37 protein-coding genes and 1 tRNA gene are annotated in these 43,437 nt (G+C 38.5%); 15 read left to right on the top strand and 23 right to left on the bottom strand.

Annotated features, from left to right (window positions below; genetic code table 11):
• The 17 genes from VMW39_05895 to VMW39_05975 form a co-directional block, all read right to left on the bottom strand.
• On the bottom strand, positions 1–1,050 hold a 1,050-nt coding region (locus tag VMW39_05895; protein HUW23542.1), incomplete at its 3' end, for an MFS transporter.
• A 208-nt stretch (positions 1,051–1,258) separates the two neighbouring features.
• Positions 1,259–2,416, bottom strand: a complete 1,158-nt coding sequence (locus VMW39_05900) for a Gfo/Idh/MocA family oxidoreductase (GenBank protein HUW23543.1) — start codon at positions 2,414–2,416, stop codon at positions 1,259–1,261.
• Between the two features lie 116 nt (positions 2,417–2,532).
• Positions 2,533–3,471 (bottom strand): glycosyltransferase family 2 protein, encoded by a 939-nt coding sequence (locus VMW39_05905; protein ID HUW23544.1) that lies wholly within the window; start codon positions 3,469–3,471, stop codon positions 2,533–2,535.
• A 69-nt stretch (positions 3,472–3,540) separates the two neighbouring features.
• On the bottom strand, positions 3,541–4,833 hold the full coding sequence (locus tag VMW39_05910; protein ID HUW23545.1) for a glycosyltransferase family 4 protein: 1,293 nt from the start codon (positions 4,831–4,833) through the stop codon (positions 3,541–3,543).
• Position 4,834: 1 nt separating this feature from the next.
• The gene (locus VMW39_05915) at positions 4,835–5,908 is read right to left on the bottom strand and encodes a radical SAM protein (protein HUW23546.1); all 1,074 of its coding nucleotides are present in this window, start codon (positions 5,906–5,908) and stop codon (positions 4,835–4,837) included.
• A gap of 11 nt (positions 5,909–5,919) precedes the next feature.
• Entirely contained in the window at positions 5,920–7,209 is a 1,290-nt protein-coding gene (locus VMW39_05920; GenBank protein ID HUW23547.1) for a nucleotide disphospho-sugar-binding domain-containing protein, read from the bottom strand.
• Between the two features lie 14 nt (positions 7,210–7,223).
• Positions 7,224–8,018: a ThiF family adenylyltransferase gene (locus VMW39_05925; GenBank protein HUW23548.1), complete on the bottom strand. Its 795-nt coding sequence runs from the start codon at positions 8,016–8,018 to the stop codon at positions 7,224–7,226.
• Between the two features lie 269 nt (positions 8,019–8,287).
• Complete coding sequence (locus tag VMW39_05930) at positions 8,288–9,085, bottom strand: alpha/beta hydrolase (protein HUW23549.1); 798 nt, start codon at positions 9,083–9,085, stop codon at positions 8,288–8,290.
• 46 nt (positions 9,086–9,131) lie between these two features.
• A complete protein-coding gene (locus VMW39_05935) occupies positions 9,132–10,796 on the bottom strand; it encodes a radical SAM protein (protein ID HUW23550.1) in 1,665 nt (554 codons plus the stop codon).
• A gap of 48 nt (positions 10,797–10,844) precedes the next feature.
• Positions 10,845–12,191 (bottom strand): cobalamin-dependent protein, encoded by a 1,347-nt coding sequence (locus VMW39_05940; protein ID HUW23551.1) that lies wholly within the window; start codon positions 12,189–12,191, stop codon positions 10,845–10,847.
• 61 nt (positions 12,192–12,252) lie between these two features.
• Positions 12,253–15,846 carry a protein kinase gene (locus VMW39_05945; protein ID HUW23552.1) on the bottom strand — a complete coding sequence of 1,198 codons (3,594 nt, stop codon included), beginning with the start codon at positions 15,844–15,846 and terminating at the stop codon, positions 12,253–12,255.
• Complete coding sequence (locus tag VMW39_05950; GenBank protein ID HUW23553.1) at positions 15,843–16,100, bottom strand: hypothetical protein; 258 nt, start codon at positions 16,098–16,100, stop codon at positions 15,843–15,845. The genes VMW39_05945 and VMW39_05950 overlap by 4 nt, the downstream gene beginning before the upstream one ends.
• On the bottom strand, positions 16,084–16,383 hold the full coding sequence (locus VMW39_05955; protein ID HUW23554.1) for a hypothetical protein: 300 nt from the start codon (positions 16,381–16,383) through the stop codon (positions 16,084–16,086). The genes VMW39_05950 and VMW39_05955 overlap by 17 nt, the downstream gene beginning before the upstream one ends.
• A 395-nt stretch (positions 16,384–16,778) precedes the next feature.
• On the bottom strand, positions 16,779–17,957 hold the full coding sequence (locus VMW39_05960) for a glycosyltransferase family 4 protein (GenBank protein HUW23555.1): 1,179 nt from the start codon (positions 17,955–17,957) through the stop codon (positions 16,779–16,781).
• 18 nt (positions 17,958–17,975) lie between these two features.
• Positions 17,976–20,306, bottom strand: a complete 2,331-nt coding sequence (locus tag VMW39_05965; protein ID HUW23556.1) for a glycosyl hydrolase family 65 protein — start codon at positions 20,304–20,306, stop codon at positions 17,976–17,978.
• A complete protein-coding gene (locus tag VMW39_05970; GenBank protein HUW23557.1) occupies positions 20,303–20,953 on the bottom strand; it encodes a beta-phosphoglucomutase family hydrolase in 651 nt (216 codons plus the stop codon). The genes VMW39_05965 and VMW39_05970 overlap by 4 nt, the downstream gene beginning before the upstream one ends.
• Before the next feature lie 117 nt (positions 20,954–21,070).
• On the bottom strand, positions 21,071–21,418 hold the full coding sequence (locus tag VMW39_05975) for an HPP family protein (GenBank protein ID HUW23558.1): 348 nt from the start codon (positions 21,416–21,418) through the stop codon (positions 21,071–21,073).
• Positions 21,419–22,389: 971 nt separating this feature from the next.
• Between VMW39_05975 and VMW39_05980 the strand changes: the two genes are divergently transcribed.
• The 8 genes from VMW39_05980 to VMW39_06015 all read left to right on the top strand — a co-directional run bounded on the left by VMW39_05980 (position 22,390) and on the right by VMW39_06015 (position 26,942).
• Positions 22,390–22,761 carry a metalloregulator ArsR/SmtB family transcription factor gene (locus VMW39_05980; protein HUW23559.1) on the top strand — a complete coding sequence of 124 codons (372 nt, stop codon included), beginning with the start codon at positions 22,390–22,392 and terminating at the stop codon, positions 22,759–22,761.
• Positions 22,758–22,955 (top strand): hypothetical protein, encoded by a 198-nt coding sequence (locus tag VMW39_05985; GenBank protein HUW23560.1) that lies wholly within the window; start codon positions 22,758–22,760, stop codon positions 22,953–22,955. The genes VMW39_05980 and VMW39_05985 overlap by 4 nt, the downstream gene beginning before the upstream one ends.
• A gap of 8 nt (positions 22,956–22,963) precedes the next feature.
• Entirely contained in the window at positions 22,964–23,155 is a 192-nt protein-coding gene (locus tag VMW39_05990; GenBank protein ID HUW23561.1) for a hypothetical protein, read from the top strand.
• A gap of 291 nt (positions 23,156–23,446) precedes the next feature.
• Positions 23,447–23,587 (top strand): hypothetical protein, encoded by a 141-nt coding sequence (locus VMW39_05995; GenBank protein HUW23562.1) that lies wholly within the window; start codon positions 23,447–23,449, stop codon positions 23,585–23,587.
• Positions 23,588–23,805: 218 nt separating this feature from the next.
• On the top strand, positions 23,806–25,038 hold the full coding sequence (locus tag VMW39_06000) for a hypothetical protein (GenBank protein ID HUW23563.1): 1,233 nt from the start codon (positions 23,806–23,808) through the stop codon (positions 25,036–25,038).
• 10 nt (positions 25,039–25,048) lie between these two features.
• Entirely contained in the window at positions 25,049–25,468 is a 420-nt protein-coding gene (locus tag VMW39_06005) for a dual specificity protein phosphatase (protein ID HUW23564.1), read from the top strand.
• Positions 25,465–26,565 carry a hypothetical protein gene (locus tag VMW39_06010; protein ID HUW23565.1) on the top strand — a complete coding sequence of 367 codons (1,101 nt, stop codon included), beginning with the start codon at positions 25,465–25,467 and terminating at the stop codon, positions 26,563–26,565. Before VMW39_06005 ends, VMW39_06010 begins: the two co-directional genes overlap by 4 nt.
• Positions 26,544–26,942, top strand: a complete 399-nt coding sequence (locus tag VMW39_06015) for a sugar phosphate nucleotidyltransferase (protein ID HUW23566.1) — start codon at positions 26,544–26,546, stop codon at positions 26,940–26,942. The genes VMW39_06010 and VMW39_06015 overlap by 22 nt, the downstream gene beginning before the upstream one ends.
• A 495-nt stretch (positions 26,943–27,437) precedes the next feature.
• On the opposite strand, the gene VMW39_06020 is transcribed toward VMW39_06015, so the two are convergent.
• A complete protein-coding gene (locus tag VMW39_06020) occupies positions 27,438–27,704 on the bottom strand; it encodes a hypothetical protein (protein ID HUW23567.1) in 267 nt (88 codons plus the stop codon).
• Positions 27,705–27,743: 39 nt separating this feature from the next.
• Between VMW39_06020 and VMW39_06025 the strand changes: the two genes are divergently transcribed.
• The 7 genes from VMW39_06025 to VMW39_06055 all read left to right on the top strand — a co-directional run bounded on the left by VMW39_06025 (position 27,744) and on the right by VMW39_06055 (position 34,775).
• Positions 27,744–28,787: a glycosyltransferase gene (locus tag VMW39_06025; protein HUW23568.1), complete on the top strand. Its 1,044-nt coding sequence runs from the start codon at positions 27,744–27,746 to the stop codon at positions 28,785–28,787.
• Positions 28,787–29,710, top strand: a complete 924-nt coding sequence (locus tag VMW39_06030; protein ID HUW23569.1) for a glycosidase — start codon at positions 28,787–28,789, stop codon at positions 29,708–29,710. Before VMW39_06025 ends, VMW39_06030 begins: the two co-directional genes overlap by 1 nt.
• Positions 29,707–30,588 (top strand): glycosidase, encoded by an 882-nt coding sequence (locus tag VMW39_06035; protein ID HUW23570.1) that lies wholly within the window; start codon positions 29,707–29,709, stop codon positions 30,586–30,588. The genes VMW39_06030 and VMW39_06035 overlap by 4 nt, the downstream gene beginning before the upstream one ends.
• Before the next feature lie 11 nt (positions 30,589–30,599).
• On the top strand, positions 30,600–31,697 hold the full coding sequence (locus tag VMW39_06040; GenBank protein ID HUW23571.1) for a hypothetical protein: 1,098 nt from the start codon (positions 30,600–30,602) through the stop codon (positions 31,695–31,697).
• 29 nt (positions 31,698–31,726) lie between these two features.
• Positions 31,727–32,821, top strand: a complete 1,095-nt coding sequence (locus VMW39_06045) for an inositol-3-phosphate synthase (GenBank protein ID HUW23572.1) — start codon at positions 31,727–31,729, stop codon at positions 32,819–32,821.
• A gap of 2 nt (positions 32,822–32,823) precedes the next feature.
• Complete coding sequence (locus VMW39_06050) at positions 32,824–33,405, top strand: MarC family protein (GenBank protein HUW23573.1); 582 nt, start codon at positions 32,824–32,826, stop codon at positions 33,403–33,405.
• A gap of 221 nt (positions 33,406–33,626) precedes the next feature.
• On the top strand, positions 33,627–34,775 hold the full coding sequence (locus VMW39_06055) for an arylsulfotransferase family protein (GenBank protein HUW23574.1): 1,149 nt from the start codon (positions 33,627–33,629) through the stop codon (positions 34,773–34,775).
• 112 nt (positions 34,776–34,887) lie between these two features.
• Here VMW39_06055 and VMW39_06060 read toward each other — a convergent pair.
• The 5 genes from VMW39_06060 to VMW39_06080 form a co-directional block, all read right to left on the bottom strand.
• A tRNA-Glu gene (locus tag VMW39_06060) sits at positions 34,888–34,966 on the bottom strand.
• 26 nt (positions 34,967–34,992) lie between these two features.
• The gene (locus VMW39_06065) at positions 34,993–36,027 is read right to left on the bottom strand and encodes a DNA recombination protein RmuC (GenBank protein HUW23575.1); all 1,035 of its coding nucleotides are present in this window, start codon (positions 36,025–36,027) and stop codon (positions 34,993–34,995) included.
• A gap of 171 nt (positions 36,028–36,198) precedes the next feature.
• Positions 36,199–37,350: an iron-containing alcohol dehydrogenase gene (locus VMW39_06070; GenBank protein ID HUW23576.1), complete on the bottom strand. Its 1,152-nt coding sequence runs from the start codon at positions 37,348–37,350 to the stop codon at positions 36,199–36,201.
• Positions 37,351–37,373: 23 nt separating this feature from the next.
• Positions 37,374–40,439 (bottom strand): ATP-dependent DNA helicase, encoded by a 3,066-nt coding sequence (locus tag VMW39_06075; GenBank protein HUW23577.1) that lies wholly within the window; start codon positions 40,437–40,439, stop codon positions 37,374–37,376.
• A gap of 138 nt (positions 40,440–40,577) precedes the next feature.
• Positions 40,578–43,437, bottom strand: a 2,860-nt coding sequence (locus VMW39_06080) for an ATP-dependent DNA helicase (GenBank protein HUW23578.1), incomplete at its 5' end; no start/stop codon positions are given.

A 43,437-nucleotide genomic window follows, 5' to 3' on the forward strand; every position in this document is an offset into this window, starting at 1 on the left:
TCCCCAAAACTCTCCTTTTTTAGAAGATGGTACAATATTTGAAAATACAGTATCTACTAAAACTCGACTACCCCCAAACAGGGCAGTAAGAATCATAAGCCCGATTGCTTGACCAACATTTTTAACAAAAGCAAAACCTGATATGGTAATAATTTGAAAAATTGCACTAAAATAAAGAATTTTTTTAACAGCAAATTTGTCAGCCAGATACCCGTATACGATTGTCGCTGGCAAGCCGACTAAAAGAGGTATAGCGAACAATAACGGAATCTTAGAATCCGGAACGTTAAAAGCATCTTTAAAAAAAAGGGGTATAAAGGGTAAAATTAAACCAATCCCAAACATAAAAAGGAACATTAATGCTATAAACTTTACCGGTTCTTTTTCCACAAGTAATTCTTCCAGATGCACACGTAATTTCATCCTAAATCTAATTTTTTCTATATGGTCAGTTCTAGCCCTTTTTTTAAATTCTATACTCCAAGAGGGTTCCTTTATCTTCAAGACAATGATCCCAGTAAGCAATAAAAGAGTAGCAACAAAATAGAATGCAAACGATTTATTCACTCCATACAGAATTCCGCCAACTGAGTTTATTAATAAAGCACCAATAATCCCGAAAAATGCTAAAAAACCGAAGGCCTTACCTCTCTGAGCAACTCCCACAATATCGGATATGAGAGGAAGCATCGGTCCTTGAATTAGACTTATCCCAATCCAAATCCCCACTAAATAAAATATAATTGAGATTAATTTAGTGGACTGACCACAGAATATAAAAGAAATGATAGCAATAATAACTCCTGTCAATATGAAAGGCGTTCTTTTGCCTAAATATGTTGAAACTTTGTCACTATAGAAAGCCGCCAGAGGAAATACCACCACTCCAATTAAAGGGCCCAAACCCATTATTATACCGATGACGGCCTTGCTTTCAGTGAATAATGAAAGAAATAAGGGGATTAGGACTCCAATAAAGGTATGAGTTGCTCTAATCCCTATAAATGATGAACCTATTAGGCCTAATCTAACCTTGGATAATTCTCTCATTTTTTATTTCTTATTTCTGAATGGAGATATTTTATTCTATTGTTACCTCTTTTATATTCATTTACTAAATTTTTCATCTCATTATTTTCACTCTGATCAATAATTGTCAAATCAAAATCAGGATAGGTATTTGATAGAATGCTCTCTATCGCAGATTTTAAAAATATCAGACGGTTATATGTACATATGATTACTGAAACCTTCATGTTTAGTAGTCTAATAACGGTAGCTCCACTGCTCGTCCTTCTCGGCAGCTGAGATACACTGCCTCAGCAACTTCTTGCGCCTTGACAGCTTCAAAAAAACTGGGAACTATTTGTCTTTTCTCCTTTATTCCTATTAAAAAACGAATTGTATTTTCGGCTATACCCCAAGCCCATATTCGTAGAAAATCTCTTCCAGGGAAATCCATCGATTTTGACATATCATTAATTTTTTCAGTCATATGCATTAATCTCAAGGCTTTATATTTCTCACCATATTTCATCAGCAATTTCATCAGCAATGGTCCAGCGTTTTTCTTCTCTTCCTTATCACTTGACTTAGGAAAATAAGTCAAATCTAAAAAAGGCCTTACAACGCATTGACCTTTCGAGCCAATAATCTCAAATTCGAAGTTATGACCAATGGACCGTCCAAAATAGCTTACAGTGAAACTACCTTGAGGAATTTTATCAAATACCGCAACCGTCTGGGTTAAAATATCACCACATTGATCGCCACTTGGTGTCTTGAATGCTACAATTTTCTTCAAATCGCCAAATAAAAATCTTGCGACATTTACCATATGACATCCAGATTCAAAAAGAACTCCGCCACCTTTTGATTTATCAAACCTCCAACTGATTCTCGGGTCAGACGGAACAATTCCCTTGAGAGCATAATCACTCCAATCAACTCGATAGCTTCCTCCTTCATCTAATATAGCACGCATGTAGTATAAATCACCCAAGGCTCCGCTTTCAATCATATTCTTAGCTTCTATAACTACTGGATCGAGAATGTACTGTAAGCCAGTCGTATGATATATCCCTTTCTCTTTGGCTAACTTATATAATTCCAAACTCTTATGTACATCAATAGCTAAAGGTTTTTCGCACAAGGTATGTATATTTCTCTCAATAGCATATCGTGCGATTTCTTCATGAAATATAATAGGGGTACAAATAAAAATAACGTCAGGTTTTGCAGTTTCTATCAATTCTTGATAATCAGAAAATAGTTTTACTTTGCTCGCTGCAGAAATTTTATTTCTTTTCCCTTCATCTTTTTCGACAATACCACACACTTCCACCCAATCCAACGAAGACAGAATAGAATCATAAATCTCACCTATCATTCCATACCCAATTATTCCAACTCGCATATCACACCTCCTTTTTCATTTTTCTTAAAAAGCATCCGGTCACTACTCTAAAGCCTCCGTTGTCACGTCAGTCCTCATTTCAAACCTTAATTCGCACCATTCTTCTCTAATTAACATTATTTCTCTCTCAAATATACCATATTCCTTTTATCAACATTAAATTTCATACTCTTAATTATTCCTTTTAGAAACGAGATGAGATAGATTCTATATATCAAAACCAATAAATATAATGAATCTAGGAGTGAAAATTTTAGCGAAATAATATTATTAGTATATACGACCAAATCAAAAGGAATTAAAATCAAAAGTAATAACACTGCATTAAAATCCATACATCGAATATGTTTACAAAATGTACCAACCGTTCCAATTATATAACGCTCGAATAGTAATTTTCCCTCTTCCCAAGTTCTAAAACCATGGTGCTCTACTTCTATTGTAGGAACATGGATTATCTTAAATCCCTTTTTTAGTGCCCTGTAAACAATATCATATTCTAATGCTGCTTTCAGTTCTCCTCCTGGCCCTAAGACTTCATCAAAATATCCCACCTTTTCAAAAAAGTTCTTCCTTACGACCATATTTGCTTGCATTATTCCTCCCGTACCCACTTTCTTAATGGAAAGAGGCCCTTTAAATTCAGCATATCGTATTTTATTAGCAGGAATGAATCCTCTTCTTACGTCATGTTCAGCAGGCTTTACACTGCCAAAAACTATTATTGAGTCTGTGGTAATTCTGTCTAATGTAATAGCTATCTTTTCGAGCCAATCTTCTGAGACGACACAGTCGTCATCAGTAAATGCAATAATATCTCCTTCGGCCTCTTTCACACCTAAATTTACAGCTCTAGATTTTCCTCGCACCGACCATAAATATTTTAAATGTGAGTTTTTAGTGATACATTTTTCAACTATCTTTTTTGTTTCATCTGTATTGCTCTGGTCGATAATTAAAAGCTCATAATCAGGATAGGTATTGGATAGGACACTTTTTACGACACGCCCAATGTCATTCGGCCTATTATATGTGCATATAATTACAGATATCATTATTAAGCCTTAATTATAAGTAATCGCTATGCTCTAAGTAAGTAAAAGAACAATTGTAATAGATGAACCTTACATTTTTACTCGTGAGTTTTTAATAACTTCCTTGTAGACTCTTATTATTTTCTTTACTTGCTCTTTAGGATTAAAATCCTTTCTCACAGTCTCATAACCATTTTTTATTAATCTATTCCTTAACTGATTATCACCCAGTAACCTCATTATTGTTTGGGCCAGTGCTTTATGGTCTCTGGGTGGAACTAATAGACCATTTTTACCATTCACTATATATTCTTTTATAACGCTTAGTTGGCTACTAATAACTGGAATGCCAGCTGCCATTGCTTCCAAGTTAACAAGCCCGTAATTTTCGTGAAGTGTAGGAAAAGCCATTACCTCTGCTAATTTATATATAGCAGGCATCTCCTCTTTTGGTATTTCTCCAGTAAATATTATGTTGTTTTCTAATCCTAACTTTTTTATTAAACTTTCTACTAATTCTCCATAAGATGATGGCATCCATTTCTGTTTTATTCTCCCGGTAAGAATAACTTTGCATTCTGGATAACGTTTTAATACAAGAGGCAAAGCCCGTATTAAATATTCAACTCCCTTCTGAGGGACTATTCTGCCAACACATAAAATAATTTTGTTTTTTTGACTCAAATTAAATCTTTTTCTTAATTTATCTCCGCCATCAACTCTTTTTTTCTTAAGACAAACCCAATTATTGATATACACAACATTATTTTTTAAACCCTGATATTTAACTAAATCTTCTTTATCCTTTCTGCTGACGAAAATTATTTTATCAGCGTTACTTAAAAAAAGTCTTCTCATCCTCATATCAAATATTCTATATATAGGTTCTGATTTATAGAATCTCTCCTGTTCACACCTGATACATTTATTCTCATTGTAGCCTTCGCACATTCCCTGATAACAATCATTATTTACTAATACTCCGTGGCTTGTATGCATTGTTAAAACTACAGGCTTATAAATCATATATTTTACAAAAATCGAAGTATAACAGGAAAATGGGTCGTGAGCATGAATAATATCAATACCCACTTCTTTTAATTTTTTGGCTATAATAAAAGCCTCCTCAGAAGTAAAAGCCTTGAGTCCACCAATTCGCCTCTGAGAAATAGATTTTTTATGAAGAATATTATCAATAGGACTTTTTACATCAAGAATTTTGAATTTGAATCTTCTTTTCTTAAGGTTTAGATAATTTTCATAAGTTGTAATAAGAAATACCTTGTGTCCTTCTTTAGCTAAAGAATCCGCCAATTCATAAACATGGGTTTCTATTCCACCTGTTTGGGGTAAAAAGAATTTTGATAACAAGGCTATTCTCATATCATCCTCTCCTTGCAGATCTTCTTGATAAATAATCTACATCATATCCATAGAAGGAAGAACATCTGCTACATATTGAAAAAAGTCCTCTTCTTTTTAAGACATTCCTGAACCTTTCTGCTCTTTCCCCATACCATATATCAAGGATATTCTGGGTAAAAATGTTTCCAAGAATATAGTCAGGATAGTCAGTACAAAATACTACGTCGCCGTTAGGCAATATACCAATGCGCTCATTAATAGCAGCGCACTCTGTATATCCGAAAGTATAAGTGGGTTCCTCCAGGAACTTTTTAACATCTCTCATACAATCAAGAAGAATTAATCTTGAACTCCCTTTGGATTGCGCAATTTCATGGAAGGCTTTTTCTACCTCTTCAGGATTTATACCTATGTGATTCGTACTTATCCAACCATCGCAAGAAATTGCATCACATTCCAAAAAGGTTTTCATCTCCCACTTATACCGTTTCCTCATCTGGGGTGTATGAAACCATGCAATCTGAAAGAAGAAAGAATGTGCATCAAAATTATCTTTTATGTAATTGAAGAAATCTATTATATATTTATAATTTTCATTAGTAATGGTATAAAGAAATTGTAATTGGGGAAGTTGCCTCATATGTTCTTTCTTTATTTTCTCTATCTTTCTTAACCCTTTCATAACTTTCGAAAATACACCTTTGCCTCGGATACTATCATTAATTTTTTCCGGTCCATCTAAAGAAACTGCTACCCTGTCAACATTTGACACAATGTCCTCCGCGTATTCTTCCAAAAGAGTGCCATTTGTTATCATTGCTGATCTTAATTCTTTAGATTTGATATATTTCATTATTTCTCTTATATCCCGGTATAACAACGGTTCTCCACCCCAGAAAACGATTGTAGGTTTATACTTTGATATTTGGTCAAAAAATTTATACCATTTTTCTACATTTATTTCTTCTCGAAATAAATTAAATTTTTTATTGCGATAGAATCCTTTCGGTCCCCATTGAAAACACATTTTACATCTCAAATTACAGCGTTGAGTAAATTGCACACCAATAAATTCAGGAAATTTAATGTTCATCTGTTCCTTATTTAAAGATGTCCCTTTAATAATTTTACTGCTAACCCTGCACCCTGATAAGCAGCAATATCCTGTTGTACTTTTCTGGCCCCTTCTTTATACCTTGGATTATTTTTGATTTCATCGACCATTGCACAAATATTACTTGGTTCGATTTGATTTGGATACATCCACATACCAGCACCTAATTCTTTTATCCTTTCCGCATTACTTAATTGTTCTATACTAAAAGGCAACGCTATACTGGCATTTCCATAAGCTAAATTTTCCATCAGTGTTCCTAATCCACCATGACATAAGAGAATCACATTTTTTAATCTAAGGATAAGATTACTTGGGACATATGGCGTAATTTGGATATTCTCTGGTAAATTCTTTAATCTCAAATCGGGATTTGCTATTACCACTTGTACATCAGTGTTGCCAAGTACCTGCAAAATTATCTCATATACTTTTCCTACCCTATCTCGTACAACGCCCGCCATTCCACCAAAAGTTACATAAATAACTGGTCTTTCATCGTCGATTTCTAAGTCAAAATGTGATAAATTGTAATCACTATTTGAAAATATAGGACCCACATATTGAGATGCTGGTTGGGGACCGATATAGTAAGTATTAATAGGTAACTCGGGTACTACACTTATAGAAGGAGTGGATGGAATGAAACTTAGCTCAGGGGATAATAGCAAGTCATAAACACTATTTACTAAAGGTAATTTAAATTTTTCTAAAAATGGATGAAAATTCCTTGCATTTTTTTCAGCTATAGCCAAAAAGGTATCTGGTCCCATACTGGCTAGCATAGGCTTGACTCCATGTGGAAAAATAATCTGTAACCACGATTCAAGAGCTTTTTTATTGGAATCTCTTACCTTGTAAAGCGGTTCAGCAGCGGCTTTAATTCCAGAAGGTATCTGTATTGCCAAGACAATAGATATCCACTTTATTTTGGTTGCCCGAGCAGAAATACCAGTAGTGTATCGACCATCACTAATAATCAAGTTAGGTTTAAAATCATCAATAATCTTGAGTTCTTCAGCAATACACTGTTCAATATAACCTGGTTTACTGAAGCTTTGAATCTTCTGAAAGAAGTCAGGTTTATCTTCTTCTTCTGTTAGTGGGTAGACTTTATCGAAACCAGCACTCTTAATAAAATCACATCGCTCTTTCTTTACCGCAAAGGTAATATTGAAATTTTCACTTTTCAACTCATTGGCAATTGACAAACAACGTATAATATGTCCAAGACCTGTAGATATGGGCTCGAAGAGAATCCTGGTTTTTTTGCCTTTCATCTATCACACCTACTTTAAAGTTTAGTTGCATCTAAAATATTATATTTTTGGCGGAAAAGGTCGACAATTACAAACTTAGGAGCAATTATTGGTTCTCTTTTAATCGGTAAAATATCTTGTAATAATATTATTAAAGATTCCGCAGCAAGTAACGAACCAGCCAAGTTGCAACTTAAAGAAAGAGAAGGAATTTCATGCGTCTTCATTTTATCTTTAATTAAATCTATACACCAGGGAACAGAATATTTTTTGATATGAAAAGGCATATTCTTATTCCAAGATTTCGTAAAATCTTCATGCTTCATACCGAATGGTGAAAACCCCATAAGTGTGGCTCCAAATCCCACAATTGAACTTGTGAGCATAAAAATTCCTTTTTTTCTTGCCTCTCGATATAATTCTTTTCTCGACTCGTAATTTACAAAGTAATCTAAAGAGTCTATAACAATATCAACGTTATCCAAAAAAGACGAAAGAGAGTCAAAAGGAACTCCTTTACAGAATTTTTTAATATTAATTGTTGGGTTTATGTCTTTTAAAACTTTTTCATAAACCTCTGCTTTATTTTTTCCTAACGTTGATTTGAAAGCCGCCCACTGACGATTAACATCAGGCTCATCAAATCTACCTGGATCGGCTAACCTAAATCTACCCACTCCCAATCTGGCAAGCGTGACAGCTGATGCGCCACCAACGCCGCCACATCCTGCTATTGCTATTGTAGAATTTCTTAACTTTTTTACACCCTCTTCTGTCAAAAAAGGGATGCTTCTGGCAAGAAAACTATAATACTTATCCCCTTTGACCATTTTATTTATGCCTCCTTTTTAAAAGGAAATATTTCTTATTACATAAACTACTTTAATAAATTAATAAATCAACTATTAATTTTACGCCATTATATTAATTTAAGAAACCATTAAGTCAGTCAGGAAATCTCTCGTCAATAGCTTTGTATATAAAGCTTTTACCTCACAGGGATGAATTCAATTTCCTGATATATCTCCCAATAAAAACTTTATCAATATAACTCTCAAGCTGAACTACTGTGTCCCATCATCTCCTTTTTATATGTCCTTTAACCATCTGATAAGAAACGTTGAATTATAGAATTAAAAACTTCTGGTTTCTCAATTTGAGGATAATGTCCTGCTTCTTGTATCACTTCTAAAACAGAATTAGGTATTAATTTATTAAAAAGACTTCCCATGTCCAACGGTAAACTTCTGTCTTTCTTTCCCCATATAATTAAGGTAGGAATTCCGATCTCTGAAAGTCGATCTCTTAAATCAGTAAGATTCCCCATTAACTTACTAAATGCATATTTGGATGATTTAAAAGCATCATTTAAAACATCATCCGTTACATATTGAGAATTGAAAAACATTGCATTGCGCATCATTGACTTAATTGCACTTTTTCTCATAATCCAGCAACTCAACAAATAACCTATAAATGAAACCTTAAATAAAAAGAGTAACTTAGGTAATTTTGAGGGTAATATTCCCCCACTATTAACTAAGATAAGTTTCTTAACTTTTTTTGGATATTCAACAGCCATACTTAAAGCAATTTGTCCCCCAATAGAATGGCCCACAAAAATTGACTTTTCTATTTCAAAGTATCTCATAAATTCATTTAGGAATTGAGCATAATAAATGGTGCTGTAATTTACTTTAGGTTTATCAGATTCGCCCCAGCCAGGGAGATCTAAAGCATAAACTTTATAAGAATTCGCTAATTCATGGATTGTGTTAATCCAACAAAGAGACGAAGTAAACATTCCATGGATCAGAATTATAGGTTCACCATACCCTTTAGTTCTGACAAAAATCTTATTATTCTGTATAAATGTGTATTTACACTCCATATTCATGCTAGATATCCTACTTAATCAGAATCTATTAGAAAAATTCAAAAAATTATTCTCTATTCCCTAAATTTATCCTCTCGATCAAATCTTCTAATAAACGATAATCTCCATTCAAAAGAGTCTTATTTATTCTATGGTCAAGCGTATCAACTGGAATATTAACTTTCGCTGCAATTAAAGGATATAGAGGATCAACACTTTTTATCCCTTTTTCTCTTAGGGTCTTTTGCATGCTCTCCCACTCTTTTACTAGGCTTTTAAAGTCCTGTCCATTTATCTTATACGGTAATGGAGGCAATTTATCGGGACAGCCTAAATATAACGAACAGAGATTAAACATAATATATTCTAGAAATCTTTCTTTACTCATCAGAATCTCGATATTATAACTGGAAGCATCTTCTGCCCACGCTATTCCTGGATAGATTACTGGAAACAACACATTTGTCGCATCCAACGCTAATTCAGAGATGAACTTGATAGTATCATTTTTAGTTTCGTCATTATCAAAAGGGGCAGGATAAATAAAACTCCCTGAAACAAAAAGTCCAGCTTTTTTAGCCAAGATAACACTCTTTTTTATCTGTTCAAGCCTTATCCCCTTTTTCATCTTATCAAGTATACCTTGATTGCCTGATTCGATACCAAAAAACACTGAAATCCCACCTGCATTTTTCATCTTTTGGAAAGAATTCCCCCCCGAAGATCGGGCATCAGTTAATATACAAAATTTAACTTTAAGGTTTTCTTCCACGATCTTTTCGGAAACTTTTTCGATTAATCTCTTGGGAGTATTGGAACCTCCAAAATAGAAAGTATCAACATTATATCGAGAAAGGTAGTATTTTATTTCTTTTACTATTCGCTCAGGACTTTTGGATCTTTGCTTAACTCCACTTTTAATAGAATGACCACAAAATGCACATGAGTATGGACAGCCCCTAGAGTCTTCAACTATAATTATTTTAATCTTTTGATTATTATTTAAACTTAGATAAACATCTTCATCATATACCGGTAAAGGTAGGCTGTCTAAGTTTTCTATTCTTTTTATAGGAGTAGTCACTATTTCACCATTTTTCTCAAAAATAACATTTGGTATATCCTCAAGGTTCCTTTGCCCTACAACATATTCAGCCAATTGAACGATTGTCTCTTCGCCTTCTCCACGCACTAAAACATCAAAATCATTAAAGACTTTTAAAATTTTATCTTTTGCTATATCCACTGCTGGACCACCACCAAAAATTTTTATTAAGGGAATTTGTCTTTTAATTTTTTTAACCATTTCACACGACTTTCTAAAGGATTCTCCATTCCACAATTTAAATCCTATAAAATCAATGTCTTCTTCGTTAATTTTAGAAATAAGCTTTTTTGTAACCTCATTTGTGTATCGCCACTTTATTATTCTTAGGATATTCTTAATCAATAAAATTTGAAGATTCACAACAAAGTTTGTTGTCCATCTTTTCCTTTTATCCTTTTCAAGAAATAATTTCTTATTCCATTTTGTAAGGAACGGGGGATTTAATCTTCGTCTCATCTCTAAGGTCCCAAAATCTAAAATTTTTGTTTTATGGCCATTTACAATAAGCGCTGAAGCCAGACTAGCAAGACCATTATCTGGAAAAAAACAATCTATACCAAAAATATCAGTGACGAAACTTATGAGAAGACTTTTTGTCTTTTGTTTATTTTCTCTTAATTCCATATAGACTCACAATTATTTTTTTGTTAAAATCAGGCTATTCTCATTTTATTATTTTAAATTGTGCCGTTTATAATTGGCGAGGACCTGTTGATACTGTTTTTCGACAACTTTGTCTTTGTCTGATAAATTGTTTTTAATTTTAACAAATCTATTTCCATAAATGCCAACTAGTAATTTAGTACAACATTCCAAAAACTCATCAATAGATAATTTTGTAGGACGAACAACCATATGAAATCCATCAAAGAATTGCCAGTCATTAGTAATAAGATTATGTTTTTCCTTTTCATATAAATCGGTCCCAGGCCCTGGGGTTAAAAAAGGCACTACAACAAAAGTCAACTTCATCTTTTTTATATAATTTAGTAGGGCATCAAAGTCTTCTTTGGAAAAGCTCGATTCAATTAAAAAATACCCAATTATTTCAACACCATTTTGCTTTAAAATATGAATTGCATTTTCATTGTTGGCAATTGAGTTATTTTTATTATGCCTAATTAAATCCTCATCACGGAAAGATTCCAAACCAACAAGAATAGCGTCTAAACCAATTTCTCTCCACTTTTCAATAATATCAGGCCTTCTCGCAATGGAATCCGACCGGCCATAAATGAAAAATCTTTTTTTAATACCTGCCTTTCTAATAGCCTTATATAATTCTTCAAAAAAGTTTAAGTCTAACATTGTATTGTCATCTTCGACATTTACAAGTTCTTCATCAATAAGCATCAGCTCATTGACAATCGATTCAACACCCCGCTTGGTAAAGGTTCCATTTGAAAATTTCCAGCATGTACAAAAATCACATTTATATGTGCAACCCCTTGTGGTAAAAATTGCACCAACAGGTCTTCGTCCATGTCGATTATAAAGTACCCTATGGGCTCTTGTTAAATTGCGATTAGGTAGTGGAAAATCGTCTAAATTTTTTATTCGTTCTCTACTCGGTGTGAAACATAATTGCCTTCCCTCTCTATATGCAATTCCCTTGACTTTAGAGAAATCTCTTTTTAATCTATATGCTTCTACTAATTCAGGAAAAGTTATTTCTCCTTCACCAATGACAATCACATCAACAAATTCTCTTTTAAATTCCTCAGGAGCTAGTGAAGCAAAAATCCCTCCGACAACAGTCAAGATATTTGAGGAGTATTTTTTTACATCTCCTAACACACTACAGACAACTTCATATTCTGGTGCAACACCTGTAATTCCAACTATATCTGGTTTGAAATCATCTAATTTTCTCATCAAATCAGAATCAATCCTCATGTCCAATATTTCCATCTCATGAGTATTTACATTTGCTGCTATTGTCTCCAATCCAAGTGGCTCAATCAAACCAGGTGTCATAGCAGGATTCCACAATGGCGGTTGAATTAATAATATTTTCATAGTGTCCTCTTTTGCTAATTACGGTTTTATATAAAAAATTCGATTTTGTTGAGTCATTTCCTTAACGCTTCAACTTATTTTGCAATTTTTGAACTTTAGCCATTTGGTATTTATTGTCTATCTCTGTAAATTTATCTACTGCTTTTTGAAAAGCTCGTTTTGCTAGATTGTATTGTGTTAACGTCAAATATAATTGCCCCAGAGATACTTGAGTCAGCCCTTCCTGAATCGGATTATCAGTCTCTTGAGTGATAGCTAAGCTCTTATTTAAAAATTCCCCGGCCTTTTCAAACTGTCTTCTTTCCTGAGCAATTTGTCCCAACAAACGATAAATATGAATTTGATAATAAATATTCTCTAATTCAGGGTCGCTAACAATCTGGTGCGCTTCCTCAACTAAAGAACTGGCTTCATTTAATCTTCCAAGTCTCATATAAATATCACCTAAGGAATAAAGAGATAAAATTAATCGCTCTATACGATTCTTTTTACCAATATCAATCGCGAGTTTTAATTCATTTATTGCTTCTTTCACTTTATTTCTTTCAAACAATAATAAACCAAGTAACGCTCTACCATAAGATTGCTCACTATTACATGATATTTCAATAGCTGCTTTTATAAGTTTATTTATCCATCTTTCAGCTGATTCGAATTCTCCTCTTTGCAGCGTAGCAAGGCTTAGATGTGCATATAAATGGATACTATTGGTTAACGGTTTTCCCATTTTCTTATTCAAATCATTAAGGATTTGAGCCTTAATTTGAAATTCTGAATAGCGCCCGCATAAAGCATATCGCTCTACTTCAACATGAACAGCCCAAAAAAACCCATCAAAAAGATTGAATTTCTGAGAGATCTCAAGAATTTTCTCCAAATATGTTCTATCAAACTTTTTCCCTTGATAAACAAAAGCTATTTCCCTCATAAAACAACATAGCCCATACAGAAACCACGATTCTCTATCTACTAATTGACTCTTGGATTTCTCAAAACATTCAATTGCTTCTTCCATAAGTTTCCTTGCTAATCTGTGCTTCCCAATAAATCCTAAGGCTTGAATTTGAGTTGCTAATATCCCTCCTTTCATAAAAGATTCTGGATCTGGCAGATACTCCAAATTTCTATTAGCTACTTCAATACTTTTTTCATTTTCTCCTATGAATGAATAAGCAAAGGCTAAATTAGCTTGGCTCATAATCAATTTACGGATAATGGTTGGATAATCACCTTTGAGTCTCGGTTTGGGATATCGGGGTTGATTTAATTTAGTTTTAATTTTGTTAGATAAAGCCCTTGGCAAATAACTTATTAACTTAAAGAATCCTCGCATCAGTTTTATTACCCTTTGGACGTCTCCATAAGCGTGGAAGATTTTTATAAGTTTTTTACTCGCCTCAACACAGACTTTAGGATCGGTATCTACTGTTATCTGACTAAGTTTCTCCAAGGTATCTATCATAACTGTCTCTTTTTCGGGATAATCTATGACTTCGAGTAAGTCAACCCCCTGTTTTAATAACTTAGAAGCTTCTATTAAAGCATTATTTTGCACCGCTCTGTTTCCTGCCATGATAAGATATCGAACCGCTTTTTGTTGACTCAAACCGTTGCTGAAATGATAAGCTAATTCGCTTGCAACTATCTCTTTGTTTTCACCAAAACGTTCTTCTATAATAGTTCCTGTTTTTTCGTGTAATTCCTTTCTTTTTTCTTCATCAAGTTGATGATAGAGGGCTTCTCGGACACGGTCATGGGTGAAAATATATTGTTTCTCCTCAGTTTTCATAAATTGATGTTCAATCAGCTCATCCAAGATTTCGAAGAGTTTTTCATCTTCTAATGCACTTAATACCTTTAGAAAAGATAACTCTAAACCTCTATCCACCACAGAGGCGATTCTGGCGAGACCTAAGGCTTCAGGACTAAGAAATTTCAAACGGCGGAGTATGGTGGCTTCAATTGAAGTAGGTAATTCTAATGTGCTTATATCTATAGGTAATATCCAACAGCCTCGCTCTAATCGTAGTTGTTCTTCTTCAATTAACGCCCTCATCGTTTCACTAACGAAAAAGGCATTTCCAGCAGTAGCAGTATATACATGTTCGGTAAAATCTTCGGTCAATTCTATCCGACCCAACATCCCTTTAATTAATGATTGAATATCGTCTTGGTTCAAAGTTGATAGTTTCATTAGTTGCGTAATCTCTTCTTCTACCGTTTGAAAAATGATGCTGGTAGATCCCACCTCATCATCACGGAATGCACCCAAAATCATAATTGGATTAGATCTTGTCTCTCGAATGCAAGCATTCAGTAATTCCAAAGTGGCAAAATCAGACCAGTGTAAGTCTTCTATGCAAATAACTATTGAGGTAACTTTTGATATATCTTTTAACCATCCGGTAACTTGCTCAAATAAGCGCACCTTTTCTCCAACCTCATCTAATTTTGGAGCAGGCTGGTAACCCTTCCTCCTTAATTCTGGTATAACCTTAACAAGCACTGAACCATATTTATCTAATATCTCTTTTTTAGTTAACGGCAGTAAAGGTCTAAAACCATCTGCTAAGGGTTGATAAGTAGTCATTCCTTGTTCGAAACATTGCCCTTCCATAAAGGGGACTTCCGCTAGTTGGACTTTTAATTTAAACTCTTGAATCAAGCGAGTTTTTCCTACCCCGGCTGGTGCAGCAATAAAAATACTCTCACCCTTCCCTTGTGTCGTTAGAGTAAAGGCCTCTTTCAGTTCTTGCATTTCCCTTTCCCGCCCTATAAGTTTACTGCAGTTAAGATAGCTTTTCCTTTGTTCAAAGGTCTCTATAGCTATTTTCTCGCCAGTAACTTGAACTAAATCATTAATTAATTCAGCTGTTGTCTGATAGCGTTCATTTTGATCTTTGGCGAGGAGTTTTAGTATTATTTCTTCCAATTCCTCAGGGGTGTCTTCTCTAATTTGGCGAAGAGGAATAGGAGATGTTTGGATATGTTGTCTGATAATATCTAATGTCTTGTTACCCACAAATGGGGGTTGCCCAGTTACCAATTCATAAGCCATTATACCTAACGAATATAAATCGGAGCGAGCATCAATAATACCACCTTCAGCTACTTCAGGTGGTAAATAAATAACAGTTCCAGTTATTTCGCCACCGCTAGGTAGCCCCATCTGGTCCATTAGACCAAAGTCCATCAGTTTGACATTTCCTTCTGGAGTAACGCGAATATTTGCTGGTTTTATATCTCGATGAACCAGAAGCCTGGAATGAATGAAATTTAATACCTGGCAGGTCTGAATGAGAATACGATAGATTTCCGAAAAACTTAACTTCCTTTCTCTTAAAATATCCCGTAACTCCTGACCCGGGACAAACTCCATAGTTAGATACTCGTCGCCATTTTCTAACACACCGTAATCAAATACATTAACTGTATTTGGATGTTTTAATTTAACCATAGTCCGAAACTCTTGTCTAAAGTGCAGAGACACTTCCTTTCGTGAGATAAAGGTGGCAGAATCTTCCTTTTTATAGACCTGTTTGAGGGCCATTTCTCGTTGTTCTACTGTGTCATAGACCCGCCAAACTCTCCCCATACCCCCTTCACCGATTTTATCAATTATCCTGTATCGATTCGCTAATAGGGGTTCTGTCATTTTTTACTCTTGTTTTTAGAAGTATTTCTAAAGGCTTGCAAAAATCTTTCCTCTGTTTCTTTTTCAGACTTTACTCTAGAAACGTCGATCTTCATAGGCATAACTATTTTAATAAAGGTATTAAGTATGGAACTCCGAGATGGTTTCTTTCCTCCACAGAATCTCATTTCTCGAGCTATTCTATCGATGAACTTAATTTGCCTCTTGTTCATTCCGATATTGGTCACAAGTAAATTTCTATTCTGATTTTTCATTTGCTAACTTACCTTTGTTTCTGTTCATTCTTCGGAACTCTCTAAGCGATTGAAGAATTCTCTTTTCTAAATCTGCCTGAGTTCTAATATTTTTGCAGTCTACCTTTAGCCTCACAAAGGCATTAATTAAGCTTCGAATAATATATGACTTAGGAAGTTTATAACCCCCACTAAGCTTCATTGAAATACCCAGATTATGAAGCCAATCATCCGTCTTTTTATCCAGAGAAAGGGGGATACGGAATAGGTTTTTTTCTACATCAGATCTAAATCTTTTCTTCATTTATAGTTATCACCTTATAACAAAAAACCGAACTGCTCTCTTGCAAAAAGCAGTTCGGCTAATAAGTTAATTAAAGACTTCTCTGCTATCTTTATAATTGGTTTCGGTAGCCCGGCCGTCATTCTCACTTTTTCCTTGCTGACCCGTAACTTTGCCGCGTCTCGTAAAGTGGCCCAAACCAACTACGGAATCGCGCCCCGGGGCATCCCAAATAATGGTTTACCGGGGGCCCCTACCTCTCGGTAGGTTTGCCTTTTCGTTCCAACTTTTCTGTCTTAAATATACCACAAAAGTTACATTTTGTCAAATGTCTTTTTATGCTTTTCAAAATTCTTACTTAGGAGTATTAAACAAAAGGGAAATAATACCTGGTCCGAGTTTGCTTCATCATATAGCTAACAAAACTTTTTATATAGTCTTAATGTATTTTCAGCAACAATCTCCTTGGTATATTGCTGCTCAACCATCTGCCGTCCCGTGTGTCCCAGTCGCTCCCTTAATTCCTTGTTGCCTAAAAGGCAGTTAATCCGAGAGGCCAAAGACTCAAAATCCTTGACTGGAATGATGAATCCATTAATGCCATCTTTGATAATCTCCGGCATTCCTCCTGTTTTAGTAACCACCATTGGCTTACCTGATGAAAGGGCTTCCAACATCGTCAGTCCAAAAGGTTCAGACACGGATGAGGGATAAACACAAACCGAGGAAGCAGCGTAGAGCTTGGGCATTTCTTCCAATCGAAAAGCATCAATTAACACATTATCCTCAAGACCAAGAAACTCAACCAGACTTACCATATAGGCAATGTCCTTCTGTTGGCTCTGGACCCAGTCTATAATATTCTTTGTGCCCGCAAGCACCAGAACTACATCAGGAAACCTCTCCTTAATTATACGCAATGCCTTTATGCTCACATCGCAACCCTTAGCCAACCCCATCCTTGCAGGATGAAATATCACCTTCTTTCCTCGCAGGACAGGATATTTCTTAAAGACAGCCTGCGCATTTACTTTAGGGGAATAAATATCCTGGTCAATACCATGATGGATAACCGTGATGTTTCTGTGATTATAGCCAGTTCCGAGAATTTCTCTCTTTATAAAATGGCTGACAGCAATAATATGACTCCACTTAATATTCTTCGTCAAATCCAAAAATAAATTATCATCCCATACATTATGCGCTGTTAAAATAAGGGGAATGCCTCTCTTGGTGCTTATTTCTTGAATTGCCAATGCATGGATTTTGCTAAAATAATGCATATTGTGGACGTGGATACAATCAGGTTTTGTCTCGTCGATGAAATTATCAAATACAGCTCTTACCTCTCCAGAAATACCATCTACCCCTCTTTTACTAAGCCAGTTTAAATCCATAATGGGTTGGCGAAAGATGCCCACACCTTTATACCTATCTCTCCCCTTCTCTCCTTCAAATGCACCAGTAAGAAGATTGACCTTATGGCCCATTTTAACTAAAGTTGGTAGCAATATCGTTAAATGCGTCTCCACTCCTCCGATAATAGGAGGAAAACCCCAATGCAGATGAGATATGCTTAACTTTTCTTTTGCCATTGTCATTCCTTTTAAGATTTATAAATAGTAAGCCTGCACTTCCTTTGCCGGTCTTTTTCGCTCAAATTCAAACGGCTTATCGCCAGCCAATTCATGCAAAACACCGAATACTCTTATCTTAACCTTCTTCCTGCCCGGAGAAACAAGCTGAATTTTTATTTTATTACTTTTGACTTCCAGTCTAAGCAGGTTTCCTCTCCAATGCAGGGAAAAAAGGATTTTCCTCCATATTCTTGGCATTTTGGGATTGATTGACAATATCCCTTTCTCTATTTTCACCCCGGCAAAACCATTTATCAAAACCTGCCAGATTCCCCCCATACAAGCTGCGTGAATGCCTTCATTTGTATTTTTATTAATATTGCTTATGTCAGTACGCAGAGCAGCATGGAAAAATCGATAACCTCTGCTTCTATCTCCTACATCAATAGCCATACGGGCATATACCGGGAGGCTCAACGAAGACTTGTGTATTGTCCGGTCAATATAATATGCATAGTTTTCTCTTTTGGTCTTATTGCTGAAAACGTCTGAAAGCAGATACAAAAGCATAATCACATCTGCCTGCTTAACAAGTTGTGTTTTTCCATAATCTCTGGGAGTCAGTTTCTCCGAGACAACAGGTATAAAATTCTCATCCCAATCAGTTATTTTAATTCTCCTCTTTCTAAAATACCCATCGAATTGCTCAATTATCTGCCCCTTACCCATGTTTATGCTGATGCGGGCAGAGATATTCTTCCATTTTGCTGCCTCTTTGGCTGAAAGTCCTATTTTTTGAACCAACTTTCTATAGACCTTTATATTTAATTTCCTTAACTTCTTAAACATATTATAGGCCATAAGCAAATTCCACTTTGCCATCATATTAGTAAAAGCATTATTATTAACATCTACGTGGAACTCATCAGGGCCGATAACCTGTTTAATTTCGTATTTCTTCTTCCTCTTATTGTATTCAACGCGGCTGGCCCAAAATTTTGCTGTCTCAAACAATATTTCGTAACCGTAATCCTGAAAAAAATTCTCGTCCTGCGTAGCATTATAATAGTGATAGAAGGCGTAGGCAATGTCTGCGGTTATATGGTGCTCCATCTTACCCGTATGGATTCTGATTACTTTTCCGTCTAAATCTTTAGCCCACCCGGGTGTCTCGTCTTCTCCTGAATCAGCAGATTCCCAGGGGAACATCGCCCCTTTAAACCTATTTTTCTTAGCCCTCGCTCTTGCCGCGTCTAATCTTCTGTATCTGTACACTAGCATATTCTTAGCTATATCAGGCAATGTATACAAATAGAATGGAAAAAGAAAAATTTCAGTATCCCAGAATATATGCCCGCGGTAACCTTCCCCTGTCAATGCTCTTGCTCCTATACTGGATGAACCATTATCTTTTGGTCCACATGTTAGCATATGATAAATGTTGAACCTGAAATTCTTTTCAACTTCCGGGTCACCCCATATGGAAACTTCAGCCACATTCCACAAACCTTCCCAGGCGCGAATATGTCTTCTCAATAAGCAATCGAAACTGGCGTTAAATGCCTTTCGGAATTTCTTCTCTGACAATCTCTTTATATTATCTAAATCTTCTCCTTTAGAAATAGCCTCCACGCAGAATATCTTGGTAAATACAACAGTCTGATTCTTCCGCAACTTCAGCTCAAATATATTATCTTTTGCTGCAGTCTTTTTGCCCTTAGTCTTATAATAAAAACCACTCCGGAAAATTGCCGTATGCAATTTACCAAAAGTCTCAACTATAAGATATCCCTCATTCTTAAATTGTCCTAATTCCTTGATCCTGAAATGTCTTTTGCGTCCTTCCGTTACGGTTCTAACATTATACACAGAAGTATCTATTCCCGTTTCGATGGATGCTTCCACTCCATCATCCAAGGGCGTAAAAATAATCTGCATAACGCCGATATTCTCATCGTGCATGGACACAAATCTCAAACTTTGATAATCGTACTTTCTTTTCTTACTGTCCTGGTAAATAGTATGCCGGCACAAAAGCCCATGCCTTAAGTTCAAAATTCTTCTATGTTCCACAACATCCATGGTAATAACGCCCAGTCTTTCTCCATCTATCCCTATCTCGAAATTAAAAGGATTAGGTAAGTTAACTAACTCGGCAACCTGGGAACCAATTCTATCATATACTCCTGCAATATAGGTTCCCGGTGTGGCCTCATAAGGTATCTCTTCCAAAACAGCGCGGCTTCCCAAAAAACCATTCCCCAGGGCAAGTTGAGATTCCCTCACTCCCTGAAGCAACTTCACCCAACCCTCCTCCTTAATCAGCCAGGGATATTCAGTATTGTATTTAGAGTAATAATCTTTCATTTCTTAAATAATCCCTCGATTGTTTCATAGTCTACTTTGGATAAATCTTCCACAACGAGGTTTGCCTTTGTCAGTCTTTTGGCATTACCGTAGCGGTCAATCCCGATGCAAAGCATCTTTCCGTTTACTGCAGCCTCAATGCCTAAGACGGCATCTTCAAACACAACACATTCTACATAAGCACAACCTAATCTCCCGGCAGCTAACTGAAAAATCTGAGGGTCGGGCTTGGCCCTGGTAATGTCGTTACCATCCACTATGGCATCCGCCAGATAAATAATCCCCGCCCTTTGCAAAATCCTTTTACAGTTCCGGCTCGAGGAGGCAAAGGCTATTTTCTTATTATGACTTTTTAACTCCTTAACTAAATCTATAGAAGAGGCATACACAGGAATCTCTTCTTTCTCGATGAACTCAAGAAAATATCTCTGTTTCCTGTCACCGGCTTCTTTTAATTCTGCTTCACTAATGTCCGTCAAGATTGCCCTTGCCCCGTCATATCTGGGAATACCATCAACCTTACTTTTATACTCATCAAAAGTAAAATCTATCCCGTATTCAGAAAACATCTTCTTCCATGCCTTAAAATGGATTGGCACCGTATCAACAATTACACCATCCAAATCAAAAATTGCTCCCTTAAACATTAGACTGCAAGTCCTCCCCATATGTGTAATTGATAATCTTGCTCTTATTTAACTCTAAATTACGATGTTCGCGGCCTTCGAGTCCTTCGGCAAACTACTCACAAGCATATGTATTTACTATAGTAAATTTTTTAATACTGGTCTTAACACTGCCTTTATTAGAGACAATGAAATAATTCCTATTAATACAACAATAACCGTCCTGTAGTTAAATTCGTTAAGAACGAGTCCCAATGCTAAACTTGCTGCCGGAGGATGTTCCGTATTTGTAATTACCATTACAAATATCGCTAATCCCACAGACATCGCACCAAACACTACATATGAAAACTCCTGGATAATGGGTAGCTGCCTCAGCAATGGCACCAAAGATAAGTAATGACAAAGGCAACCTGCAGCTATTCCCACTAGATACCCTCCTATCAGAAACCTCGGTCTTGACGCCTGTGTCTCAGCATTGTGAATACTATAAAAGAACTAGCACCCAAAGCAACAATTATGGCGGCATTTGATACGACATCTAGGATTAACAGTACAATTCTCGAATTCTGGGGACACAATACTTAATTAGTCTTTATGCCCCTCTTTTCCCCCTTTTCAATATCCTTTCTTTTATTTTCTCAAGTTCACAAAGAAATTTCTCGTCACCTAATGGTCGATTCATGCATGCATGTTTTTAAAAAGATTCCTATCTGTATGTCTATAATCTTCAACCACATATTACCATAAGAATACTTAGTTATAACCATACGGGCTATTCGTGCCATAGCATAACCAACACACCAGGATCGTATCTGGATAATTAAGTATTGTGTCCCCAGAATTGCTTAGAACAAAATTTTCATTGATAGAATACTACAACTGCAAAGAAAAAGCAAGATAGTTTTTGCTAATTTCGGCCCAACAACGGTCATTTCTCAAGAAGATTACAGGAAGATTACAGGAAGGATTTTCAGAGGAGTGCAGGCGGTGGTTGCTGAAGGCCACCTTTCTGGCTCGGCAGCTCGCCAGCCTATACGCTGTAGCATAACTTACGAAGAATAGCATTAAGGGCAGGCGTGCTTGTGTACTCCTCTCCCGAATGTAGAAATCCAGAGGAGAAGTCCTTCGGGGTCGTCGTCCACCCCTTAACATCGAAGAAGTTCAAAGTAGTTACTCAAAGATGTCAAGGGTTGCCGAGCCATCAATCCAAAAAAGCAAAAAGGCAAATTTGCCCCCACCCAAATTTGCCTTTTGAACAAAATTTTCTCAGTCGGTTAAAATTTTACCTTCTATCTGCATCGTATCAGTTAAGTTTTTTAACAAACAGGTCTCCAACTTAAAATTAGGAATTATCTCAGAGGCCAAATAAAAATTCTTGACAAAATAATTTTTTATTATATACTATATGAGTATCTGTTCATATAGTTAATTAATGATGAGAAAGGAGGCCAGTGATGAGAATCGAGAAAGCCCGCCAGATTTTAAAGTCCTTTGCTGATGATACTCGCCTCAGGGTCATAAATCTTCTCAATAAGCAAGAATTAAATGTAACCGAACTATGCGGAATTCTTCAATCCAGTCAATCAAATCTTTCCAAACATCTTACTCGACTACGATTAACAGGGGTGGTAGACGATAGAAGAGCTGGTCTTAATGTCTATTATCACTTAATAAAACCGAAGAACAGGACCCATCAGGAGTTACTTAATTCTATTACTGTAGGCCTTGCAGATTTAGAGATCTTTAAACGGGACATAGGAATGCTTAAGGAGTTAAAAAAGTCAGCAAAAATAAACGCCACCAAGAAAGAAGGTAGTAAGAAATGAAGAGATATTTAGTGGCAGCGGCAGTATTGGCACTGGGTCTCTTGATTTGCTCCGGCATATCCCTCGCACAGGAGGAAGCGGAAGAAGAGATAGAATACTCTTGGGGTATAGTCAGTAGCATATCTTCTGACCAAATCGCGGTTATAGAGTGTGACCACGATACTTATGAAGATGTAAATGTTCCTATACTATAGACCCAGAGGTGAAACTTAAAAATGTAGAGGCACTAAAAGATATCAAAGCCGGTGACAGTATTGACATTGACTACGTGGTTAGAGACGACAAAAAGGTAGCTAAAATTATCGCTGTTGAGAAACCATCCAAAGAAGAATATACGCCTTCGGAAACATATGAGGAAGAGCCCGAATATTATCCAGACGAAACAGAATATTAAATAAGACAAAAAGCAGAAGAGAAGGTATAAATAAATGAAAAAATTTATTTATCTTGGGGGTTTATTGCTTACGTTTTGCACATTAGTTCTTAGCGGTTGCCAAGGAAGAGTTGAAGAGCTCTCAGAAACAGAGACTGAAGCATCTGAATTCGATTTTGAATAAAAGAACTCAGATGCTCTATATCATCTTGGGCGGCAAAAAACAAAACTTAAACAAAGAAATAGTTGAAAAGTACAGTCTTAAGCCAGGAATGCGTACTCTCTTTACAGGATTTAAGATTTTCGAAAATAATGAAAAATAAGGAAAAATTATCAAAAGGAATCCGCAAATACATCAGGCGCCAGAAGATGATAATTCGAAGATTGGCCAGGGATAAGGCTGAGGAGAATAGATTAATAAGGGAGCTTTTAGATAGGTTTTATAAGGATTAAAGGAGGCAAGAAAAAGGTGTGTTGCGAGGAATGTCCTAAATACGAAGAATGTGAAGAGAATAAAAGCTTAAAAGATAATTGCTGTTCTAAATGTCCGGAGTATAATGACTGCGTAGGCATGGATGATAGAAGAAAAGATTCGTTTAAAGATTCTTTCAGAAATAGAGACCTAGAAGACTATTTTTAAGCTAAGACCATTTCTGGAGGAAGGAGCTGGGATGATTAACTTTGTTTCCACTTTTCCACCGATAATGTGTGGAATAGGGAATTATACCAAATATCTGGTTTCTAAAATGCCCAAGAGTTGCTGGCGAGTAACTTCTTTGAGGTTAGATGGATTTTTAAAGGTTGAGGAACCTTTTGAATTGGATAAACGAGTAGCATATACTATTTCTTTATCTAATCCTAAGCTTCCTTCTCTTTTAGATGGGGAAGTCCTCTGGTTTGAGCATGCCTTTGGTATGTGGGGTAGGAAGTCTCCCTCTTTCCTTACATTGATTAAAGAGGCAAAAGAAAGAAGAAAAAGAACGATTGCCAGTCTTCATACCATCCATTTTCAATCCGCTGAGACACCTCAAGGGATGCAGGAAAAGGAAAAAAGGCTACTGGAGAAGGTTTTACCTTTAATCGATGTTTTAACAGTTTTCACCAATGGAACCTGTCAGGCAGTCATCGAGACATTTCCCGAATATAAAGATAAGGTAGTAGTATTAAGGCATGGGGTTTGTCTTTATCCTGAAGTTAACCAAAAAGAAGCCGGGAAGAAACTGTTGAGTTATTTGATTAATCGAGCAGGTATTTCTCAAACACAAAAGAAAGAACTTCAATCTTTGGATAATCTCTTTTTCTCGGATAAGGTAATTTTATTGGGTAATTTTGGATTTATTACCCAAGATAAAGATCCCCTTAAACTTTATCAACTTCGCCAGATCCTTCAGGCCAGATTTCCCACCTATCAAGTAATCGCTATTTACATTGGAAGGATTCAGCAAAGAAAAGATAAAAAGATGGAGGAGAGTCTACCCATCTTAGAAAGGCTAAAATCTATTCACGATGGAAGAAAAAATTTATTCTTTGAAGATTATATTCCTGAAAGTATCTTTCCTTTTGCCTTCCAAGCATTAGACTTTGCTGTATTTTGGTGTCGTAATGCTACCCAGTCAGGAAGAATGGCCCATGCTCAAGGGGCAGGAGTTTGTGTAGTTGGCCGAAATATTGAAGGGATAGGAGAGACTTTAAAGCTTTCTGGACTGCCACAAGTTGATACCTTGGAAGAGCTGGCAGAGAAAATAAAAATACTCACCTTAAAACCTGAATTAAAGGAAAAGGCGCTAAGATCGAATTGGCGCTATGCTCAGCAGTTCTCTTATGAGGTTCAGGCTCAAAAACATCTTTTATTAGAAGAGATAGTTCGATCTGGAAAGAAACTCCCAATTCTGGACCGAATCTAAGGGTTTTATAATGGTCTTTATCTTAGAAAACTTGGCTTTGGGTAACATCGGGGATGCAGAAAATCCTTCCCAGGAGATAACTGCACTTCTCAATGTGGCAGACGATATTGAATTATATAAACCTGCTAGGAAATATTATAAGATTCCTCTTAAAGACGGACCACCTACTCCCGTAGAAAAGATGCTCGAGGCAATTAACTGGATAGAGAAGAATATAGTCTCGGATAAGATATTGGTTTTTTGTACATACGGTGCGGGAAGGTCTGCATCTGTGGTTATAGGTTATCTATGTAGCCTTGGTTTTGATTATACAGAGGCAGTAAAATTTATTCTTTCAAAGAAGCGACATGTAGAGCCCTTGCCTTTATTGGCTAAGACTATAAGAATGGCTTTAAAGCAAAAAGAAGCTTTATTTAAGGTGACAAAATGAAGATAGGAATGATGTCTGCCTGGAATCAGGACTCCGGCGCATCTATCCCTGCCGAGTTAATCGGCAGGGAATGGGTAAAGATGGGCCATCAGCTTTCGGTCTTCACTTTCGTTAGGTCTAATTTCCATGGAACAGCTATTGTTGGTGAGGATGAGGACTATGTATCCCGCTGTTTTACTACCTCACAAGCGAAACCGCCCTTTTTAAATCCCCAGCCTATCCTTAAAGAGACTTATGATATATTTATTACCCAAGATTTGGGGATGTTTCCTCAGGATGAACTGGCAAAGATATTTCCTCTTATTAAACCAAGGACAAAGACTGTAACCGTAATTCATCATAATAAACTTCCAACTAATCCTTCATTCTATCAGTTTGATTGGGATGCCATAGTTTGTTTTGATGATAGGTATTACAATTTTTTAAGTAAAGGCTTCCCTGAAGAAAAACTTCATATTATACCCTATCCTTGTTATCCCAAAAGATGGGCAGATAAATTTAAGGCAAGAGAGAAGTTGGACCTTCCTCAAGATAGATATATTCTCCTTCTCTTTGGACAAAGAGCGGTTAAGGAACATCTGGCGCTTTTGCCAATCTTGGAGAATATCAGTTGCCGTTTTCCCATTCTGCTTTTGGTAGTCTCAAAAAGGGATTTGGATCAAATAAAGACCTTCAAGGGGAGTCACTTAGAGATTTTAATCAGGGAAGAGGCTCCGGACATAGAGAGGCTCTATAGTTATCTTCACGCCTCAGATGTATTACTTTATCATCGCAGCTCTCCTTCAGGGGTAGTAGTATCATCTACCGCCTATCAATGCCTAGGTTCTTGCTGCCCTATCTTGGCTTTAAAGTCAAACTATTTCTATAATATGGACGGAGTAGTCTTTACCTATACCAATTTTGAGGAGTTTGAAGCTAATCTAATAGAAATCCTAACTCAAGGGCCAAGATTTTATAACTGGCAAGGAACCTTAGAGGAGTACTTAAGTAGAAATTCAGCCGTCTCTATAGCTAATCAATATATTGAGCTATTTCAGTTTTTGTTAGAAAAGAAAGTAGTCAAGAGAGATGTAGAATGGATAACATCTATGCAGTAATTATGGCCGGAGGAAGAGGTGAAAGATTTTGGCCTTTAAGTACAGAAGAAAGGCCTAAACCATATCTCTGTCTCTTTGGAGAAAAGACTCTTTTTCAGGCAACTGTGGAAAGAATTAGCTCCTTTATCCCCGAGGAGAGGATTTTCCCGGCTCTTTCCAGACAACATTTGGCTAAAGCTTTGGAGCAAGTTCCTGCTCTACCAGAAAAAAATTTTATCGTCGAGCCCGAAGGAAAAGACACAGCTGCCTGCATTGGCTTGGCTTCTCTCTATCTGGAGAGATTAGACCCAGAGGCGATAATGGTAGTTTTGTCCTCCGACCACTATATCTCTAATAATGAAGAATTCATTAATCTGTTTAATGTGGACAAAAGATGAAGCTTAACCCTGAAATTTTTAGAGAATACGATATAAGGGGTGCGGTGAATGAAGACTTAACTTCTGAAGTAGTTGAAAGCATAGGCAGGGCCTAAGCCTGAATTATGCGTGAAAATGCCATATTTCTAACCATCTCTTGACGATAATAGTGTTTGAGTTTTTTACAAATTTAGGAAGATAGAGACTCATTGTATTAATAAATAAAGAAGTTGGAGTAACGAAACTTGTTTCGCGCTTGACGAGACGCACCGCAAGCGGTGCTACTCCAACACATATTTAAATTCTATCTTTTGACAAAACCGGTGAATCAGAAACATTCCACTAAAGTGAGTAAGGTGGGTTTCTCCGAATATAATTTGCAATTTTCTGATACCTTTTGGCATATTCCGTAAAGTTCCCCCTAGGGGTAGATTGTGGAATAGACAGTTTTTCAACAGCATTGTACAAAATTACATTCGGAAATTCAAATAAATTTTGTATAATTATGCTCATAACTCACGCATAATTCAGGCTAAGGATAGACTGCCCTGATTCCAAGAAAGATAAAGTTGTAGGTGAAATATCAAAATATTTTAACTCCAAATACTCCTGCATTAATATAGATGGAGTAAGAATTCTGTTTAGCAATGGCTGGGGCCTGCTTAGAAAATCCAATACCTCGGCTAAACTTATCTTAAGATTTGAAGCCAAAACAGAAAAAAGATTAGAAGAGATTAAAGACATCTTCATTAAAAGGCTTAAGAAGTATTCCCAGATAGACATTAAACCACTTACAGAATAGTTACTTTGGAAGGAGGCTATATGAGAATTGCGATGATGAGTGCCTGGAACACAGATAGTGGAGTAGCTGTGCATGCAGAGCCATTGGGCAGAGCATGGATAAAAATGGGGCATAAGTTGACTGTATTTAGTTTCATCAAGGATGATTTCCATGGAGAAGGATTTACCGGCGAAGACGAGGATTATGTAATCAGGTGCTTTGGCACTCAAAAGCAGACCAACTACTTAGACCCCCGGCCTATTTTAACCTCAGACTTTGATATCTTCGTAGTTCAGGACTTACGTATGCTTCCAGTAGATAAGTTAGCCAAGATATTTCCCTTGATTAAAAATCGGGCTAGGACAATACATATAGTGCATGAAAATAAATTGCCTGAAGATGCCTGGTTTTATCAATTCGACTGGGACAAGGTAGTCTATTTCGCCCAGAGACAGGAATTCCTGAAAGAGATTTATCCTGACGCTGAACTTATCCCTTTCCCTTGTTTTAAAATAAGAAAGGAAGATAAAAATGAGGCCAGGAAGAAGTTAGAGCTTCCCCTGGATAAGAAAATCATCTACTCCTTTGGCCAGCGCGGCTATCATTCCTATCTACGAAACTTACCTGAGGAGATTAAAGATGAGGCAGTGCTTCTGCATGTTGTCTCCAAAGAATACCAGATGGTTGAAGAGGAATCCCCTCCTGATTGGATGATTATTAGAAGAGAAGATGTCTTATCTCGCCAGAGATTTGATGACTATCTCTTTGCCTCGGATGCAGCTATTTTTCATAAGTTCCAGAGCCGTTATCATGCTGTTGTTTCCTCTACGGTCTTTCAGGCATTGGGTTGTGGTTGTCCCATCTTTGTCCCCCAGCAGTCGGATTTCTTTCATCCTCTGCAGAATGAGCTTATACGTTACGGAGATGCCGAGGAATTAAATAATAAGCTGCTCGAATTACTTGAAAATGAAGGGGCATATAAAAGGATTGAAGATGCCGCAGAAGGGTTTGTGTTAATGAATTCTCCAGAGAAGATAGCCAAAAGATATATAGGGCTATTTACTGAATTCTTAAGAGCTAGATAATGCGAAAGAAAAATTTTATAATCGGGCCATTTGTGGATTATCCAAAGAACCCAATTTTAAGTCCGGGTAAAGGTTTTACATCGAAGGGTGTATATAACCCTACAGTGATTAAAGAAGAGACAAATTTTTTTATGCTCCTTAGGGCTGAAGGAGGAGACTCTTTAACGGGAAAGATAGGTCTTGCCAGAAGTGGCAACGGCATCCAATTTAGTTTGCACCCTGAAGCGGTATTAGTGCCTTCCGCGGATTTCGACAAGTTTGGCTGCGAAGATCCAAGAGTGGTGAAATTTAAGGATACATATTTTCTTACTTATGTGGGAAATAGCGGAAGGTATAATGTGGGCAATATCTGTCTTGCTACATCAGTTGACCTTTTACATTGGAAAAAACATGGTTCAATTCTGCAGCCAAAGAAAGGAAGATGGGATAGTGGCCAGATAAAGGCTGGGGTTATCCTTTCAGAGAAGATAAATGGAAAATATCTTATGTATTTTATGGGAGAAGAAAAACCCTGGAAAACAGCCATTGGAATAGCTTATTCAAAGGACCTTTTTCACTGGTATGAACCACAGGATGAACCTATTGTAGTGCCTCGTAAAGGTTATTTTGATTATCAGGGAGTGGAACCGGGTCCAAACCCTGTTTTGCTCAAAGAAGGAATCCTTTTTATTTATAACGGCTGGGGGAAAGATAGTATTTATAAGCCGGGTGGAATATTATTCTCTATAGATGCACCAGCAAAGATTATTAAGAGAGCAGATAAACCAATATTTCTGCCTTCTCGGAATTATGGGAAAAAGTTTGGCACGGGCAATCATATAGTTGCTGAAGGACTTATCACGTATGGAAATAGGTGGCTTCTCTACTACGGAGCAGCGGATAAACTTACTTGTCTGGCCACATATAAGAGGGGGGCGAAATGAAACTAAGACGTTACCAGGGCAATCCCATCTTAAAGCCCAAAGTAGAAAATGAATGGGAATCCAGGCTTGTTTTTAATCCTGCAGCTATCTACCATAATGGCCTATTCCATTTGTTCTACCGGGCTATGGGAGTGGATAATATCTCCAGAATTGGCTATGCGGTAAGTTCAGATGGTTTTGATTTCTCTCGACTGGATAAACCTGTTTTTATTCCCGAAGGTAGATTAGAAACAGGAGGCTGTGAAGACCCCAGGGTTGTCAGGCTGGAAGATAAGTTTTATATGACTTACACTGCCTATTCGCAAGTCGGAGTAAGGGTGGATTTGGCCTCGACAGTGAATTTTATTAGCTGGAAGAGGTTGGGAGTAATATTACCAGATATAAATAATAAAGATGCGGTTCTGTTTCCAGAAAAGATTGAGGGTAAGTATGTAATGTTTCATCGGCCAATGGATGAAAAGCCCTTAAGTATCTGGATTGCTTATTCAGATGATTTAATCAACTGGAATGGCCACAAGAAAGTTATGACACCAAAGGCCGGAAATTGGGATGGAGTAACCATTGGCGCAAGCTGTCCACCTTTAAAGACAGAAAAAGGGTGGTTGCTTATCTATCACGGAGTTGATGAAAGTTCAACATATAGATTGGGAGTAGCATTATTTGATTTAAAAGACCCTTGGACGCTATTACATAGACACCCTGAGCCAATCCTTGAACCCCAAGAGGATTACGAACTACGTGGAGAGGTGCATCAGGTAGTATTTGGCTGTGGTGCCTGTGAAGTTGAAGGCACCTACTTTATTTATTACGGTGCGGCGGACAGGGTAGTTTGTGTAGCCACTATAAAAAAAGAAGAATTGATGAAGCTTTTTAATTAAGGAAAACCAAAATGAATATAACAATGATGAGCCGCTGGAATATTCCCTGCGGGGTTTCTACCCATGCAGAACTTCTGGGCAGAGCATTGGTCAAGCTCGGTCATAATCTTAAGGTTTTAGCACCTGCAGAATATGAGAATTATCAAACTGACAAAGATGAGTCCTATGTTTTGAGGTGTTATAGGCTTCCTAAAAAGAAGGAAGGGTTTTTCTTTGATCCCGAACCTTTTCTGAAAGACGATTGTGATGTCTTTATAGTGCAGAATCTTGAGATCCTACCAATGGAAGAACTACTTAAGATATATCCCAAGATAAAAGAGCGAGCTAGGACCGTCTTTGTAGTCCATGAAGGTAAACCGCCTAAAGATTCAACCTTCTATAAATTTGACTGGGATGCCGTTGTCTGTTTTGATGAACGATATAGAAAGTTTCTTTGTAACATTTACCCTGAGGATAAGATACATATAATCCCCTATCCCTGCCATCCTCTGATGCCCGGAGATAAAAAAGAGGCCCGGCTCAAACTGAATCTGCCACTGGATAAAAAGATAATCTTTAACTACGGCATCGGGATATATCGCCACCTTCATCTTTTACCGACAATAGAACGTGTAAGTAAAAAATACCCGCTTATTTTTCTTACCCTGACCCATATCCAAGAATGGTACGATTTGTTCGATGTAACCAGGATAAGATATAAATTTATTGAATTAAGAAATGGGAAGCTACCCGTCAATACGCTTTACACCTATTTACACGCCTCGGATTGTCTTTTAATCCATAAAGATTCAGCTGAGGCGGTAGTTGTTCCTTCAACTGCTTATCTTGGTTTAGGGGCAGGCCGGCCTATTCTGGCCTATAATACCAACTTCTTTGCAACCTTTGACCAAGAGGTCTTAAAATATTCAAGTCTTTCCGAGGCACTGGAAGATGTATTTGAGGAAAGGGACAATGTTAAGTCCGTCTTAAGGATAGCCAAGGAATTCGTGAAGGAGAATTCATCGATTGAGGTGGCTAAAAAGTTTATTCAGCTTTTTGAAGCGCTATTAAACCTCGATAGAGATACTAATCTTCCAAAGAGAGAAGCAAAAAAACTTCTAACGGGGTAAAATATGAAATATAAAGGCAGAGGTAAAATATGGGAAGAATCAAAATTGCCGTCCTAGGAGTTGGCAACTGCGCCAGTTCTCTGGTGCAAGGAATAGAGTTTTATAAAAATTCACCAGAAGAAAAGGTTATTGGCTTAATGCACTATGATGTTAGTGGGTACAAGGTGGAGGATGTCGAAGTAGTGGCCGCCTTTGATATCGATAAGCGAAAGGTTGGCAAGCCCTTGAATGAGGCGATATTTGCCAGACCGAACTGTGCTAAAATATTCTGTTTCCACATTCCTGATAATGGCGTAATCGTTAAGATGGGAAATGTTTTAGATGGCGTAGCTTCCCATATGAAGAACTATTCTGAAGAGCGCGCCTTTGTAATAGCAGATGAGGCACCTTCTGATGTAGTTAGTGAGCTCAAAGAAAGCGGTGCTGAGATTTTGGTCAATTTTCTTCCTGTAGGTTCAGAGCAGGCAACCCGTTTCTATGCCCAGGCCTGTTTAGATGCCGGGGTTGCCTTGGTTAACTGTATTCCGGCATTTATTGTTTCTGACCAAAACTGGAAAATTAAATTTGTAGAAAAGGGCTTGCCTTTAGTAGGTGATGATATAAAGTCCCAGGTTGGCGCTACTATCACTCACAGAGTCCTGACCAGGATGTTTAATGACCGAGGCGTAAAGTTAGAAAGGACATATCAGCTAAATACTGGTGGTAATACCGATTTTCTCAATATGCTTGAGCGTTGCCGACTTAATTCCAAAAAGAACTCCAAGACCGAGGCAGTGCAGTCGCAGTTAGGTAAGCCTTTAGAATCCAAAAACATCCACATCGGTCCAAGCGATTATGTTCCCTGGCAGAAGGATAATAAAGTCTGTTTTATCCGGATGGAAGGAAGAGGCTTTGGAGATATAGCTATGAATCTGGAGTTGAGACTATCCGTTGAGGACTCGCCAAATTCAGCTGGCGTGGTTATTGATGCGATAAGGTGCTGTAAGTTAGCCCTGGATAGAGGGATAAGCGGCCCACTGGTTTCTGTATCTGCATATACGATGAAACATCCTCCTGTTCAATATCCAGATTATAAAGCTAAAGAGATGATGGAAGAGTTTATCGCCGGGAATCTCCAGAGTTAATTATGATTAAGAACTTATTATTAGCTTTTATCCCAATATTTGTGGCAGTTGACGCGGTAGGAGTTTTACCAATTTTTGTCTCACTTACTCAGGAACTTAAGAAAGAGGAAAAATTAAGAATTATTTTTCAGTCAATGCTCACAGCTATATGCTTAGCGGTGGGTTTTATATTTTTAGGCAAAATTATATTTAAACTTCTCGGTATTACCTTAGGCGATTTTATGGTAGCAGGAGGTGCTATTCTTTTCTGTATTGCCATAATGGATATAATAAATCCGGGGAAGAAACGCCGTATACCAAGTAATGAGTTAGGTGCCGTTCCGTTAGGCACGCCCTTAATTGTTGGTCCTGCTGTATTAACTACCTCCTTAATTATTATTGGTGAGTATGGTTTATATGCTACATTGTTCTCGGTTTTAGCTAATGTTATATTAGCCGGCATAGTCTTTTCTCTTTCCGGAATTCTAATAAGGCTTCTTGGCGAAGCAGGCTCTAAGGCCCTCTCAAAGATTACGAGTCTGCTTTTGGCTGCCATAGCTATTATGATGATAAGAAAAGGGGTGGCACAAATTTTTAATTTATAAAAGGTAGCTTTGATATGTCCAAAAGAAAAAGACGCGGTAAACTCAAATGAAGGTCAAAGAAAGCAAATCATGGAAGAAAGCCAAATCTTGGCTAAAAAATGAAAGCTTATGTCTCTTTTTTTTGTTTTAGATTTAAGCGGGCAAGTTTCATTTGATTTGCCCGATTTTATTTTTTGGCAGAATTCATAACGTTATGAGCAAGGAGATAGGAGGGAAATTGCATGAGCAACAAAAGAGAGAGGGATTATGATGGTATCCGTAAGGATATAGAGCGGCAATGTGTATTAACATATAAACCCAAGAAGTGCTACACTTCCTATACGCTTTTCAGTACATATATGGGTAATATTTTTTACCTCATAAATATGGAAGGAAACGTCGTTCACACTTGGCGAATAAGGGGGGCAAAAGTAGGAGAAATCCTTCCCGACGGGCACTTGATATATGGGCATATGTGGAATGGATTAGTGGAAATTGATTGGAATAGCAAAGAGCTTTGGTACTATAAGTGTTCTCAGCATCATGACTTTGCGGTGATGCCCAATGGTCATATGGTGATACTGTGTGGAATTCGAGGGAAGGATTTTCCCCTGCGGCTTATTTTGGAGGAGAGACGCGACCCAAAAGTACGAGAGGAGGGTCCCTTTGCTACATGCTATATCATAGAAGTTGTTCCGAACACGAATGAGATAGTGTGGGAGTGGTGGGCGGACGAACACATAGAAGAACTCAAAAAGATTGGCGTGAAGTTTCCCATCCAGGCAGACGATATTTTCCACACAAATGCTTGTGAGGTTCTCCCCGAAACAAAGCTCGGTAGGCAGGATTCAAGATTTAAAGCTGGAAACGTACTATTCAACCACAAAAATCTGAACATAATTGGCGTGATAGATAAGAGCGACGGAAAAATTGTATGGGCTTGGGGACCTGGGATAGTAGATAGGCCGCATATGCCCACACTGATTCCTGACCTGCATCCAATTACAGGAGAAGTGCTTCCTGGAGCGGGGCATTTTCTGATATTTGACAATGGACCAAATCGAGGTTTTTCTAGAGTGATAGAATTGGATCCTCTAAGCGAGAGGATTGTCTGGGAGTACAGCCCAGATGGTTTTTGGGGTAGTGGGGGTGGTGGTTCAAATAGGATGCCTAATGGAAATACAGTTATCTGTGAAGGAGGGTTTCGTGGTAGGCGCGGTAGACTTTTTGAGATTACTCCTGACAGGGAGGTAGTATGGGAATACTTAACCCCTTATTTTGATGGGATGGGGGGACACGAAATTTATCGTTGTGTTAGATATCCTCTCCACTATATAGAAAATATACTCAAGAGGCATATTCAAACCCAATTCTGGGGACACAATACTTAATTATCCAGATACGATCCTGGTGTGTTGGTTATGCTATGGCACAAATAGCCCGTATGGTTGTTAATTAAGTATTGTGTCCCCAGAATTGCAAATCCCTTACCTGTGCATAATTTGGTAGCGCCAACGGGATTCGAACCCGTGATCTCTGCCTTGAGAGGGCAGCGTCCTAAACCAGACTAGACGATGGCGCCATTGACTACAATCGTAAATTCTTACATTACTGGGATTCTTGGGGAATTTCTGGAGGTTTCTCTTCTCCTACGCTTAATAATTTCTCCCCCAGTCTATCAAGTTTCTTCTCAGCTTCCTCGTATTTGGTTCTACTATTAGATAGGTGTTTCCCCAATACCTCAAAATCTTCCTTGAACTTAATCAAGTCTCCATGGAGGCGAGTCAGATTACCTAAAATCTCTTCCGCAGCTTTCTCGATTCTCAATCCTTTCAGCCCCAGGACTAAAACCTGCAAATAGGCATAGAAGCTGTTGGGCGAGACTGGAATAACTTTCTTGGAAAGCGCGTAAGAACTGATCCCTTCTCCTGCACCAACAGTCTCGTCCTTAATTATCGTTTCATAATATACATTTTCAGCGGGGATATAGAGGAGTGCAAAATCGAAAGTATCTTCATCCGGCAAAATATACTTATCGGAAATATCGTCAATATGTTTTTTGACATCTCTCACAAACTCCCTGCGACTTCCTTGTTTCTCATCTTCACCACTGCTTTCTAACATCTTTTTGAAGTTCTCCAATGGAAACTTAGAATCTACTGGAACAAGCCGCTTTCCCAGGCGAATAACCGCATCCACAATTTCTCCATTCTTGAATTTGTGCTTGAGAGTGAAATGTTCTCGTGGCAGAATCTGTCCCAAGAGATTTGCCAGCAGGAACTCACCCACTTCGCCACGAAAGGTAGGTGCCCTGAGAAGGTCCTGAAGGCTGGATATATCTTTTCCCACTTCGTAAATTCTCTTGTTCGCTTCTTCCATTCTCCCTAAGCTTTCCTTTACAGAAGTGACGACTTGAGTAGTATCGCCGAGCCTGTCACTTACCTGGCTGGTAACAGCGTTTAATTGGTTTGTCAACTGAGTGGTCAGGTTTGCTATCTGCTGTTGCATTACCAGAAGCGCCGGCTCACTTACTCCCTTTGCCTCCAAATTCCTAATCCTTCTTCTCGCACTCATGGCCATCCACATCACAAGAATAACCAGAATGCCCGCTCCCCCAATTAAAACCCATATAGTCAATTCCATTAATTTCCCTCCAGTTAAAAGCACTTCGGGCGACCGCGAGGGTCGCCCCTACGTGACCAAAACCTTTACGGGCATAAAGCCCTACACCGGAAAAATTATTACGGGGACAAGCCCCTACACTACATACTTTAGGTTATTATACCAAAATTAAGAACCTGAAACAAGGAGAGTCTACATCGACCTCTTGTATATTTCCTCTATCTCTTTGGTACTCGGGCGGCGTGGATTTAATGAGAGGACGCGCTCGTTCTTGCCAACGGTTTCAGCAAAACCAGCCAAGGACTCCTCCTTCACTCCTATCTCCTTCAAGCCCCTGGGTATGCCTATCTTTTCTGACAGTTCCCTTACTGCTACTACACTCAGGCGGGCGGCGTCCTTTTCCAATAGACCTTCTACCTTCTTCCCCATTGCCACAGCAATGTTTTTATATTTAGAAGGATTGGCCACGAGATTAAACTCCATTGCTTCAGGCATAAGTAAAGCATTTGCTAGTCCATGGGGAGCTCCATAGTAGAGGGTGATCGAATACCCCATGCCATGAATTATTCCTGCCCCGGAGGAAGTAAGCGCGATCCCCGCAATTGAAGAAGCAAAGAGCATCTTTTTCCTGACTTCTATATTTTCCGGTTGGGAAACTGCCCCTGGCAAAGCCTCAGCAATCAAGCGTATCGATTCTAAAGCCAATATGTCACTAACCGGATTTGCCTTGGTACAGACATAGCTTTCAATGGCATGACTTAAAGCATCCACTCCTGTATTGGCGGTAAGAGAGGCAGGCATACTCAGGGTTAACATCGGGTCGAGGATAGCAAGCACAGGGCTAATATGAAAGCTACCGATTATCTGTTTCAGCATTTTCTTCTGGTCGGTAACGACTGCATATTTTGTAACTTCACTCCCCGTTCCCGCTGTAGTGGGGATAGCGATAACAGGAATAGCCGGTTCTTTTACCTTATCCGTCCCGAAATAATCAGTAATACTGCCCTTGTTGGTCATAAGCAGGGCGATTCCCTTTGCTGCGTCCATCGGGCTTCCTCCGCCAAGACCAATTACTACCTCCACCGCGCATTTCTTGGCAAATTTTGCTCCTTCTTCAACTGTCTCCACGCTCGGGTCGGGTTCTACTTTATTAAATACCTCTACCCTAAGATTTTGGGAAGTAAGAGAATTTATCACATCGTCCAGACTACCCGCCTTCTTTGCCGAGGACTTCCCTGTAACTATCAAAACCTTCTTGCCAAATTTCTTAGCTTCTTCACCAACTCTTTTCAAACTTCCTTCTCCAAAGATAATTCTTGTTGGAGAATAGAAAACAGATTCCATGTTTACCTCCTTTTCCCCTCACCTCAATCCTCTCCCCCTTGGGGAGAGGAGGATTTTATCTCACAGACTAATTTATAATCGCAAAATTCGCATCTTTTTGACTTAGCGACCGGTTCGAAATCTTCTTCCCGAATTTTCTTTATAATTGCCTTTATTTTCTTTTCTAAATCACGCTCCATATCCTTTTCAATTTTTATGGTGACCAGTTGATTATGCCTCAGCCAGTATAAGCTCAACTTTTCCACAGGACTATATCCTAAGACCTTCTCCGCCCCCCATTTGTAAAGCATCATTGGCAAAACGTAAGGCTCTTCATTCTTCTGGCGATTGGTCTTGTAATCGATAATATGGTATCCCTGCCCGGAAGGTCTATCGATTCGGTCGATTATTCCCCTGATTTCGCAACCTTCAATAAAAAGATGGAATGGCTCTTCCACTCTAACGATTTTACCAATTCGGTTCTCTGAATTATACAAAAATTTTAGAAGAATTGGCTTAGCTTCTTTCTCATAGATATTTTGAATCTCCCTGTCACCAATTCCATGAGCTTTCGCCAGTGAACGGAATTTACTCATCAATTTCGATTCTTTCCATTCTTTTCCTTCTTTTCTTGATAAAATGTATTCTTCCAGAGTTTTGTGAATTACTGTCCCGAACGTCGACTCTTCAATCATCTCCTCCTCTTTCTCTCTTTCCAATCCCGGGTCCGGAGGGAGATTGAACAGGTAAAGATATTTGTATCTTAAGGGGCACTGGTCAAAAGTGGCAAGCTGGGTAACTGTAAAAGAAGGAAGAGAAATCTCGTGGGAAGGAAGCGACTTATAGGAAGAAAATACGATATCTTTTATCTCTTCTAATGTCAGCGCCTCAATCCCCTTCTCTTTTCGGCTTGGCGGATAGACTTCTTTCTCCCGGATTTCTTTCTCTTGCAAAAACTTCTCCCTCCTGTTTTCAATTAAGGGAGAGAACTCTTCTTTTATTTCTCTCTGTTCATCGAGAAAATAAGCCATAAACGGACTCAATTCCCCTTGCGCGTTCCCGGTGCCGGAAATTATCAATTTCTCTCGCGGTCTGGTCAGGCTAACATAGAGAAGCCTCTTCTCTTCCATGTCGATCTCTTTTTTCTTCTTTTTCCTTTCTTCTCTGGTAGATATAACCGACTTTTCATCATAAGCATAAAATGGAGAAGCTCCTCCCACGAAAGGGAAAGTCTTATCCTTAACGTTAGCTAAGAAAACGATGGGAAATTCCAACCCTTTTGCCTGGTGAATAGACATTATACGCACAGCATTCTCTTCGCCAGGTTTAGCTTCGCTCTCCACCACTCCCTGTTGAGTGACTTCTTTTACATAGGCGATGAAATCTTCCAGTGTGGAGAAGATATTTCTCTCCTCAAATTCCTCAACGAGGCTGAAAAACTTCTGAATATTTGCCAGGGTTCTCCTCCTTTCAGTAGGAGGTAAACTCTGGGCATAATGTAAATAGTTGCTCTGGGTAATCACCTTATATACCAGCTCGCCTAAACTGTAATTACTCTTTTTCAGAAAGAATCTGTCCAAGAAGGCTTTGCAATTCCTGAGCGCCTTCTTATCCTCTTCCTCAATGTCAAGACCATCCAACTTCCCCAAACCATCGTAGATGGGATAACGCTTCCTCACCATCTTCTCTTCGTCTTCGATTTCTTGCTCAGGAAAGACACTGGCCAGAGAAGAGAGACTGGAATTCTTGATTCTGAAAATGGGTGACCTCAATAGCCTCACCAGAGAAATGTCATCAAAGGGATTATTGATTGCCCCCAGTAATGCTACCAAATCTCTTATTTCTGGCCTTTCGTAGTAACCTGTCCCACCCGTAGTAATAAAAGGAATCCCGTGCCTCCTCAGGGCCTCCTCATATATTCCTACGGGAGTCCTGATTGCTCTTAAGAGTACCGATATATCCTTAAGCTGCAGACTCCTTTCCCGGTCTTCTTCTCTTATTGGATTTTTTAGACGGTAGTCTCCCAACAACTCGAGAATTCTCTGGGCAATAAATTCAGCTTCCTCCTCCCGGGATTCTGCCAGAAATATCTCCACGCCACATTCCTCTGCTTCCTTTTCTGAACTTATAGGCTCATAATCAGGAATTTCCGTTCCCAGCGCCTTATTGACTACTTTCAGAATCTGATTAAAGGAACGGAAATTCTTAGTCAAGGAAAGGTTTAATTCAGATTTCTCGCTGAAATCTTCAATATTCTCAGGCTCCGCTCCTCTAAAAGCATAGATAGACTGCTTAACATCGCCCACCACGAAGTAGTTATGGGAGAACTGGCGCAAGAGTTTATCCTGAAGAGGTGTAGTGTCCTGGTACTCATCTACCAGGACATATCTAAACTGTTTCCGATACCTGTCTTTTATCTTCCTATTACTCTCGAGAAGATGTAGAGTCTCCAGGAGAATCCCGGAAAAATCGAAGTAGTGGCGCTTCTTAAGTTCCTTTTCATAGGAAGCATAAATTTTGGCAATGAGATGTGTCAAATTTTTCTTCTCTTCATCTTCTACTTTGGAAATCTCATGTAGAAGTCCCGAAGGGAACGTCGCCTTATTTCTTATTTCCTGGACATATACATAAATCCGACTCAAGAACTCATCCAGCCACTGGTCAATAGTGACCCGGGGCAATTTCCCTTCCTCAAGTAACGCTTTACCTACCTTGCAGAAAAGGATTTTCGCCTCAATCTCGTTAATCACTCTGAAATTCGGCTCCAGGCCTATTTCCAGTCCATTCTCTCTAAGAAGCCGCGTGCAGAAAGAATCGATAGTACTAATATAGGCTTTCCTTGATAGAACTCCCCTGGGAAGAGACATATTCTCTAATTCTTTTTCCAACCTCTCCCGCATCTCTCCCGCAGCCTTATTGGTGAATGTAACCGCCAGAATACTCTCTACAGCCTCTTCGGGAGATACACCCTTCTCCAGGAGATTAGAAAATATTTTCAGGTACCTGTTTACCAGAACCGAAGTCTTCCCTGTTCCTGCTCCTGCCTTCAGGCAGACAGTACCTTCAATCTCATCAACTGCCCTCTTCTGTTCTAAAGTTAACTCTCTCATTCTTCTCCCAAAAAGGTGACAAAAATGACAAAATGGGGACAGCGACCATTTTTTTCAAGCAGACAGCACTTTAAGTCTTATTAGAAAATCTAAGAATGGGACAGTCCCTGAAAAATGGTCGCTGTCCCTATTTTGTTCCTATTTGTTCTTGTCACAAAGGAAATTGAAGTCGCAATTCCAGCAGTTCCTTGGCTTCTGGGGATAGTATCCCTGGAGAATCTCCTTTGCCTTTTCCATGAGATGCTTTAGCGCTCCCTCAAGAGAATCCTCAGTGGATAAGATACTTTTCCCAGAAGAATATTGCTTACCTACTTCCACCGTTGCTTTGATATTTGCCTTGGGTTTTTCTAACTGTTTACGCAGCCAGTATATGGAGAGCCTTTCTACGGGCCTGTGCAAGCCTTCCCTGGCACCAAAAAAATAGATAGGTAACTGAAAACTTTCTCCTTCGTTCATTTTGCGACAGAGGCGAAACTCCATAAACGGACTCTTGCCGCTCTTATAATCAATAACTTCCTCAACTTTTTCCTCAAGCCTATCCAGGCGGTCTATTCTTCCAGAAAAAGTCAACCCGTCTTTCTGCCAGGTGAATTCTTTCTCCACCCCCTCAATGGAAAAACTCTCTCTTTCCCTCTCCTTCTCCAGATACCTGAGAAGAATCTTTGCAGCCAATCTCTGGTAGACGTCCTTCTCAAACAGAGTGGAAAAACTCCCCCCTTCCTGGGAAAATACCTTCCTAATTTCCTTCTCCATATCCCTTTTTGCCTGAGAAGAATGCAGAGCATCTTTACTATTGTATTTCTCATGAAAGGATGCAAGAATACTGTGGAGGAGCCTCCCAAAAATTAAAGCGGGTCTTGGCTTAATCCAGATTTTTAAGAGGAAGGAGAAGAAGAACTTTGCCGGACATTCGCTGTATGACTCAAGCTTATAGCCAGAGAACCTATAATCAGGAGAAATCTTCACTTTATCCCAGAGACACTCCTGGTCGAACTCTCCCTTAATTCTCATTATCTCATTATATTTCTCTCTATCAATCTTTTCCAGAAGTCCCTCTAAATCCTTATTTCCTGTGATGAGCCAGAAGTTAACTAAATCCTCCCGGGTTAAAATTTCATCCTTCTCCTCAGGGCCGAGAACCGGTGGCTTATCGAGAAATTCTATCCCTCTCTCCTTACATTTCTCCAGTAGTTCGTCTTCCCTTTCTGCCCCCACGAATTTCAGAACTAAAGAAGATACAAGAGAATCGCGATTAGACTCGTAGGTTCTTCCATAAGTTAAATAGAGCTTCTTCTTCGCTCTACTTATAGCCAAATTGAAGATTCTCTCTTCTTCATTCAGGTGTTGGGAAAGTTCGGGAAGGGGCTTCAGTCTCAATCTCTTCTTTTCCCGAAGGTTTAAGAGTGATGATTCGGGCAAATCCCGGGGAAACTTTCCTTCCACAAGGCCGGTTACGAAGACTATGGGGAAGAAATTTCCGCTTGCCCTTTGCACAGTCATAATCTGGACGCTATCCTCCTGGGGAATAAATGTAATAGCCTCCTCCCGGCCGTAGGAAGTAAGCATCTCGTCAAGATAACTCATAAAATCAAAGAAAGACAAATTGTTTTCAATCTTCTGGAATTTCTTCACCACTTCCAGAAAATAGCTCAAGTTTTGAGCCAATCTCTTATTCTTCGTCCCTGCCTGAAGATAACCGAACCTCAAGAAAACCATATAAATAAGCCTTTCCAGGGATTCCTTTTTGGCTTCTCTCTCCATCTTTCTTAATGTTCCCAGAAATTCCCCAAGCGAGGAGATAGTATCCTCATCTAAACCCCATCCAGGATAGCTTGTGCTGGACCCAGCCCCCTGGGAAAAGTCCCGGGGTAATTTCTTCACCACCATTTTTATTACGGCCAAGAAAGGCAACCCTTTCCTCTCACTATAGGTCACCAGCCGCTGAACATCAACAGGATCGATGTTGAACTCAGGGGCTGAAAGAGCCCTGAGCAGATGGGTGTTCATATCTTCTTCCTGCCCCCAGATGCATTTCAAAATAGAGATAATCTGGACAATTTCTGGCTGTTTGAAAAATGCTATGCCTCCCATTACCGCGTAATCAATATCGTAAATTTTCAAGGCGTCTTCTAAATTTTTTATTTCTCTGGAGACGCCGCGGCAGAGGATAGCAATGTCGCGATAATGGTAACCCTGGCGAGTCAAACCGTAAACCTTGCGGGCAATGAACAGAGCCTCTTCGCTTCCACTGCCACATTTCACCAGTATTATCTGCGGGGAAGAGGTAACTACTTCGGAAAGCGAAATTATGCGGGGCTCAAAATCAGTTAGGAATCTTCTTTTCACCTCCTGGGGCAGGGCTCCACGAAAACGAAAGACGCTCTCTTCTTCATTACCGGAAAACAGTACCTCCTGTTTCTTCAAGGTTAAAAGAGAGAAGAGTTCGTACTCATTCAAATCGATGTTCTGAAAGTCGTCGAGAAGAATATGACTGAATCTCTCCCTGTAATTCTTAAGGATATCCCGATGGCTCTTAAAAAGTTGAATAGTTTTTAACACCAGGTCCCTGAAATCTAAACGATTCTCTTTGTGCAGGTAATCCCGGTACCATATATAAATTCTTTTCAAATCTTTAAATTTCCCGTAGTCGGGCAGGCTAACCCGGGGATTAAGTTTCCAAAGGTCAATGAAGTCGACCACCTCATCTAAGAAACCCGAAGTATGCTTGACGTTCCGATAGTAGTCTAGCTTCAAACTTTTGAGAATCTTACTCAACATCAGCCTTTCTTCTAATCCGTCGAGCACCTGAAAGTTGGGATAGATGCCAGGAACCCTGTTATAATTTTGCCGGAGAACCCTCTTGCAGAACGCAGTAAAGCTATTCACCCAGAACTCTCCATATCCCGGCTGAAGATGCGGCCTTAAAGCTCCCACCATCTCCTCCTGGTCAGTAAACACAAGTATCCTTTCCGGTGGAGCAATTCCCGAAGATATGAGA

Source organism: bacterium (assembly GCA_035530055.1).
Classification (GTDB): domain Bacteria; phylum UBA6262; class WVXT01; order WVXT01; family WVXT01; genus WVXT01.

Coding starts and splice junctions, on each gene's coding strand:
- VMW39_05900 (HUW23543.1), bottom strand. CDS start 2,416: ATGCGAGTTGGAATAATTGGGTATGGAATGATAGGTGAGATTTATGAT.
- VMW39_05905 (HUW23544.1), bottom strand. CDS start 3,471: ATGATATCTGTAATTATATGCACATATAATAGGCCGAATGACATTGGG.
- VMW39_05910 (HUW23545.1), bottom strand. CDS start 4,833: ATGAGAATAGCCTTGTTATCAAAATTCTTTTTACCCCAAACAGGTGGA.
- VMW39_05915 (HUW23546.1), bottom strand. CDS start 5,908: ATGAACATTAAATTTCCTGAATTTATTGGTGTGCAATTTACTCAACGC.
- VMW39_05920 (HUW23547.1), bottom strand. CDS start 7,209: ATGAAAGGCAAAAAAACCAGGATTCTCTTCGAGCCCATATCTACAGGT.
- VMW39_05925 (HUW23548.1), bottom strand. CDS start 8,018: ATGGTCAAAGGGGATAAGTATTATAGTTTTCTTGCCAGAAGCATCCCT.
- VMW39_05930 (HUW23549.1), bottom strand. CDS start 9,085: ATGAATATGGAGTGTAAATACACATTTATACAGAATAATAAGATTTTT.
- VMW39_05935 (HUW23550.1), bottom strand. CDS start 10,796: ATGGAATTAAGAGAAAATAAACAAAAGACAAAAAGTCTTCTCATAAGT.
- VMW39_05940 (HUW23551.1), bottom strand. CDS start 12,191: ATGAAAATATTATTAATTCAACCGCCATTGTGGAATCCTGCTATGACA.
- VMW39_05945 (HUW23552.1), bottom strand. CDS start 15,846: ATGACAGAACCCCTATTAGCGAATCGATACAGGATAATTGATAAAATC.
- VMW39_05950 (HUW23553.1), bottom strand. CDS start 16,100: ATGAAAAATCAGAATAGAAATTTACTTGTGACCAATATCGGAATGAAC.
- VMW39_05955 (HUW23554.1), bottom strand. CDS start 16,383: ATGAAGAAAAGATTTAGATCTGATGTAGAAAAAAACCTATTCCGTATC.
- VMW39_05960 (HUW23555.1), bottom strand. CDS start 17,957: ATGGCAAAAGAAAAGTTAAGCATATCTCATCTGCATTGGGGTTTTCCT.
- VMW39_05965 (HUW23556.1), bottom strand. CDS start 20,306: ATGAAAGATTATTACTCTAAATACAATACTGAATATCCCTGGCTGATT.
- VMW39_05970 (HUW23557.1), bottom strand. CDS start 20,953: ATGTTTAAGGGAGCAATTTTTGATTTGGATGGTGTAATTGTTGATACG.
- VMW39_05980 (HUW23559.1), top strand. CDS start 22,390: ATGAGAATCGAGAAAGCCCGCCAGATTTTAAAGTCCTTTGCTGATGAT.
- VMW39_05985 (HUW23560.1), top strand. CDS start 22,758: ATGAAGAGATATTTAGTGGCAGCGGCAGTATTGGCACTGGGTCTCTTG.
- VMW39_05995 (HUW23562.1), top strand. CDS start 23,447: ATGAAAAATAAGGAAAAATTATCAAAAGGAATCCGCAAATACATCAGG.
- VMW39_06000 (HUW23563.1), top strand. CDS start 23,806: ATGATTAACTTTGTTTCCACTTTTCCACCGATAATGTGTGGAATAGGG.
- VMW39_06005 (HUW23564.1), top strand. CDS start 25,049: ATGGTCTTTATCTTAGAAAACTTGGCTTTGGGTAACATCGGGGATGCA.
- VMW39_06010 (HUW23565.1), top strand. CDS start 25,465: ATGAAGATAGGAATGATGTCTGCCTGGAATCAGGACTCCGGCGCATCT.
- VMW39_06015 (HUW23566.1), top strand. CDS start 26,544: ATGGATAACATCTATGCAGTAATTATGGCCGGAGGAAGAGGTGAAAGA.
- VMW39_06020 (HUW23567.1), bottom strand. CDS start 27,704: ATGTCTATCTGGGAATACTTCTTAAGCCTTTTAATGAAGATGTCTTTA.
- VMW39_06025 (HUW23568.1), top strand. CDS start 27,744: ATGAGAATTGCGATGATGAGTGCCTGGAACACAGATAGTGGAGTAGCT.
- VMW39_06030 (HUW23569.1), top strand. CDS start 28,787: ATGCGAAAGAAAAATTTTATAATCGGGCCATTTGTGGATTATCCAAAG.
- VMW39_06035 (HUW23570.1), top strand. CDS start 29,707: ATGAAACTAAGACGTTACCAGGGCAATCCCATCTTAAAGCCCAAAGTA.
- VMW39_06040 (HUW23571.1), top strand. CDS start 30,600: ATGAATATAACAATGATGAGCCGCTGGAATATTCCCTGCGGGGTTTCT.
- VMW39_06045 (HUW23572.1), top strand. CDS start 31,727: ATGGGAAGAATCAAAATTGCCGTCCTAGGAGTTGGCAACTGCGCCAGT.
- VMW39_06050 (HUW23573.1), top strand. CDS start 32,824: ATGATTAAGAACTTATTATTAGCTTTTATCCCAATATTTGTGGCAGTT.
- VMW39_06055 (HUW23574.1), top strand. CDS start 33,627: ATGAGCAACAAAAGAGAGAGGGATTATGATGGTATCCGTAAGGATATA.
- VMW39_06065 (HUW23575.1), bottom strand. CDS start 36,027: ATGGAATTGACTATATGGGTTTTAATTGGGGGAGCGGGCATTCTGGTT.
- VMW39_06070 (HUW23576.1), bottom strand. CDS start 37,350: ATGGAATCTGTTTTCTATTCTCCAACAAGAATTATCTTTGGAGAAGGA.
- VMW39_06075 (HUW23577.1), bottom strand. CDS start 40,439: ATGAGAGAGTTAACTTTAGAACAGAAGAGGGCAGTTGATGAGATTGAA.